Source organism: Roseinatronobacter domitianus (genome assembly GCF_023336755.1).
Lineage (GTDB): Bacteria > Pseudomonadota > Alphaproteobacteria > Rhodobacterales > Rhodobacteraceae > Roseinatronobacter > Roseinatronobacter domitianus.
In genome coordinates this window covers 1-57671 of sequence record NZ_JALZWP010000005.1, presented here as the reverse complement: position 1 = coordinate 57671, position 57671 = coordinate 1, and the positions used below count along the sequence as shown (strand labels likewise).

The window sequence follows — 57671 nt, the reverse complement described above, 5'->3', positions numbered from 1 at the left end:
CCCGAACATGGTTTGCCGGTGCAACGCTATGACGTGCCGGGCTTGATGGACGCCTTTGATACTGTGCAAAGCGAGCGTGACCGTGGCAAGCTGGAAGCGCGCATGTCGCAGACCTTCGTGCAATTTGCGACGGACCTGCACAGCGGCGTGCTGGACCCATCGCGCGTGGATGCTGCCATCGTTCGCGTGCTGCCGCGCCCTGATGTCGCGCAATTGATGACTGGCCTCGCGACGGCGCCTGCTGCCGCGTTCATCCGCAATCTTGCACCGTCTGCGCCGGAATATGCCCGGCTGTTCCGCTCCAAGCGCGATCTGGAAGTTGCGATTGCGCAGGGTGGTTGGGGGCCGTCGGTGCCGCAGGTCCGATTCGCGCCAGGCAGCTCCGGGCCTGCTGTCATCGCGTTGCGGAACCGTCTGATTGCCATGGGATACCTGGAACGGTCGGCGCTTGGTAGCTATGACGGCGTCTTGCAAACCGCGGTTCAACGGTTTCAGGTTAATCATGGTATCGAACCTGACGGCATCGCCGGGCCAGCGACCATCCGCGCGCTGAACGTTTCCCCGCAGGATCGGTTGCGCTCTGTCATCGTGGCGATGGAGCGTGAACGCTGGATGAATATTCCGCGCGGGTCGCGCCATGTCTGGGTCAACCTGACGGATTTTTATGCGCGCATTGTCGACAACGACATTGTCACATTCGAGACCAAGGCCATTGTCGGCGCGCGTTCAGATGGCAAGCCGACGCCGGAATTCTCTGAGACGATGAAATACCTCGAGATCAACCCCGACTGGACCTTGCCAAGGTCGATTCTGGCGCGTTCCTACTGGGGGGCGCTTGCCTCGGGCGGAGCGCAGCACCTTCAGATCGTTGATGCAAGCGGGCGTGTGGTGCCGCGCAGTGCAGTCAATTTCGCGCGTTACACGCCACGGAACTTCCCGTTCAACGTGCGCCAGCCTCCGGGGCCGTCGAATGCGCTGGGCGAGGTGAAGTTCATGTTCCCCAACCCCTATGCAATTTACTTGCATGATACGCCCGATCAACACCTGTTCAACACGGTTGACCGGACCCATTCCTCTGGCTGTGTGCGGCTGGATGATCCGCGCGATTTCGCCTATGAGTTGTTGTCGCGCCAAAGCGATAGCCCGCGTGAATTGTATCATTCCATCCTGAATACCGGTCAGCAGACCCGGCTTTACCTGGATGATCCCGTTCCGGTGCATTTGGTCTATCGCACCGCGTTCACAAATGTGCGCGGCGAGTTGAATTTCCGCGATGACATTTACGGCCGGGATGAGCGCATTTTCCGTGCGCTTGTGGCGGAAGGGGCTGTTAATCCCGCGACCTGAACCGGCGTTTAAACCGGTTCGTCATGCCCCCGGCCCTGTGGTCGGGGCATGTTGCGTTAAAGGCTTCTGGCGCCGATTTGAGTTGTCCGGTGTCATGAAGCTGTTACATTCGAGACTGATACGGAGCGCATCCCTTTTGCCACGGAGATGCCCGATGGGACTGGACTTCATGTTGGACGAAAACGTGATAGCACTGCGCGTCAAGCAGATCATCGCCGAACAGGCCTTGGTCGATGTGGCTGATGTGCGCGAGGATATGACGCTCGAGGATCTGGATCTCGATAGCCTTGGGCTTATCGAATGCATCTTCGGGATTGAAGAAGCGTTTGATGTCGCCGTTCCATTCAATGCGAACAACCCCGATGAAAGCGGCTTCGACATTTCGTCGGTGGGCGCGATCATCCGGCAGGTCGAGGGCCTGATTTCGCAACAGGCCGTATGAGGCGGGTTGTTATCACCGGGGCGGGAACGATCAACCCGCTTGGGGCTGATGTGCCGGCCACGTTCCGGGCCATGCAGGCGGGCCGCTCTGCCATTGGTGCACTCACCTGTCGTGATGTCGAACGTCTGACCGTCAAAATCGGGGCAGAAGTTTCGGGCTTCGATGCGACTGCGCATTTTACGCGCGCGCAACTGCCGTTGCTTGACCGCTTTACCCAATTTGCGCTTGTAAGCGCGCGGCAGGCTGTGGCGCAAGCCGGGCTGGAGCTGTCCGATGCTGAGCAACTGCGCGCGGGCGTGGCCTTGGGCACGGCGGGCGGCGGCAATCTGACGGTCGATGACAATTACCGCACGGTCTATGAGGACGGTAAGAACCGGGTGCACCCCTTTGTCGTGCCGCGCCTGATGCACAATGCTGCGGCGTCGCATGTCTCTATGGAATTCGGGCTGAAAGGGCCGGGCTTTACCACGTCGACCGCCTGCGCTTCGGCGAACCATGCGATGGGGCAGGCGTTGATGATGATTCGCGCTGGTATGGCCGATGTCATGCTGACCGGTGGCTCTGAAGCCATGCTGGGTTTTGGCGGGATCAAGGCGTGGGAAGGTCTGCGTGTGATGAGCCGCGACACATGCCGCCCATTTTCACGCGATCGGTCTGGTATGGTGCAGGGTGAGGGCGGCGCTGTTTTCGTGTTCGAGGAACGCGCGCGCGCTTTGGCCCGTGGCGCGGTGATCTTGGCAGAGGTTGCGGGCTTTGGCATGTCTTGCGATGCCAGCGACATTGTCATGCCCGACCGTGACGGGCCAGTGCGCGCCATGCGGATGGCTTTGGCAGATGCCGGGCTGTCCCCCGATGCTATCGGCTATGTCAACGCGCATGGCACCGGAACAGCGGCCAATGACCGCACCGAAGCGCAGGCCTTGGCCGAAGTGATGGTCGATCATCTGGCGAATTGTCCGGTTTCATCCACGAAATCCATGCATGGGCACCTGATTGGTGGGACAAGTGCTATGGAACTGCTCGCCTGCCTGATGGCGCTGCAAGAGGGCGTGATCGCGCCAACCGTCAATTTCACCGAAGCCGACCCCGATTGCCCGCTTGACGTGGTGCCAAACACCGCGCGCGCGGCGAAGGTTGATGCGGTGATGAGCAACGCTTTCGCCTTTGGCGGGCTGAACGCTGTTATGGTGTTGCGCCGGGCGGCCTGACCGACAGGTGAATTGACAGCCGCGCCGTGTGGCCGCACCTTGGATGCGTGATACGAGGGCGCGTATGAGTAGACCGGCCAGCCTTGGAATGATCCGCTTCGGCCTTGGGTTGCGCCCCGAGGGACGGGGGGGTGATGGCGCGGCCTTGATGGCCGACCTGGACCGTGCCGACCCGCCGGGCGCGATCACGCCATTTGCGACCCGTCTTGACCGCGCCGCAAGCCGGGCTGCGTTGCGCCGGGCACAGCGCGAGGGCAGCATGGTCGACACCCAAGACAAGCGCGAGGCGATCAATCAAGCCGAAGCGCAGGACAGCCTGTCAGACCTGCGCAACACCGTGGCGCGCGGGGTTGCGGCGCCCATTGGGTTCCGGGAACGGCTGGCCGATTTCTGGGCTAACCATTTTTCCGCTGACAGCCGCGGTGGCCATTTCCGTTTCGCGCGCGCCGGATATATCGAAGACGCCCTTCGCCCCCATCTCGTGGGCAACTTCGCCACGCTGTTGCGTGCCGCGGTCACGCATCCCGTGATGCAGGGCTACCTGAACCAGAACGTCTCTGTTGGGCCGTTCAGCCTTGTGGGGCGGCGCAGCGGGCGGGGAGTGAATGAGAACCTTGCGCGCGAATTGCTGGAGTTGCACACGTTGGGCGTGGGCTATTCCCAAGCCGATGTAACCCAGATGGCGCGGCTTTTGACCGGCATGACCTTCGATCTGGACCAAGGCTATAAATTCGACCCGCGCATTGCCGAGCCGGGCCTGATCGAGATTTTTGGCAAACGCTATGGCGGCCGCCCGGTGATGGAGCATCATGTCTTTGATGCGCTTGACGACTTGGCCTTGCGGCCAGAGACGGCGGCGCATCTGGCCGGAAAGCTGGCGCGGTATTTCATTTCTGATAGCCCCGACCCGCAACTGGTGGCGCATATGCAGGCAAGCTATCTGGCGTCGGGTGGCGATCTGCGCGTGCTCTATCGGGCCATGCTGGAACATCCGGCGGCTTGGGGGCCAGAGTTGCGCAAGACCCGCGCGCCGATGCACTGGATGGTCGCCAGCCTGCGCGCGACCGGCGTCACACCCGACCAGATAGGTGCGCTGTCCGACCGTGAGACCCGGCGCGACCTGCGCGCCCCATTGCAGGCGATGGGGGCTGCGTGGGAATTCGTGCCGTCCCCCGCCGGATATGATGATAGCGCGCGAGCTTGGATCACGGCGCAGGCCATGGCCGCGCGGATCACTTGGGCGATGGGGCTTGCGGAGCGTTTGCCGCAAACCCCCGACCCGCGTGATTTCGTGACCCGCGCCATGGGAGATATGGCCAGCCCCCAGCTTGCCCGCGCCGCAGGCGGGGCCGAAACGCGCGGGCAGGGGGTGGGGATTATTCTGTCCTCGCCCGATTTTAACCGCTGCTGACAAGAGGTTATGATGCGCCACGACCCAACCCGCCGCGCTTTTCTGACCCGTGCCGCTGCGCTTGGTTGCTCTGCCGCCGCAAGCCCGTTCATGACGCCCATTGCCATGGCCAGTGCACCGGGCGAAAATCGGCTGGTGGTTATCATCCTGCGCGGCGCGTTGGACGGTTTGGACGCACTGCGCCCAATGGGCGACCCGCATTTCGCGGCGCTGCGCCCCAGCTTGTCCGAGGGGGGGACGCCTTTGGGCGACGGGTTCTTCGCGTTGCACCCGGAACTGTCGGGCTTGGCACCGCTTTGGCAGTCAGGCGAGTTGGCTTTCGTGCCCGCAACCTCGACCCCCTACCGCGACAAGCGCAGCCATTTCGACGGGCAAGACCTGCTGGAGGCCGGGATTGCAGGGGATGCGGCCTTGGCGCGTGACGGCTGGCTGAACCGCGCGCTAACCTTGATGCCGGGCAGCACCGCGCGCACGGCCTTCGCGTTGGGGCGCGAGCGTATGCTGATCCTTGACGGTGCGGCCCCAATCACCCATTGGCAGCCCGGCACCAAGCTGGAGCTTGGCCCGCAAGCCCGGCTGCTGCTGGACTACCTGTTCATCCAAGACCCGCTTTTCACCGAAGCCGGGCTGACCGCGCTGGAGATGGGCAGCGCGCCGGGCATGGCGGATGCCCCGCGCGGCCCGGCGGGAGAGGTTCTGGCGCGCTATCTTGCCGAGCAGATGCGCGCCGAGACACGGATCGCCAGCCTGTCGCTGTCGGGCTTCGATACGCATCAATCGCAAAAGAACCGTTTGCGCCCAGCGTTGCGCAATCTGCAAACGACGCTTTTGACCTTGCGCGCTGAACTGGGCCCGCTCTGGGCGCGCACGACCGTTCTGGCCATGACCGAATTCGGACGCACCGCGCGCGAAAACGGCACCGGTGGCACCGATCACGGCACGGGTGGTGCCATGCTGCTTGCAGGTGGTGCGCTGAATGGCGGGCGCATGATCGGCGGCTGGCCGGGGCTGTCGGAAGCAGAACTTTACGCCGGGCGCGACCTGATGCCGCTGCGCGATGTGCGCGCCTATGCGGCTTGGGCCTTGCGCGATATGTTCAGTCTGCGCGCATCGGATTTGGGCCAGTTGGTGTTTCCGGGGTTGGATATGGGCGACACGCCCGGTCTGCTGCTTTAACGCTTTCAACACCCGCCAACGCAGCCTATATGCGCCCCATGGCACAAGCACCCCTGTTACAACTCTCTGGAATCGGCCTTGGCTTTGGCGGCAACCCGCTGCTGGACGGGCTGGATATGAACGTGCAACCCGGCGACCGCGTGGCGCTTGTGGGGCGCAACGGGTCTGGCAAGTCGACCTTGATGAAAATCATGGCCGGACTTGTGGAACCCGACTCCGGCACCCGCACCCTGCCGCCGGGCATGTCGGTCGGGTATATGGAACAGGACCCGGATTTCGCGGGTTTTGCCACTTTGGGCGATTACGCCATGCAAACGCTGGACCCGTCCGAGCAATGGCGCGTCGATATTGCCGCCGAAGGGCTGGAATTTGACCCGGACTTGGAGCCGTCCAAAGCCTCTGGCGGTGAGCGGCGCCGCGCGGCCCTTGCGCGGCTGCTGGCCGAAGCGCCCGACTTGATGCTGCTGGACGAGCCGACGAACCATCTGGACATCACCGCCATTCATTGGCTGGAAGAACGCCTGCGCGAGACTCGCGCGGCTTTCGTGCTCATCAGCCATGACCGCGCGTTTTTGCGCGCGCTGACACGGGCGACCCTCTGGGTGGATCGCGGGCAAGTGCGCCGCCGCGAAGCGGGCTTTGACGGGTTCGAGGAGTGGCGCGACAAGATCTGGGCCGAAGAGGACGATGCGCGCCACAAGCTGAACCGCAAGATCAAGGCCGAAGCGCGCTGGGCGGTCGAAGGTATTTCCGCGCGGCGCAAACGCAATCAAGGTCGGGTGCGCGCGTTGGCTGACCTGCGCGCCGAGCGCGCGGGCCAGATCAAGCGGCAGGGCACGGCGGCGATGGCGTTTGACGCAGCGCCACCATCTGGCAAGCTTGTGGCGGAATTGGATAGCGTGTCCAAATCCTACGGCGACCGCACCATCCTGCAAGATTTCTCTTTGCGGGTAATGCGCGGCGAATGCGTGGCCATGATCGGCCCCAATGGCGTGGGCAAGACCACGCTGTTGCGCCTGATGACCGGGCAGGAGCAGGCCGATCAAGGCGCGATCCGCCTTGGCACCAACCTGCAAACGGCGGTGTTTGACCAGACCCGCGCGCAGCTCGACCCGAATTCGTCACTGTGGGAAAACCTGACGGGCGATCCGCTGATGGCGGTGTCGGGGCAGGCCGATCAGGTCATGGTGCGCGGGCAGCCCCGGCATGTGGTTGGCTATCTGAAGGAATTCCTGTTCGACGAATCTCAGGCCCGCGCGCCGGTGCGCTCGTTGTCGGGTGGTGAAAAGGCGCGGCTTCTGCTGGCGCGGATCATGGCGCAACCGGCGAACCTGCTGGTGCTTGATGAGCCGACCAACGATCTGGACGTGGAAACACTGGACCTGCTGCAAGACCTGCTGGGCAGCTTTGACGGCACGGTGCTGCTGGTCAGCCACGACCGCGATTTCATTGACCGGATTGCCACCACCACGTTGGTCTTCGAAGGGGAGGGGCATGTGACGGCCTATGCCGGTGGCTGGTCGGATTACCTGGCGCAACGCTCCGAGACGGCGGCCCCCGCCACGGCGCCCATGCCCAAAGCGCAGGCCAAGCCGGTGAAAGAGGCGAAATCCGCCAAACCCAAGGCGCTAACCTTTACCGAATCGCACCGGCTGGAGAAATTGCCTGCCGAGATTGCGCGGCTGGAGGCCGAGATCGTCAAGCTGGAAGAGCTGTTGTCGGATGCCGAGTTGTTCACCCGCGAGCCGGTGAAATTCCGCAAAGCCACCGAGGCATTGACGCAGCGCCAGACCTCTCTGGCTGCGGCAGAGGAAGAATGGCTGACCCTTGCGGAACGCGCCGAAGCGGGCTGAGTGTCAGGCCTGCGCCGCCACCACCTCGGTGCCCCAATCGGCGCAGGATTGGCCCAAGCTCTCTGGCACGGGGCGGTCGGTGAAGAACACGTCCACATCGGCCATAGACGCAATGCGGGCCGGCGCGCTGCGCTTGAACTTGGAATGGTCCGCCACCAGAAAACTGCGGCGTGACTGGCGCAAGATGGCTTGGCTGACGCTGACTTCCTGAATGTCGAAGTCCAGCATGTCGCCGTCGATATCCAGCGCCGAGCAGCCGATCACGGCAAGGTCGAACTTGAAATTGCGGATGGTTTCGGCGGCAAGCTGCCCGACCAGCCCGCCATCGGCACGGCGCAGATGGCCGCCTGTCAGGACAATTTCGCAGCCCGGATTGGACACAAGAATATTGGCAACATTGATGTTGTTCGTAACTACCATCAGGTTCTCACGGTGCAGCAATTCATGCGCGACCGCTTCTGTCGTGGTGCCGATATTCAGGAATAATGACGAGTTGTCAGAAATCCGCGCAGCGCAAGCCCGTGCGATCGCAGATTTTGCGTCCGTATTCAGCGCGCGGCGTTCTTCGTAGCCGATATTCGTTGTCCCGGATGGCAGGATCGCGCCGCCATGCACGCGTTCCAGTTTGCCGGCATCGGCCAGTTCGGTCAGATCTCTGCGGATGGTTTGCAGGGTCACGCCAAAATGCTCGGCCAGCCCGTCGACGGTGACTTTCCCCTCGCGGCGGGCGATTTCCAAGATGGTCGGATAACGGAAGGTTTGCGACATGTACGCGGCTCTGAATTTACAAAAAGGTAATGATATGGGCAAACCGCGCCAAGGCAAACAGTTGCGGTGCGGAAAGTTTTGATTTTATCTAGTTTTCAAGGCTTTCGCCGCTAAATCCCCAAAAACGAACACAAACGAAAATAAAACTATTGCGTTTTTCATTTATCTGCGCAAGTTTGTGGTCAGTTCGAAGCTTGGGAGGAAGCGATGAGCCAGCGTTTGTCGCGCGTCAGCGACGTGTTCATTATTGGTGGTGGTATCAACGGGTGCGGGATTGCACGCGATGCTGCCGGGCGCGGCCTGTCGGTTGCGCTGGCCGAGATGAACGATATTGCATCGGCGACATCCTCTTCTTCGACAAAGCTGTTTCACGGTGGCTTGCGCTACCTTGAATATTTTGAATTCAGGCTTGTCCGCGAAGCCCTGGTCGAACGTGAGGTATTGCTGCGCGCCATGCCGCATATCGCGTGGCCCATGCGCTTTGTGTTGCCGTATCACAAGGATATGCGGTTCGAGTCGGACACGCCGACCTCGCGCTTGCTGAGTGTTGTCATGCCCTGGATGAAGGGACGGCGCCCGGCTTGGTTGATCCGCTTGGGCTTGTTTCTGTATGACACTTTGGGCGGCCGCAAGATCCTGCCGGGCACCCGCACGCTGGACCTGCGCAATAGTCCCGAAGGCGCGCCTTTGCAGCCGCAATTCGCCAAGGCTTATGAATATTCCGATTGCTGGGTCGAGGATTCGCGCCTTGTGTCGCTGAATGCCCGCGACGCCGCGATGCGCGGGGCACAGATCATGACGCGCACCAAGGTCGTCTCTGCGCAGCGCGAGGATGATCTGTGGCGTGTAGAAACAGAAGACACGGAAACCGGCAGCACCAAAGTGCATTATGCGCGGATGCTGGTGAACGCGGGTGGGCCTTGGGTGGGTGATATCATCCAGACCAAGCTGCGCAGCAACAGTAGCGATGGCGTTCGCCTTGTGCGCGGTAGCCATATCGTGACCCGTAAACTGTTCGACCATGACAAGTGCTACTTCTTTCAAGGGACCGATGGGCGGATCATTTTCGCCATCCCCTACGAGACGGATTTCACCCTGATCGGCACCACGGATGCCGAGCATGAAGACCCCTCGAAAGCGCCCGAATGCACCCCGGAAGAACGCGACTACCTGCTGAATTTCGCCAGCCAATATTTTGCCAAGCCGGTGACCAAGGAACAGGTGGTCTGGAGCTATTCCGGTGTCCGCCCGCTTTATGATGACGGCGCATCCAGTGCGACGGCTGCCACACGCGATTACACGTTGAAGGTGGACAAAGCCGGCGGTGCGCCGCTTTTGAATATTTTCGGCGGCAAGATAACCACTTACCGGCGGCTCGCAGAGGCTGCGATGGACAAGATCACGGCGGAGCTTTCCGTGACCAAGGGGAATTGGACAGCGGGTGTGACATTGCCTGGCGGAGATTTCCCGGTGGATGGCGTGTCTGAGCTGGTAGCCGAATTGCGCCGGAACTATCCCTTCCTGACCAACGCTTGGGCGCTGCGCCTGGTGCGGGGGTATGGCACGGATGTCGCGCGCATTCTGGAGGGCGCGACCGGTGCAGAAGATTTGGGCCGCGATTTTGGCGCAACGCTGACCGAGGCAGAAGTGCTTTGGTTGATGGAGCATGAATTCGCAAAGCGGGCCGAGGATGTTGTGTGGAGGCGCAGCAAACTGGGGCTTCGGCTGTCAAAGGATGAAATTGCCGCGCTTGACGCATGGATGGCAACACAACGCGAGCATATGCGCCAAGCGGCGGAATAAGGGGGGCGGCATGTCGTTGGAGTTACAGGGTGTATCGAAACAGGTTGACGGACAGGTGCACATCTACCCGACCGACCTGACGTTGGAAAAAGGCACGATGAACGTGCTTTTGGGCCCAACGCTCTCGGGGAAGACATCGCTGATGCGGCTGATGGCGGGGCTGGATGTGCCCGCGACCGGAAAGGTGATCTGGAACGGCAAGGACGTGACCGGAATGCGGGTTCAGGATCGCAAGGTTGCGATGGTCTACCAGCAATTCATCAACTACCCGTCAATGAGCGTTTACGACAATATCGCCTCTCCTATGAAGCTGATGGGACTGAAACAGTCTGAGATTGATGCCCGCGTGCGTGAAACAGCGGAACTTATGAAACTGACGCCTATGCTGGACCGCAAGCCGCTGGAATTGTCGGGCGGGCAACAACAGCGCTGCGCATTGGCGCGCGCCTTGGTTAAGAATGCCGGGTTGGTCTTGCTGGACGAACCCCTTGCCAATCTGGATTACAAGCTGCGCGAGGAATTGCGGATCGAAATTCCCAAGATATTCGAGGCGTCCGGGTCGATATTCGTCTATGCCACAACCGAACCGGAAGAGGCGCTTTTGCTGGGTGGCAACACCGCTACCTTGTGTGAGGGGCGTGTCACGCAATTCGGCCTGACGCCCGATGTTTACCGCCAGCCGGTCGATGCGACGACCGCGCGGGTTTTCAGCGATCCGCCCATGAATTTTCTGACGATCCAGAAAAAGGGGGGCGCTATCGCCTTTGGCGATGGACAAAACGCCCCTGCAACGGGTCAGTTGGCGGCATTGGCAGATGGCGACTATATCGCCGGGTTCCGGCCCAACCACTTGGAAATCGGCAAACATTCCGCCGATGCAGTCGAATTTCACGCCACGCTGAACGTGACGGAACTGACCGGCTCGGAAACCTTCGTGCATCTGGACCATCATGGCGAACGCTGGGTGGGGTTGGTGCATGGCGTGCACGAGTTGGAGTTGGGCCGCGAGTTGTCGGTGTGGCTGGACCCGCGCCATGTCTACATTTTCGACGCAGATGGCCACTTGGTCGCACCCGCCGCTTACGCGCTGGCGGCCTGAGGAGGATACGACGCTTTGGCACGCATCACACTCGACAATCTTGCGCATTCTTACCTTCCGAATCCAAAATCGGAAGATGATTTTGCGTTGAAGGAACTTAACCATGACTGGGAGGATGGCGCGGCCTATGCGCTGCTTGGGTCATCCGGCTGTGGTAAATCCACGCTTCTGAACATCATTTCCGGGCTGCTGCACCCGTCTCAGGGCCGTATCCTGTTCAACGGGGAGGACGTGACGCAGGCCACGACGGCAGATCGCAACATTGCGCAGGTGTTCCAGTTCCCGGTGGTCTACGACACCATGACGGTGCGCGATAACCTTTCCTTTCCGCTGCGCAACCGGGGCGAAGACCCGGCTTATGTTGCCGCGCGGGTGCAGGAAATTGCAACCATGATCGGGATGGAGGCAGAGCTGGACCGCAAGGCGCGCGGGCTGACAGCGGATGCCAAGCAGAAGATCAGCCTTGGCCGCGGCATGGTGCGCAAGGATGTCAATGCGCTGCTGTTCGACGAGCCGCTGACCGTGATCGACCCGCATATGAAGTGGGAATTGCGCACGCAGCTTAAGAAGTTGCATCACGATTTTGGCCATACGATGATCTATGTCACGCATGACCAGACAGAGGCGCTGACCTTCGCTGACAAGGTGGTGGTCATGTATGACGGGCGCGTGGTGCAGATCGGCACGCCAGAGGAATTGTTCGAGCGGCCCGCGCATACTTTCGTGGGGTATTTCATCGGCTCTCCCGGTATGAACGTGATCCCGGCGCAGGTGGAAGGCGCGCGCGCCATCGTGCATGGCACCGAACTGGCGCTACCCGATGGATATGGCACGATTACCGGCAAGACCGCCATTGGCATCCGTCCCGAATTCGCGCGTCTGAGCGCCGATGCGGGCCTGCCCGTGAAGGTGCGGCGCGTCGAGGATGTGGGACGGCATAAGCTGGTCCGCGCAGAGCTGTTCGGACAAGAAATCAACATTGTTGCCGGAGAAGACGACCAGATCAGCCCGGATATGACCCGCGTCTGGTTCGATCCGGCGCATGTGAATGTCTATGCCGACGATTGGCGCGTCGCGCCACAGGGGAGGGCCGCGTAATGAACAAGACCGTCAACCAGAAAGCATGGTTTCTTGTGCTCCCGGTCCTTATTCTTGTGGCGTTTTCGGCGGTTATTCCGCTGATGACGGTGGTCAACTATTCGGTGCAGGACAGTTTTGGCAACAATCAGTTCTTCTGGGCCGGCCTAGAATGGTTCGAGAAGATGTTGCATGACGACCGCATGTGGAACGCGCTGCAACGGCAGTTGATGTTCTCTGGCATCATCCTCGCGATAGAAGTGCCGCTGGGCGTGTATGTCGCGCTGAACATGCCGAAAAGCGGGTTCTGGGCCAGTTTCTGCCTTGTGGTCATGTCCTTGCCGCTGCTTATTCCGTGGAATGTGGTGGGCACCATCTGGCAGGTGTTTGGCCGGGTGGACATTGGTCTGCTGGGTTACACGCTTGATAAACTTGGGATTGACTACAACTACACTCAGGACCCGTTCGATGCATGGGTGACGATCATCGCGATGGATGTCTGGCATTGGACATCATTGGTGGCACTGTTGGCCTATGCCGGGCTGAAATCCATCCCAGATGCTTATTATCAGGCGGCCAAGATTGACCAAGCCAGCCGTTGGGCCGTGTTTCGGTATATCGAACTGCCCAAGATGATGGGCGTTCTGATGATCGCTGTGTTGCTGCGCTTCATGGACAGTTTCATGATCTATACAGAGCCGTTCGTTGTCACCGGCGGCGGGCCGGGCAGCACGACCACGATGCTTTCGATCGACCTGGTGAAAATGGCACTTGGCCAGTTTGATCTTGGTCCGGCTGCGGCCTTCTCGATCATGTATTTCCTTGTGATCCTTGCGATCAGCTGGGTGTTCTACACGGTGATGACCAATCTAGACAAGAAGGGGATGTGACGGATGGCCGATGCAATCGTGACCCGGACCGCCAGCAGCGCCAAAACCCGCACCGGGTTCGGCCTGCCGCGCATCAACAGCCGCGCCGTGGTGATGACGCTCTACCTCGTGTTCCTGATGTTGCCGATCTATTGGCTGATGAACATGAGCCTGAAAACGAATGGCGAAATCCTCAGCAGCTTCACGCTTTGGCCGCGTGATCTGACATTGCAGAACTACGTCACCATTCTGACCGACCCAAGCTGGTATATGGGCTATGTCAACACGCTGATTTATGTGGTGCTGAACACGGTTATCAGCCTCGCCGTGGCGCTGCCTGCCGCCTATGCCTTCAGCCGCTATCATTTCATGGGCGACAAGCACCTGTTCTTCTGGTTGCTGACCAACCGCATGGCACCGCCTGCCGTGTTCGCGCTGCCGTTCTTCCAGCTCTATTCCTCGGTTGGGCTGTTTGACACGCATATCGCGGTGGCGCTGGCGCATTGTCTGTTCAACGTGCCGCTGGCGGTCTGGATCCTTGAAGGGTTCATGCGCGGCGTGCCCAAGGAAATTGACGAGACCGCCTACCTTGACGGCTACAGCTTTGGTGCTTTCTTCGTCAAAATCTTCACTCCGCTGATCGCATCGGGCATCGGGGTCGCGGCGTTCTTCTGCTTCATGTTCTCATGGGTGGAACTGCTGCTGTCGCGCACCCTGACCACGGTCAATGCCAAACCCATTGCGGCCACCATGACCCGCACGGTCGGCGCGGCGGGTGTCGATTGGGGGGTGCTGGCTGCAGCAGGTATCCTGACCATCGTGCCGGGGGCCTTGGTGATCTATTTCGTGCGCAACTATATCGCCAAGGGCTTTGCCCTGGGCCGCGTGTAAACCAGCATAGGGAGGACGACACATGGAGTGGATGGCCTGGACCCAACCAACCGCGATCTTTTTCATCGTTATCGCAAGCCTGCTGGTGCTGTTCACCGTGCTGGCGCTCAAATTCCCGGAAAGCCCGCGTGTGGGCATCCTGCGCATAGAGACGACGCGCGGCGACCGCCTGTTCATCACGCTTCTGGGAAGTGCTTTCATTAATCTTGCCTGGCTGGGTCTGGTCGGACCCGACACCCAGCCTTGGGCAATGGCAGTCTGCCTGGTCTATGCCGCAGCGGTGTTCCGCTGGGTCTAGGCCAAGACAGTGCGCAGGCGTGACAGGGGAGGGGAGGCCCGGCTTGCGCAACATGACCGCCCCATTTCACCGGTTCAAAAAGGGAGGACACCACATGAACCTTAACCTCAAATCAACCACGGCGGCGCTGCTGATCCTTGCGGGTCCGGCCTTCGCCGATATGGACGCCGCGCGTGCGTTCCTGGACGCAGAGATCGGCGACCTGTCGTCGTTGACCCGCGCCCAGCAAGAAGCTGAAATGCAGTGGTTCATCGACGCGGCGGAACCGTTCCGCGGCATGGATATCACAGTTGTGTCGGAAACCATCACCACGCATGAATACGAAGCGCAGGTGCTGGCCCCGGCTTTCAGCGCAATGACCGGCATCAACATCACGCATGACCTGATCGGCGAAGGCGATGTGGTCGAAAAGCTGCAAACGCAGATGCAGTCGGGTGAAAATGTCTATGACGCCTACACCAACGACTCTGATCTGATCGGCACGCATTGGCGCTACCAGCAGGTGCGTAACCTGACCGACTGGATGGCAGGCGAAGCCGCCGATGTCACCAGCCCGACCCTGAACTTGGAAGACTTCATCGGCACCCAGTTCACCACCGGGCCGGATGGCAAACTGTATCAGTTGCCATCACAGCAATTCGCCAACCTGTATTGGTTCCGCTACGATTGGTTCAACCACCCGCAAAGCCAGGAAGATTTCCGCGCGGCCTATGGGTATGACCTTGGCGTTCCGGTCAACTGGGCAGCCTATGAGCATATCGCCGAGTTCTTCACCGGACGCGATATGTCCTATGCCGGTGGTCCGGCTGACAATGTCTTTGGCAACATGGACTACGGCAAAAAAGACCCCAGCCTTGGCTGGCGCTACACCGATGCGTGGATGTCCATGGCTGGCATGGGCGACACGGGTGAACCCAACGGCCTGCCGGTCGATGAATGGGGCATCCGCGTGAATGAGGCGTCACAGCCCGTGGGCGCCTGTGTCGATCGTGGTGGGGCCGCCAACAGCCCTGCGGCTGTCTATGCGGTGGAAAAAGCCATCGACTGGCTGAACAACTACTCGCCGCCCTCTGCTATGGGCATGACCTTCTCTGAAGCAGGTCCGGTTCCCAGTCAGGGCAACATCGCGCAGCAGATGTTCCTTTACACCACCTTCGTGGCACCGCTGGTCGACAGCGATGCGGTCATGAACGAAGATGGCACGCCGAAATGGCGCCTCGCACCCAGCCCGCATGGGGTATACTGGAAAGAGGGCCAGAAGGTTGGCTATCAGGACGTGGGTTCCTGGACGCTGATGAAGTCGACCCCGGTCGACCGGGCGAAAGCGGCTTGGCTTTATGCGCAATTCGTCACCTCGCAGACAGTGGATGTGAAGAAGAGCCATGTTGGCCTGACCTTCATCCGCGAGTCCTCCATCAATCATGAAAGCTTCACCGAACGCGCACCGCGTCTGGGTGGTCTGGTGGAATTCTACCGCTCGCCCGCGCGCGTGCAGTGGTCGCCCACCGGCACCAATGTGCCAGACTATCCGCGCTTGGCGCAGCTGTGGTGGCAGAATATCGGTGACGCAATGGCTGGTTCCAAAACCGCGCAAGAGGCGTTGGATTCGCTCTGCGCCGATATGGAAAGCGTGATGGAGCGGTTGGAGCGCGCTGGCGTTCAGGGCGATCTTGGCCCGAAGATGAACGAAGAGCGTGATGCTGACTACTGGTTCGCCCAGCCCGGCGCACCTTACCCCAAGCTGGAGAACGAGGATGAAACCCCGATGACCGTCTCTTACGACGAACTCATCGCATCCTGGCAGTAATCGCGAGCTGACAGGGGGCCGGGGTTATTGAAAACCCCGGCCCTTTTTCTATGCTGATCCAACCTGCACAAAGATAGGCCCGCCGCATGACCCTGATCCTCTCCATCGACCAAGGCACCACCTCGACCCGCGCCATCCTGTTCGACCAGACATTCGGCATGGTCGCCAGCGCGCAGGAAGAATTCACGCAGCATTACCCGGCGTCGGGCTGGGTAGAGCATGATTGTTCAGACCTGTGGTCCACCACCGCGGCGACCTGCCGCGCGGTAATGGAGAAAGCCGGCGTCAAGGCAGGCGATATCGCCGCCATCGGCATCACCAACCAGCGCGAAACCACGCTGGTCTGGGACCGCAAAACCGGTAAACCCATCCACAACGCCATCGTCTGGCAGGACCGGCGCACGTCAGACATGTGCAAACGACTGGCCGCCGAGGGGTTCGAGGAGACCGTCACGGATCGCACCGGCCTGCTGCTGGACCCGTATTTCTCTGGCACCAAACTGGCGTGGCTGCTGGATAATGTAGAGGGCGCACGCACCCGCGCCGAAGCCGGGGAACTGGCCTTCGGCACGGTCGATACATGGCTGGTCTGGAACCTGACGGGCGGCGCGTCGCATGTGACCGACGCCACCAATGCCGCGCGCACCATGCTTTACGACATCCGCAAAGGCCGCTGGTCGCAGACCATGTGCGACCGCTTGGGCATTCCCATGTCCATGCTGCCAGAGGTGCGCGATTGCGCGGCGGAGTTTGGCGAAACCCGGCCCGACCTGTTCGGCGCGCCCATTCCCATCCTTGGCATTGCAGGCGACCAGCAGGCCGCGACCGTGGGGCAGGCCTGTTTTCAACCCGGTATGCTGAAATCCACCTATGGCACCGGCTGTTTCGCGCTGCTGAACACGGGCGATGTGGCGGTGCGCTCGCAGAACCGCTTGCTGACCACCATTGCCTACCAGTTGGACGGCACGCCGACCTATGCGCTGGAAGGGTCCATCTTTATCGCGGGGGCGGTGGTGCAATGGCTGCGCGACGGGATCAAGATCATCCGCGCGGCGCCCGAAACCCAAGGGCTGGCCGAGAGCGCCGACCCGGCGCAAGATGTGGTGCTGGTCCCCGCCTTCACCGGCCTTGGCGCGCCCTATTGGAACGCGGAATGTCGCGGCGCGATCTTCGGGCTGACGCGCAATTCGGGACCGGCGGAACTGGCCCGCGCGGCGCTGGAAAGCGTGGGCTTCCAGACGCGCGATCTGCTGACGGCGATGCAGGCGGATATGGGCGGGGCGGAATCTGCCGTGCTGCGGGTGGATGGCGGCATGGCGGCGAGCGATTATGCCATGCAGTTCCTGTCCGACATTCTGGGCGCGCCGGTGGACCGGCCGAAAGTGCTCGAGACGACCGCGATGGGGGCGGCGTGGCTGGCGGGCCACAAGGCGGGCGTCATGCCGGGGATGGACGACTTCGCGGCATCCTGGGCGGCAGAGGCGCGGTTCGAGCCTGCGATGGACGAGGATGTGCGCAAGGCCCGCACCGACGCGTGGAAGCGCGCGATTGCGGCGACGATCGGGTATGCGGGGTAGCTCAGGCCGCGCGGCGACCGTCGAGCAGGGCGGGGATGGTCATTGCCCCTGTGCTGAAGTTTATGACTAGCATTTGGACGGCTGTTGCACTATATGTTGTGTAAGATCTGAACCCAGGCATAACCTGGTATTAGGATCTTTTGGCGGGCAGGTGACTGTCCGCCCTTTTCATATCATGACTATCCCTAGTGGGTCCCGTGCACTGGCGTTTTTGTTTAGAATGGGTTCGAGTCTGTCAAAATATTTTGCAGCACTCTTTCGCTTTACATACGAATTTGGATTAAGCTTCTGCATCAAAAAGTAAGCTACGACATCGCAGGCTTGAATTGGCAACGAGGATTTTGAGTCGCGCTCGGAAGGGTCTTCAACGATTCTCGTTATGGGCCTGTTGCTAAATCCACCACCATATCTATTTGGAATGGGGTTATGACGAGCCATTCTGCGCATTTGCAGTTGAAGAGTCCTGCCAGCAGTGGCGTCTGTGAAAACGGTTCCAAATGATCTCTTGTAGCCACCGGGGAAGTTTCCATGGGTGAGCGTGTTCTCAAAACGTTGGAATAAGGTTCCCCACGCTGTTTCAAATATCTTATAGTCGTTTGGTTTATTTGACTTGTTCACAACCACATTCGTTATTGAAATTGAGTTAAGTTTTGCAAGTTCGTCAATTTTGTTTCGTAAGATTGCCAGCCTCTGATGCTTTTCAATCCCAAAGGCATTTTTTCGAATGAATTCTGCGGAGTGTATTTCTGAACGCATTGGCAGTCCATAAATATCCCTAAGCGTTCGTCGAAACTCTATTAAACGATCAATGAAGTCTCTCCACTCGCTTTCATGGACGACTATACCAGACAAACAAAAATATCTTGATTGCGTTATGTTATTTCCAGGGTCGCCGCTTTCATCGACATACATTAAATACAAGTGGTTTTCCCTCACCCATCCATCTTCAACGCCGAGATAAACGCCTGCTGCGGGATCTCCACTTTCCCGAACTGGCGCATCTTCTTCTTGCCCGCTTTCTGCTTGTCCAACAACTTCCGCTTGCGCGAGACGTCGCCGCCGTAGCATTTCGCCGTCACGTCCTTGCGCAACGCCGCCAAAGTCTCGCGCGCGATGACCTTACCGCCAATCGCCGCCTGGATCGGGATTTTGAACATGTGGCGGGGGATCAGCTCTTTCAGCTTCTCGCACATCAGCCGCCCACGCCCCTCGGCACGGTCGCGGTGGACCATCATCGACAGCGCATCGACCGGTTCGTCATTCACCAGCACCTGCATTTTCACAAGGTTATCTTCGCGGTAGCCGGTGATCTCATAGTCGAAGGACGCATAGCCCTTGGTGATGGATTTCAGACGGTCATAGAAATCGAACACCACCTCGTTCAGCGGCAGGTCATAGACCACCATCGCGCGCGACCCGGCATAGGACAGGTCCAACTGGATGCCCCGGCGGTCCTGACACAGTTTCAGCACATCGCCCAGGTAATCATCCGGCACAAGGATCGTGGCCTTGATGCGCGGTTCCTGCACATGGTCGACATGGGTCAGGTCGGGCAGGTCCGCGGGGTTGTGCAATTCCTGCATGGTCCCGTCGCGCATATGGATGTGATAGACCACCGAGGGCGCGGTGGTAATCAGGTCCACCCTGTATTCGCGCTCCAGCCGGTCGCGGATCACTTCCAGATGCAGCAGCCCCAGAAACCCGCAGCGGAACCCGAAGCCGAGGGCGGCAGAGGATTCCATCTCATAGGTAAAGGACGCGTCATTGAGCGCCAGTTTCTCGATCCCGGTGCGCAAATCCTCGAATTCCGCCGAATCGACTGGGAACAGACCGCAGAACACCACCGGCACCGACGGTTTGAACCCCGGCAGGGCTTTGGCGCAGGGTTTCTTGTCATGCGTGATGGTGTCGCCGACCTTGGTGTCGCGCACCTGCTTGATGCTGCCGGTGAAGATGCCGATTTCGCCCGGTCCAAGTTCGGCCACGTCCACCATGGCGGGTTTCAGAACCGACAGCTTGTCGATGCCGTATTTCGCGCCCGTCTGCATCATGCGGATGTTGTCGCCCTTGCGGATGACGCCATCCATGACGCGGATCAGCACGACCACGCCCAGATAGGGGTCATACCAGCTATCGACCAGCATGGCTTTCAGCGGTGCATCGCGGTCGCCTTGGGGGGCGGGCAGGCGTTTGACAATGGCTTCCAGCACATCGGGAATGCCAAGGCCGGATTTGGCGGAAATCAGCACCGCGTCAGAGGCATCCAGCCCGATCACATCCTCGATCTGGGCGCGCACGGCATCGGGTTCGGCGGCGGGCAGGTCGATCTTGTTCAGGACAGGCACGATTTCATGGTCGGCATCGAGTGCTGTGTAGACATTGGCGAGCGTCTGCGCTTCCACGCCTTGGGACGCATCCACCACCAGCAGCGAGCCTTCGACCGCCTGCATGGAGCGCGAGACTTCATAGGCGAAATCCACGTGGCCGGGCGTGTCGATCAGGTTCAGCACATAGGCTTCGCCATCCTGCGCGACATAGTCGATGCGCACGGTGTTGGCCTTGATGGTAATGCCGCGCTCGCGTTCGATATCCATCGCGTCGAGCATCTGCTCTTTCATGTCGCGGTCGGATACGGTGCCGGTTGACTGGATCAGCCGATCCGCCAGCGTGGATTTTCCGTGGTCGATATGCGCCACGATCGAGAAGTTCCGGATATGGGAAAGCTGTGTCATGCCCGCTGATATGTCGCGCTTTCCCGTCCCGGTCAATATGGCTTGATGGTGTGGCGCTATTCGGGCGCGTGGCGGCGCGAGTAGCGGTTGTAGGATGGGGCATACCAGCCGTCTAATTGGCCCGCTTTCGGCGCGTAGACCGTCACCTCCAGCGGGTGGCAGGTGGCGGCGTCAGAGCTGTGCTCGGCCCCGCAATCGCCGCCGGGGCAGGCGGAGAGCACACCAAGAAGGTCGATCTCTGCGAAGAATTCGATGTAATCGCCTGCGCGCGCCGGGCTGGTTTTCATGAAATACTGGCCCGTGTCGCGGGTAAAGCCAGTGCACATGAACACGTTGAGCACATCGTGGATATGCCCTTCGGCTTCGGTCAGCGGCATGCCCATTTCGGCAGCCAGCGCGCGCGTCAGGTTGGAATGGCAGGTGTTGTGGTAGTCCTGCCCGGTCAGAAGGTGGTGCGTGTAGGGGTCGCAGCGCGTGCCGATCACGTCATGCACCCGGCCGCCGAATTCATCCTGCCCATACCATGACAGCGTGTCCTCTGTGATCGTGGCCATCGGGCGCAGATAAGGCAGGCAGGACCATAGCCGGTTTCCGATGCCCACATGGCTGCCGTGAAGCGCGCGGGTTTTTCCGGAAAAGAACCGCTCGTCCAGATTGCGGGCGGCAAACAGGTTCAGATCCCCGACCTGCGCCCCGTCCGGGCAGGTAATGCGAAAGAAACTGCCTGCGGTGACATGAAAGCACCTGGCCTGTCGCGGGGGGATGCGCGTGTGATCCGTAGCTTGCGCGGTGTCGCGGGCCGCGCGGTATTGGTCTAGGGGCGGGACATGCAGCGTGTCGTTCGGGTAGCAGATGACAGGGACAACCTGGCGGCGCGCGTCAGCGTCTGGCGGGGCCTCGGTCGGTGTTTTGGTCATTGCTGCTCTCCTGCCAGACAATGTTTCGGGTTTCGTCCTTTCGGAAGCGCCATCTCTGCGCCGCACGCCGCGCAGACGTGCAGAACCCGCCCATCCGCCAAGGCACGCCGATCTTCCCGCCAGCGGCACCCGCGCCGCTGCCAAGGCCGCAAGATCAGAATTGCGGCAAAGACGATCAAAAGTCCGAGTATTAAGACCATCCGCTAAAATTGGACGTGTTGCGCAGCGATTTCAAGGCATGGCCGCAAATGATGACGGTCAAATAACGTGTGTCGGAGGATTACTGCCGCGCGGCCCAGCTCAGCGATGCGCGGTTGCGGGTGTAGAACTCTCCCAGCATGCCGATAACGATCAGGCACAGACTGAAGATGAGCGGATAGTAAAGCCAAGTGTTGAAGGGGTTGTAGTTGATAAAAGCAAATCCGCGCGCTTGGTCAATGGCATGAAACAGCGGGTTCCATGTGAAATAAGGCAGCACACTTGCAGGCAGCGTGTTGGCCAGAAAGAACTTACCCGACGCGACCATGTTCATGCGCGAGATCAGCGTGGTCAGCAATTTCGCAACCGATGGAAACCATGGTTTGATCGCATACATCACAAGGCCGATGGCCAGCCCGGAAAACCAGACCGCTAAAAGCATGGCAAAGGCCCCGAAGGGTTTGTCGATAACCACCGGCGTCCAGATCGTGTGATACAGGAACAGAATGACCGCGATTGACAGGATTTGGATGTAAAGCTCTGCCAAGGCTGCGCCGCCAATCGCCACGATCGGGTTCATGGGGCGGTGTTTCATCATCGCAGAATTCGGCCCCTCTGCCGAGGCGACGGCAGAGAGCGTTTTGATATGCGCCATGAACAGGACAACGCCGCTCATAAGGTAAATCAGCGTATCGCCCCGGATGGCGGCACCGCGCGCCCCGGCGAACACGAAGATAAGTAGAAACACACCCAAAAGAATCATCGTTTGCACAATGTTCAGCATCAGGCCGATGATGGCATTGCCGTGGTTCTTGCGAACATTGCGCACCGATTGGGTGAATATCAACTCTAGCGTGTGCCAAAGTTGCCACCAGAAAGAGCGTGATGTGGTCGGGCTGAACATATGAGCCGGTTTCCGATTGTCGCCTGTGTGCCATGCCAATATAGAAAAATTTAGACGAAATCACGGCAAACGACAATCTGCCGCTGCTTAAGGAGCTATCATGTTGCGTGCTGTCGACCGTGTCGCCCTGTTTCGCCGCCTTGCATTGGAAGCGGGGGCGCAGATCATGCAGGTTTATGACAGCGCCGATATGGGGGTGGAAAGCAAAGCCGATGACAGCCCGGTGACGCGCGCCGACAGGCTGGCGGATGATGTTATCAGCGCAGGTCTGCGCGCTGAAATGCCCGATGTCGCGCTTGTGACCGAAGAACAGGCCGACACGCACGGGGCTACCGCGTCTACCTTTCTGATTGTCGACCCTTTGGACGGCACCAAAGAATTCATCAAGCGGCGCGGGGATTTCACCGTCAATATAGCGCTTGTCATGGACGGCGTGCCAGTGGCCGGGATTGTCTACGCCCCGGCGAAGGGCCGGATGTTCTACACGGATGCGGATGGTGCCAGCGTGGAAGAGCTTGGCCCGTTCGACCCTGTTACCCCCGGTCAGACCCGTCCGCTGCATCTCAGCGCGCCCGATGCGAGCGCATTGATAGTGGTCGCGTCTAAATCGCACCGCGATGCCGCAACCGATGCCTATATCAACCGCTACAATGTGGCCGACATGCGCAGCGCCGGGTCGTCGTTGAAATTTTGCCTTGTCGCCGCAGGAGAGGCGGATCTTTACCCACGCCTTGGCCGAACTATGGAATGGGACACGGCGGCGGGCGACGCTGTGCTGCGCGGCGCGGGCGGGCAGGTGCTGCGTTTTGACGACCATACGCCGTTGCATTACGGCAAGCCCGGCTATGAAAACCCGTTCTTCATTGCCCGTAACCCGAAGGTTGACCTGGTTTTGCCGGAATAAGGCAGTGGGCCTTGATGAATTCGTTAACTTTTACGATTCTGCGCAAAGTCTGAACGCAAACCTGCCGCATTTACCCCGTTAGGTGACGTTATGTGAAACGCCATCCAGAACGGAGTATGGAATGAGACGCAAGGTTACGAAAGCGGTCTTCCCTGTCGCAGGGATGGGCACCCGGTTCCTGCCCGCGACAAAGTCGGTCCCGAAAGAGATCATGACTTTGGTGGACCGCCCTCTGATCCAATACGCGATTGATGAAGCCCGCGCAGCGGGGATTACGGAATTTATCTTCGTGACCTCGCGCGGCAAAGGTGCATTGGAAGACTATTTCGACCGTGCCCCGGAACTGGAAGCGTCCTTGAAGGCAAAGGGCAAAACAGCCCTTCTGGAGGTGTTGGAAGACACCAACATGGATAGCGGGGCGATTGCCTATGTCCGCCAACATCAGGCGCTTGGCCTTGGCCATGCCGTGTGGTGCGCGCGCCACCTGATCGGAGATGAGCCCTTTGCAGTGCTGCTGCCCGATGACGTCATCGCCGCAGACACGCCCTGTCTGCAACAGATGGTCGAAGCCTATGAGGAGACCGGCGGCAACATGATCGCGGCGATGGAAGTCGCACCGCATATGGCGTCGAGCTATGGCATCATGGATGTCCCGCCGACGATTGGCCGCAGCCTGCAAATGCGCGGCATGGTCGAAAAACCTGCGCCAGGCACACAACCTTCAAACCTGGCCGCGATTGGCCGCTATATCCTGTCACCTGATGTGATGCGCCATCTGGGCGAAATCAAACCGGGTGCGGGGGGCGAAATTCAGTTGACCGACGCAATTGCCCGCGAGATTGCAGAAAAACAGAACGTTTATGGCTACCGTTTTGACGGTCAACGCTATGATTGCGGCTCGAAAGCCGGGTTCCTGCAAGCGACTGTGGCTTTTGGCCTTGCCCGTTCGGAACTGCATGACGAGTTGGATGATTTCCTGACGGACCTTATGGCGCAGCGTCAGGCCGCGCAGTAGGCAGTGTTGCCTCCCGACGAAATCCGGGGCGCCCGTTTGGGGCGCTCTGTTTTGCGTTGGGGTTAGCTTGGGCTTGCGCTTTCGGGCCTGTCGCGCTTCTCTGGGCCAAGCTAGGCAAAAGGCGCGCATGTATTCCGAACTGCCCTCCTCGCAAGATCACTGGTTCCGCTTCCGCATGGATTGGAAGCGCCGTCGGTTGCGTGCGCGCGCCATCGCCAAAGCGCGCGAATTGCGCACCCTCAAGCGCGGTCGCTGGGGCCAGGGGGCGATCCTGCTGTTTTGCACCATCCGCAATGAGGGCGACCGGATTGACTGGTTTCTGAAACACTACCGGGCGCTTGGGGTGGATCATTTCTGTTTTGTGGACAATGGCAGCGATGACGGAACATTAGACACGCTTCTGGCGCAGCCCGATACGTCAGTCTGGAGCACGCAGGCCAGTTATCGCGCCTCGCGCTTTGGTGTGGACTGGCTGAACTGGCTGATGCTGCGCCACGCGCGGGGCCATTGGTGTGTGGTTGCCGATGCCGATGAATTGCTGATCTATCCGCATTGGCAGACCCGTCCCCTGCGCGCGCTGACCGACTGGCTGGACGACACAGACCAACCGATCCTGCCTGCAATGATGCTGGAACTTTACCCCAAAGGCGCACTTGACCGGGTGCATGTGACGCAGGGGCAAGACCCGCTGCAAACGCTGCATTGGTTCGATCCCGGCAATTACACCATATCGCACAAACCTTTGTTGGACTGCCTGCTTATTCAGGGGGGGCCGCGCGCGCGCGCATTCTTTGCGGACCAGCCCAACCGCGCGCCCACGCTGACCAAGCTGGCCTTGGTGAAATGGACCGCGCATAACACATGGGTCAACTCGACCCATTCCATCCTGCCGCGCCATCTGAACGCGGTTTATGCGCGGGGGGCGGGCGAGGGGATTTCAGGCGCGCTCTTGCACACCAAGTTTCTGCCCCAGATCGTAGAGCGCGCGCCGGTGGAAAAGGCCCGCGCCGAGCATTTCGGCAACGCGCCGGTATTCGATGCCTATTACGATGCAGTGGCCGCCGCTCCTGATCTGTGGTGCGCGCACTCCGCCCGGTTCGAGAGTTGGGAGCAGCTTGAAAGCCTTGGTCTCATCTCTCGGGGTGGCTGGGCCTGAGAAAGAACTGGTTTCGTTGCCATGTTTTAGGCAACAATAACCGCTATTGGGCAAGATCGTTGCATTTGGCCAACCGCTCGGGCATGACTGGATCAAGGCTGCCGAAGTTGGCCGATGAGAGTGTGCGAGTGGTATTTAATGGGATTTAAAACTCAATTGAAATTACGTGCAAGGCGGCAAGTCAAGCTGATGCGCGCGCTTCGGAAAAGTCTGGAATTGCGCACGCGTGTCAACCGCACCGATCGCATCCGGCCCAACGATGTTCTGTGCTTCACGACACTGCGCAACGAACATCTGCGCCTGCCCTATTTCCTGGAGTATTACCGCAAGATGGGGGTCGGCCATTTTCTGATGGTCGATAACGGGTCCGATGATGGCACGGCGGAGTATCTTGAAAAGCAACGTGACGTGTCGCTTTGGACCACGCAGGCCAGTTACAAAGGGTCTTGCTTCGGGGTGGACTGGCTGAACCACCTGCAATGGCGTTATGGGGCGGATCATTGGTGCCTTGTGGCCGATGTCGATGAATTCCTGCTGTATCCCTATGCTGACACGCGCCCGTTGCAGGCGCTGACAGATTGGCTGGATAGCCAAGGGCGCAAGTCGTTTTCGGCCATGCTGCTGGACATGTATCCCAAAGGCCCGATCGCTGCCCAGCCCTATAGTGCGGGGCAAAACCCGTTCGAAATTGCGCGTTGGTTCGATGCGGCCAATTATTCACTTAAGCAGAACCCACTGATGGGCAATTTGTGGATACAGGGTGGCGTGCGCCAGCGTCTGTTCATGGCCGACAGCCCAGAGCAGGCACCGGCGTTGAACAAGGTGCCGCTGGTGCGCTGGTCGCGCAAATACGCCTATGTCAGCTCCAGCCACATGGCCTTGCCGCGCGGCTTGAACCGCGTTTATGACGATACCGGTGGTGAGCAGGCGTCTGGCGTGCTGCTGCACGCCAAGTTCCTTGATACGATCATGGATAAGGCGAATGAGGAATTACAGCGTGGCCAGCATTATGCGGACAGCCGCGAATACCGTGCCTATGACCTGAAATTGCGCGACGGGCAAAACCTTTGGTGCGAACATTCAACCGAATACATAAACTGGCGTCAGTTGGAAATTCTGGGGCTGATGTCGAAAGGGGATTGGGCATGAACGCAGCAGCCCCGACACTGGGTGTGGTTATGTTGTGCCACACGGCGCTGGACCGCGCCGCGCAAGTCGCGCGGTTCTGGCTGAACGCGGGCTGCGCGGTGGCGCTGCATATCGACAGCGCCGTGCCGCAAGCGCAGGTCGCCGCCATGCAAGCAGATATCGGCGCGCATCCGCTGTTGCGCATGGCCCCGCGACACCGCTGCGAGTGGGGCTCATGGAGCATTGTCGCGGCCAGCCAGAGCGCCGCAGAATTGCTGCTGCGCGATTTTGGCAGTATCGGGCATGTTCTTCTAATGTCGGGCGCCTGCCTGCCATTGCGCCCGGCGGCAGAGCTTGTCACCCATCTGCGGGCGCATGAGGGCACGGATTTCATAGAATCGGTCGCCGTCGACCATGCCGACTGGATCACCGGCGGGCTGTCGCGCGAACGCTTCACGCTCTATTTCCCGTTCTCCTGGCGCAAACGGCGCTGGCTATTCGACCGCATGGTGGATCTGCAACGCCGCTTCGGTATTTCACGCGAAATCCCGCGCCCGCTGGAGCCGCATATGGGGTCGCAATGGTGGTGCCTGTCGCGTGCCACGCTGGAAGCGATCCTGACGCATCCCAAGCGGGCACGCTACGAGCGTTATTTCAAAGGCTGCTGGATACCTGATGAAAGCTATTTCCAGACTCTGGCGCGCCTGCATGGGCGGCGCATCGAAAGCCATTCTTTGACCTTGGTGAAATTCGACCGCAACGGGCGGCCCAATCTGTTCTACGACGACCATCTGCAACTTTTGCGCCGGTCTGATCGGTTTCTGGCGCGCAAAATCTGGCCGCAGGCAGAGAATCTGTATCGGTTTTTCCTGACAGATCAGGCCAGCAAACTGGCGCCTGTGCCCGCCGAGCCTGCCAAGATCGACCGCTATTTCGAACTGGCCGAACGCCAACGCACCGAAGGGCGCGCGGGCCTGTATATGCAAAGCCGCTTCCCGCATGACGGCAGCGGGCAGGCGTTGACCGCTGGCCCCTATTCGGTGTTCAGCGGGTTCGACCAGTTGTTTCGCGGCTTTGAGTACTGGCTGGGACAGGCCACGGGCACGCGCGCGCATGGTCATCTTTATGCACCCGAGAAGGTGCATTTCCACGGTGGGGCGAAAATCTGGCATGGCGCGATTTCCGACAGCGCGGCGCTGCGCGATTACAACCCGCGCATGTTCCTGACCAACATGCTTTGGGCTACGCGCGGCGAAAGACAGTGTTTTTCTATCGCTGCGCGTGACCATATCCCCGCAGACCTGATGTGGTTCATGGCCAAGGATCGCAACGCCCAGATTTCGGTGGTCAGCGGGTGTTTTCTGCTACCGCTGTTTCGTGGCGAGTTCCGGCCTGACGACCTGCTAGCTCATGTTGCATTGCTGCAAAAGCGCGAACAGCATATGTTGTCCGTGTTGCAATCGCGCTGGGTTCAGGCGGATGTGCGGGTCTGGACCCTGGCCGAATTTCTGCAAGCGCCGGAGCGGAACCTGTCCGAGGTCTTGGCCAAGATGCTGCCCGACGCTGCTGTCGCCGGGACCAACCAGCCAGAGATGCAGTCGCTTGACGGGTTGGAAGATTTCTTGAAGGAATTGCGCAACAAGGGCTTGCCCCCGGTGCTGCTGCGCGATTTCGAAGGCCGTTCAGGCGCGATATAGGAACTTCCCATGACAAATGACGCCCCTTTCGACTATTTCGTCGTTTTGGCCGAAATGCGCACAGGGTCCAACCTGGTCGAGGCCAATCTAAACGAATTCGAGGGCATTACCTGCGAAGGTGAGGTGTTCAACTCGCATTTCATATCGCATGAAGGCAAGGCAGAGCTGTATGGCGTCACGCTGGCCGAACGCGACCGCAACCCGATGGCGCTTTTATGGGCCATTCGCGAACAGGCCGACCTGACGGGGTTCCGGTTCTTTCATGACCACGATGCACGGGTGTTGCCCACCTTCATGCAAGACCCACGCTGCGCCAAAATCATCCTGACGCGCAACCCGCTGGACAGCTATGTGTCGCTGAAAATTGCGCAGGCCACGCAGCAATGGAAGTTGGGCGATGTGAAGACCAAGCGCTCGGCGCAAGTGGGCTTTGACCCGGCGGAATTCGAAGACCATGTGACGCGTATTCAGTCGTTTCAGACCCAGATCCTGCGGATGTTGCAGACCAGCGGGCAGACTGCGTTCTATCTGGCCTATGAAGACGCCAATGATGTCGAGGTTCTGAACGGGCTGGCGACGTGGCTGGGGATGGCATCACGGATCGAGGCACCCTCGCGCAAGCTGAAGCGCCAGAACCCCGAACCGCTGGAGCAAAAGCTGACAAACCCCGGCGCAGTGCGCGAGGGGATGGCGCGACTGGACCGGTTCAACCTGTCGCGCACGCCGAATTTCGAACCAAGGCGCGGGCCGATGGTCTGGGGGCTGCGCGCCTGCGCAACCTTGCCGGTGGCTTACCTGCCCATCCCCGGCGCGCCCGATCCGGGCGTTCTGGACTGGATGGCGAAGATTGACGAGGGCCGCCCCGTGCAGGCCGATTTCACCGCGCATACTTGGCGCGAGTGGCTGCGGACGCATCCGCGCCGCGCGCTGTTCACGGTGCTGCATCACCCGCTTGCCCGCGCGCATGAGGTCTATCTGCGGCAGGTCTTGCATGGCCAGCGCGCCAATGTGCGGGCGTTTCTGGCGCGTGTGCATGGGGTGGAGCTGCCCGAGAAAGACGCGATGAATCGCTACGATACCGCGCTGCACCGGGCGGGCTTTCTTGCATTTCTGCGCTTCGCGGCAGCCAATCTGAACGGGCAGACCGCGATTGCGGTCCTGCCCGCATGGGCCAGCCAGACGAAAGTGATCGAAGGTATGATGGGGCAGGCGGCGCTGCATAACCTGCTGCGCGTGGACGGCTTGGCGCGTGATTTGCCCGCGCTGGGCCGCGATCTGGGGCTTGAGCTGCCGAGCTTTACCCCCGTGGCACAGCCGCGCCGCTTTACGCTGGCCAGCATTTACGACGCCGAGATCGAGGCGGCCGGTCGCGCTGCCTATGCGCTTGACTACGAGGCGCTGGGGTTCGAGGATTGGACCGCATAGAGCCCGTTGCACCTGTCGCGGCGTGGCAAGGGGGCTTTGCCCCCGCCCGGACCCGTTCCGGGCCCGGACTCCCCCAGGATATTTTTACAAGGATGAACCGGCAGGGGTCAGAGCCGCGATAGCCGGTCGGTCAGAAGTGCGAAGAAGCCATCCGCATCAACATCGCCGATGAACAGGGCGTTGGCTGCACGACCGCTGACCCGCCACCAATCGGCGACAGTCATGCCAAGTGTCAGCTCCGAGCCGGTCTCGATCTCGACATTGATATGGCGTCCGGTGAAGAGGTCGGGCGCGATCAGGTAGGCAATTGTGCAGGGGTCATGCAGTGGCGCGCCGGAGGAGCCATATTTCTCCTTGTCGAACCGCTCGAAGAAATCGGTCCAGCTTGCGACCGCCGGTCCAACCGTGCCGGGAAGGGCGCGGAAAGCCGCAACGCGCGGGGCAGTGACAAGTGCTTTATGGGTCACATCGAGCGGCATGACGACCAGATCGACCCCCGCCGCGAACACGATCTTGGCCGCTTCCGGGTCGACATAGATGTTGAATTCGGCGGTGGGGGTGATGTTGCCCACCTCGAAATAGGCGCCGCCCATCAGCACGATCTGTTGAATGCGCGGGATGATGTCGGGTGCGCGCTGCATGGCGGTGGCGATGTTGGTCAGAGGGCCGATGGGGACCAGAGTGACTGTACCAGCAGGTTCCCGGCGTAATGTCTCGATCAGGAAATCGACCGCGTGGCCATCGGCAAGTGGCATGTCAGGGGCGGGCAGGTCGACACCGTCTAGGCCCGTTTTACCATGGACATGTTCCGCCGTGACCAGCTTGCGCGCAAGCGGCGCGTCGCAACCGGCATAGACCGGCACATCCACCCGCCCCGCCAATTCACAGACCTTGCGCGCGTTGATATGGGTGAGCGGCAAGGGCACGTTGCCAGCAACGCAGGTTATGCCCACCACTTCTAGTTCCGGCGAGGCCAGCGCGAGCAGAATCGCGACGGCGTCATCCTGTCCTGGATCTGTGTCGATGATGATTTTGCGGGGCATGGCCGGTCCTTATCTTTGGCCTGTTCAGGATGCGCAGCCTATGCAGGCAGCGCAAGCCCTGTTCAGATACCCGTGCCGCAGATTTTTGCGTGATGGGACGGGCGGTGCGTGGCAGAGTGGAACGGTCTTATCTTTTGCATGGGAATCGTCATGGCGCGTTTTCTTCTTCTTGTTTTCCTGATGTCCGGCCCCTTGGTCGCCCAAGACCTGTCTTTTCGGATTGCTCCAACAGAATCCTGCTTGTGGGATAGCGGTCATGACGGCGACAATCGCGCCTGCATCGGCCTTGCGGCCAGTGCCTGCATGGAACAGCCCGGTGGCTACAGCACGGTGGCGATGGGCTATTGCCTTGACCAAGAACTAAGCTTTTGGGACGGGCAGTTGAATGATGCCTATGGCCAGTTGATGCAAGCTATGCGCGCCGCAGATGAGGGTCTGCCCGCGCATTTGGCCATACAGTCCAGCAGCTTGCGCGATATGCAACGCGCGTGGATCGCCTATCGGGATGCGCGCTGCGACCATGAGGCATCCTTGTGGCAGGGTGGCACAGGTGCCAGTCCCGCCTATCTGAATTGCCTGATGGACGAAACCGCCCAACAGGCGCTTTACCTTGGGGCGCTTTATTCGGGCGAGGGGTGATGTTGTCATGGTGTCGCTGCTGCAACTGCGGCAAAAGGTGTTTGCACGCGCGGCAAGCCATTCATATTAATGAATGTTAAATGTATACCACGGTATCCTGACGCGCGTTTTTCCGCATTCAAACGGGCTAGTTCAGTTGACCAACCCATCGTTGCAGAGTAGATGGTGCACAGCCAAAGCCCACAGATTCCGTCTGTCGGCACAGTTCGGTGCAGCAAGTGCTGCCTGCGAAAGGAGCCAAAGGTGCAAGACCTCCTCGCGTCCTATCTGCCCATCGTGATTTTCCTGGCCATTGCCTTGGGCCTTGGCCTTGTGCTGCTGCTGTCGGCCATTGTTATCGCGGTGCGCAACCCCGACCCTGAAAAAGTGTCGGCCTATGAATGTGGGTTCAATGCCTTCGATGATGCGCGCATGAAATTCGATGTGCGCTTCTACCTTGTGTCGATTCTGTTCATCATCTTCGATTTGGAAATAGCGTTCCTGTTCCCCTGGGCTGTGGCCTTTGGTGACATGTCGATGACAGCGTTCTGGTCCATGATGGTGTTCTTGTCGGTCTTGACGGTGGGCTTCGCCTATGAATGGAAGAAAGGGGCGCTGGAATGGGAGTGATGACCGGAGCCAACACGGCAGGGGCCGACCGCGAGGTTGCCACGCAATCGCTGAACCGCGAATTGCAGGACAAGGGGTTTTTGCTGACCTCGACCGAAGACATCATCAACTGGGCGCGCAATGGCAGCTTGCACTGGATGACCTTTGGCCTTGCCTGCTGCGCGGTCGAAATGATGCATACGTCGATGCCGCGTTATGATCTGGAACGCTTTGGGACCGCGCCGCGCGCGTCCCCGCGCCAGTCGGACCTGATGATCGTAGCGGGAACGCTGACCAACAAGATGGCGCCTGCTCTGCGCAAGGTTTATGACCAGATGCCAGAGCCGCGCTACGTGATCTCTATGGGAAGCTGCGCCAATGGCGGCGGCTATTACCACTATAGCTATTCCGTCGTGCGCGGCTGTGACCGCGTGGTGCCGGTGGATATTTATGTGCCCGGCTGCCCGCCTACGGCAGAGGCGCTGCTGTATGGTATCCTGCAACTGCAACGCAAGATTCGTCGCACCGGCACGCTGGTTCGCTGAGGGGGGCTTATGAGCACTGATTTGCACGATATCACCGCCCAGCTTGACGCGCGCATGTCCGATGCCGTGGTCGGGCACGAGATCGCATTCGGCGAGTTGACCGTAACGACGACGCTTTCACATTTGCCAGTGCTGGTGCGGTGGTTGCAGAGCGATGAGAGCATGAAATTCTCGACGCTGGTGGACATCACGGCGGTCGATTATCCGGGCCGGGCCGACAGGTTCGAGGTGGTCTATCACTTCCTGTCAATGTATCGGAACCACCGCATTCGGTTGAAAGTCATGGCGGGCGAGGATGACATCGTGCCATCGATCACCGGCATTCACGCTTCGGCCAACTGGTTCGAGCGGGAAGTCTTCGACATGTTCGGGATCTTGTTTTCCGGCCATCCGGATTTGCGCCGCCTGCTGACGGATTACGGCTTTCGCGGCCACCCGCTGCGCAAGGATTTCCCGACCACGGGCTATACCGAAGTGCGCTACGACGAGGCATTGAAGCGCGTGGTGTATGAACCCGTGTCACTGGTTCAGGAATACCGCCAGTTCGATTTCATGTCGCCTTGGGAAGGTGCGGACTACGTCCTTCCGGGTGACGAGAAGAAGGAGGCTGCGACATGATGGATGGCTCCTACACGCCGGACACGCTGACCCAAGAACAGCGCATCCGCAATTTCAACATCAATTTCGGCCCGCAACACCCTGCTGCGCATGGTGTGTTGCGGCTGGTGCTAGAGCTGGATGGTGAGATCGTGGAACGCTGCGATCCGCATATCGGCCTGCTGCACCGTGGCACCGAAAAGCTGATGGAATCGCGGACCTACCTGCAAAACCTGCCCTATTTCGACCGGCTGGATTACGTCGCGCCGATGAACCAGGAACATGCTTGGTGCCTTGCCATAGAGCGGCTGACCGAGGTCGAGGTGCCGCGCCGCGCTCAGTTGATCCGTGTGCTGTATTCGGAAATCGGGCGTATCCTGTCGCATTTGCTGAACGTGACCACACAAGCAATGGATGTCGGCGCGCTGACGCCGCCGCTCTGGGGCTTCGAGGAACGCGAAAAGCTGATGATCTTCTATGAGCGGGCCTGCGGCGCGCGCCTGCACGCGGCCTATTTCCGGCCCGGTGGCGTGCATCAGGATCTGCCGCCCGCATTGATCGACGATATCGAAGAATGGGCGCATGCTTTCCCGAAAGTGTTGGACGATATCGACACGCTGCTGACCGAAAACCGCATCTTCAAGCAGCGCAATGCTGATATCGGGATCATTTCGGAACAGGAAATCCTTGATTGGGGCTATTCCGGCGTCATGGTGCGCGGGTCGGGGCTGGCATGGGATTTGCGCCGCGCGCAACCCTATGAATGCTATGACGAATTCGACTTCAAAATCCCGGTCGGCAAGAATGGTGATTGCTATGATCGCTACCTGTGCCGGATGCAGGAAATGCGCGAATCTACTTCTATCATGCTGCAAGCCATTGAAAAGCTGCGTGCGCCCGAAGGGCAGGGTGATGTGCTTGCGCGGGGCAAGCTGACGCCACCGTCGCGGTCGGACATGAAAACTTCGATGGAAAGCCTGATCCACCATTTCAAGCTGTATACTGAAGGGTTCCATGTGCCCGCAGGCGAGGTTTACGCAGCCGTCGAAGCGCCGAAGGGCGAATTCGGGGTGTATCTGGTGGCCGATGGCACGAACAAGCCTTACCGCGCCAAGCTGCGCGCGCCGGGCTTTTTACACCTGCAAAGCATGGACCATGTGGCCAAGGGTCACCAACTGGCCGATGTGGCCGCCATTATCGGCACCATGGATGTCGTGTTCGGAGAGATTGACCGCTAATGCTACGCCGACTGCACCCAGACCAGCCCGACAGCTTCGCGTTCACCCCGGCCAATCAGGCATGGGCGGAAGCGCAGATTGCCAAGTATCCGGCGGGCCGTCAGGCCAGCGCCATCATCCCGCTTTTGTGGCGCGCGCAGGAACAGCATGGCTGGCTGACCCGCGCAGCGATTGAACATGTCGCGGCAATGCTGGACATGGCCTATATCCGCGCGCTGGAAGTGGCGACGTTTTACTTCATGTTCCAGTTGCAACCCGTTGGCGCTGTTGCTCATTTCCAGATTTGCGGCACCACGCCCTGTATGCTGTGCGGGTCTGAAGAACTGGTCAAGGTTTGCCGAGAGAAGATTGCCAAGCAGCCGCATAAGCTGTCCGCAGATGGCAAGTTTTCGTGGGAAGAAGTCGAATGCCTTGGTGCGTGTTCGAACGCCCCCATGGCGCAGATCGGCAAGGATTATTACGAAGACCTTGACGCTGAGAGCTTTGCCAAGCTGATCGACGAGATGGCAAAGGGAAAAGTGCCCACGCCCGGCTCGCAAAAAGGTCGGTTCGCGTCAGAACCCTTGGGTGGGGCAACCACGCTGAAGGATTACACCGGGCAGGCCGAAAACGGGTCAGTTGCGTTGGCGACCGGCCTTGGCGACACGCTCAAGCGCATTGACGGCAGCGAAGTGCCACTGGTGGCGCCGTGGTGCGATCACCCCCGCGCCGATGGAATGCCGATGGGCGGAAATGTGGCCGAACTGGTCAAACCCGCTGATCCAGACGAAGCCCCCAAGGCGAAGGGTGACAGCGAAACCCTGCGCCGCAAGGAACAGGTTGCGGTCCCCAAGGCCACGCCGAAAGCCGCGCCGGACGTTGTGGAACCGACGGTTATGGAAACCAAACCCGAAATGCTGACGGAAGCACGCGGCACGCCGGACGATCTGAAAAAGATCAAAGGTGTCGGTCCCAAGCTGGAAGGGGTGCTGAACGAGTTGGGGGTCTGGCATTTCTGGCAGATTGCAAGCTGGACCGCGACAGAGGTGGCTTGGGTCGATACACGGCTGAAGTTCAAGGGCCGGATCGAACGCGATGGCTGGATCGAACAGGCCAAAACCCTTGCCGAAGGTGGCGAGACTGAATTCTCAAGCCGCTCCTGACCGGGCGTAAAGGATGATGGGCATGACCAAACCCAGCGAACAGGACATGGCACTTGCCCGGCAGGCTCGGCTTGCGGGGGCGGTGATGGCCGTGGCGATTGTGCTGTGGGTTGGTCTGCAATTCATCGGCGGGCAGTTTGGCTGGCAGGCGCGCTACGCTTTTCTGGTCGATTTTGCCGCCCTTGCCGCCTTTGCCTGGGGTTTGATTGTGACTTTCCGCATCTGGCGGCTGAAAGGCCGCTGAGCGCGCAGATAAGGATACGCATATGCTGGACGACAAGGACCGCATCTTTACCAACCTTTACGGCATGCATGACCGCTCGCTGAAAGGCGCGCAAGCGCGTGGCCATTGGGATGGCACCAAGAAGATCCTTGAAAAGGGCCGCGACTGGATTGTGGATGAAATGAAGCAATCGGGCCTGCGCGGACGCGGCGGGGCCGGGTTCCCGACCGGTCTGAAATGGTCTTTCATGCCCAAGGAAAGCGACGGACGCCCAGCCTATCTGGTTGTGAATGCAGACGAGTCCGAGCCGGGCACCTGCAAGGACCGCGAGATCATGCGCCATGATCCGCATACGCTGATCGAAGGCTGCTTGATCGCGTCTTTCGCGATGAACGCGCATGCCTGCTATATCTACATTCGTGGCGAATACATCCGCGAGAAAGAGGCGCTGCAAAACGCCATTGATGAAGCCTATGACGCGGGGCTTGTTGGTCCAAATGCTTGCGGGTCCGGCTATGATTTCGACATCTACCTGCACCACGGGGCCGGGGCCTATATCTGCGGCGAGGAAACAGCACTTCTGGAAAGCCTGGAGGGCAAGAAGGGCATGCCGCGGATGAAGCCGCCTTTCCCGGCGGGCGCGGGGCTTTATGGTTGCCCGACCACGGTGAACAACGTGGAATCCATCGCCGTTGTGCCCACAATTCTGCGCCGCGGCGGCGCGTGGTTCGCAGGCTTTGGCCGCCCAAACAACGCAGGCACCAAGATTTTCGCGATTTCCGGCCATGTGAACACACCTTGCGTGGTAGAAGAGGCCATGTCGATCAGCTTTGAAGAGCTGATTGAAACCCATTGCGGCGGCATTCGCGGCGGTTGGGACAACTTGCTGGCGGTCATCCCCGGTGGGTCATCCGTTCCCTGCGTGCGGGGTGAAAACATGCAGGGTGCAATCATGGATTTTGACTACCTGCAAAAAGACCTGCGTTCGGGCCTTGGCACGGCGGCGGTGATCGTGATGGATAAATCCACCGATATCGTGCAGGCAATCTGGCGGCTGGCCAAGTTCTACAAGCACGAAAGCTGCGGCCAATGCACGCCCTGCCGCGAAGGCACCGGCTGGATGATGCGGGTCATGGACCGCCTTGTGCGCGGAGAGGCCGAGATCGAGGAAATCGACATGCTATGGGACGTGTCCAAGCAGGTCGAAGGCCATACGATCTGTGCGCTTGGCGACGCGGCGGCGTGGCCCATTCAAGGCCTGATCCGCAATTTCCGCCCCGAGATCGAGGATCGCATCCGTGCCAACAAGGCCGGGCGCGTGGCAGCGGAGTAGGATGATGGCACGCGCAACGCTCTTGGCAGGACTTGCGGTTGCCGCCTCGCTCGCCACGGGCAGCGCGGCGCAATCCATGACGCAGGCAGAGGTTAACGACCTGCTGCGCGCGACGCCGGAAGTGTATAACGGGTTGTTTACGGCGGCCATCATCAAGCATATCGCAGATAGCTGCCCCGACAGCATTGACCCGCCCGGAAAACTCGCGCGGGTGGCGTATTTCTTTGGTCTCTACAACAAGGCGCGCGCGCTTGGTCCTGACCGGGGGCAGATCGAAGCCTTTGTCGAGGATGAGGCGGAACAAGAACGGATGCGCCAGCTTGTGTTTACTTATCTGCGGGCCGCCGATGTGGACCCGATGAACGAACAGGCCGTGTGTGCCTATGCAAGCGACCAGATTGCCGAAGGCTCTGCCATCGGCAAGCGGTTGCGGGAGAAGTGAGAAATGTCTGACCTTCGCAAGATCATCATCGACGGGCAGGAAGTGGAAGTTCCCCAGACCATGACGCTGATTCAAGCGTGCGAGATGGTCGGGATCGAAATTCCGCGCTTTTGCTATCATGAACGTCTGTCGATTGCCGGCAATTGCCGCATGTGCCTGGTCGAGGTGCAGCCCGGACCACCCAAACCGGCGGCAAGCTGCGCGATGCAGGTCAAGGACATGCGACCCTTCCCCGATGGCAGCCCGCCGCAGGTGAAGACGAATACACCGATGGTCAAGAAGGCGCGCGAAGGCGTGATGGAGTTTTTGCTCATCAACCACCCGCTGGATTGCCCGATTTGCGATCAGGGCGGCGAGTGTGATTTGCAAGATCAGGCGATGGCGTATGGCGTCGATTTCTCGCGTTTCCGCGAACCCAAGCGCGCGACCGAGGATTTGCAGCTTGGACCGCTGGTCGAGACGCATATGACGCGTTGCATTTCCTGCACCCGTTGCGTGCGGTTTACGACCGAAGTGGCCGGCGTTCAGGTCATGGGTCAGACGGGGCGCGGCGAGGATGCAGAAATCACGACTTACTTGGGTGCACTGATCGAATCCGAGATGGTCGGCAATATCGTCGACCTGTGCCCGGTCGGCGCGCTGGTGTCCAAGCCCTACGCCTTTACCGCGCGCCCGTGGGAGTTGACCAAGACCGAAACCATCGACGTGATGGATGCGCTGGGGTCGAACATCCGCGTGGACACCAAGGGCCGCGAAGTGATGCGTATTCTGCCGCGCAACCATGACGGCATTAATGAAGAATGGCTGGCCGACCGTTCGCGTTATGTCTGGGATGGGCTGAAACGCCAGCGCCTTGATCGCCCCTATATTCGCGAAAACGGCAAGCTGCGCGCGGCCTCTTGGCCCGAAGCCTTGTCGACAGCGGCAGCGGCGATGAAGGGCCGCAAGTTGACCGGGCTTGTCGGTGATCTGGTGTCGGTGGAAGCGGCTTATGCTTTGAAAACGCTCGTCGAAAATCTGGGTGGCACAACCGAATGCCGTGTCGATGGCGCGAAGCTGCCTGCGGGCAACCGCTCTGCCTATGTCGGCACCGCAACCATCGAAGACGTGGACCACGCGCAGAAAATCCTGCTCATCGGCACCAATCCGCGCCATGAGGCGCCTGTTCTGAATTCGCGTATCCGCAAGGCGTGGCTGCACGGCGCCGATGTCACGCTGGTGGGCGACGCGGCTGACCTGACCTATGACTATGAGCACATGGGCACCGACCGCGCTGCGCTGGCGCATGTGCTGGATCTGGATATGTCCGATCTGGCTGACAAGGACTGCGTGGTCATCGTCGGCCAAGGCGCATTGCGCGACGCCGATGGCGAAGCGGTTCTGGCTACCGCGCAGGCGATTGCCGAGAAATCGGGCGCGAAACTCTTGGTGCTGCACACTGCCGCCGCCCGCGTGGGCGCAATGGATATCGGCTGCATCACCGAAGGCGGCTTGCCCGCCGCGACCGAGGCCGCAGAGGTGATCTACAACCTTGGTGCGGACGAGGTCGACATCGCACCGGGTGCCTTCGTGATCTATCAGGGCAGCCATGGCGACCGGGGCGCGCACCGCGCGGATATTATCCTGCCAAGCGCGGCCTATACCGAGGAAAACGGCCTGTTCGTGAACACCGAAGGCCGTCCGCAACTGGCGCTGCGCGCCGGTTTTGCACCGGGAGAGGCTAAAGAAAACTGGGCTATTCTGCGTGCGCTCTCGGCAGAACTGGGCGCAACCTTGCCCTTCGACAACCTGAGCGCATTGCGCAATCAGTTGACTGGCAGCTTCCCGCATCTGGCGGAAATCGACGAGGTGCCGGAAAACGAATGGCATTCGCTGCCGCAGGGCAAGTTGGCACAGGTGGCTTTCAAGTCTGCTGTGGCGGACCATTACCTGACCAACCCGATCGCGCGGGCCTCTAGCCTTATGGCTGAACTCTCTGCAATGGCAAAAGCGCGGGCTGAAACCGCGCTGGCCGCGGAGTAAACCGTCATGATCGCCAATGCCCTCCCAGCCAAAGCCCTGACGCTCGCCGCTTGCGGTGGGTTGATGGGCTGTGTCGCCGGGCAGGGCGCGCGCGATACGCTTGATCCGCCTGCGCGCACCCAATATCTGGGCGTGGACACGCGGTTGCTGGATGGCGATCTGGTCAGTTTTCTGGTGCAGATTGCGGGCGAGGCTGGACAAGCAGAGGCGATCGCGTATGCGCGTTGCGCAGCGGCCCAGTATACGTTGATCCGGGGTTATAATTTTGCGCGCCATGTGCGCACAAGCACTACGCAAAGGGGTGGCATCTGGGAAGCGGATGGAGTTTACACCATCTCGCCCGACCTGCCACGCGGAACAAGAACAATAGACGCGGAAGTGGTCGTGGATGACTGCAATGCGCAGAACATTCCAACGGTCTGAGGAATAGAGGGACGCATGGCTGAATTTCTGGAAACCAGTTTGGGTATCGCCACGCTAATAGCCGCGCAATCGTTGCTGGTGGTTGGCTTTGTCATGATAAGCCTGATCTTCCTTGTCTATGCCGACCGCAAGATCTGGGCAGCGGTGCAGATGCGGCGCGGCCCGAACGTGGTCGGGCCATGGGGCTTGCTGCAAACCTTTGCCGATGCGATCAAATTCGTCGTCAAGGAAGTGGTCATCCCGGCGGGCGTGGACCGGCCGGTGTATTTTCTGGCACCCTTGGCCAGTTTCGTTCTGGCGGTGCTCGCCTGGGCGGTGATCCCGTTCAACGATGGTTGGGTTCTGGCAGACATTAATGTAGCGATCCTGTTCGTCATGGCGATCGCGTCCTTGGAAGTTTACGGCGTCATCATGGGCGGCTGGGCGTCCAACTCGAAATACGCTTTTCTTGGGTCTTTGCGGTCTGCTGCACAGATGATCTCTTATGAGGTCTCGCTCGGTCTGATCGTGATCGGCGTCATCATCTCCACCGGGTCGATGAGCTTTGGCGCGATCGTGGGCGCGCAAGACACGGGCTATGGCCTGCTGGGCTGGTATTGGCTGCCGCATCTGCCGATGGTCGTGCTGTTCTTCGTGAGCGCTTTGGCCGAAACCAACCGCCCACCGTTCGATCTGCCCGAAGCGGAATCGGAACTGGTGGCCGGGTTCATGGTGGAATACGGCTCGACGCCTTATCTGCTGTTCATGGCAGGCGAGTATATCGCGATTTTCCTGATGTGCGCGCTGATGAGCTTGCTGTTCTTCGGCGGCTGGCTGTCGCCCATTCCGGGCCTGCCTGACGGGTTCCACTGGATGTTCATCAAGATGGCATTCTTCTTCTTCATGTTCGCCATGGTGAAGGCCATCGTGCCGCGCTACCGCTACGACCAACTGATGCGCATTGGCTGGAAAGTGTTCCTGCCCGTGTCGCTCGCGTGGGTCGTGCTGATTTCTTTCCTTGCAAAATTCGAAGTGGCTGGCGGCTTTTGGGCCCGCTGGGCGATTGGGGGTTAACCATGGGGTTCGATTGGGGACGCGCGGTCAAATACGCGCTTATGACCGACTTCATCAAAGGGTTCGGGTTGGGGATGCGCTACTTCGTGGCGCCAAAGCCGACCCTCAACTACCCGCATGAAAAGGGGCCGCTCAGCCCCCGGTTCCGGGGCGAGCACGCGCTACGTCGCTACCCGAATGGCGAAGAGCGGTGCATTGCCTGCAAATTGTGCGAAGCTGTCTGCCCCGCGCAGGCCATCACGATTGATGCCGAGCCGCGTGACGACGGCAGCCGCCGCACCACGCGCTACGACATCGACATGACCAAATGCATCTATTGCGGCTTCTGCCAAGAGGCTTGCCCGGTCGATGCGATTGTCGAAGGACCGAATTTCGAATTCGCCACCGAAACCCGCGAAGAACTGTTCTACGACAAGGCCAAATTGTTGGAAAACGGCGACCGTTGGGAAGCGCAGATCGCGCGCAATCTGGAAATCGACGCACCTTACCGCTAAAGCCGCGACACCGATACGAAGGACCCGACAACATGGGCATAGCCGATATCACATTCTACGCATTCGCGGTCACACTTCTGGGCGCGGGCTTTCTGGTCACGATCTCGCGCAACATGGTGCATTCGGTGCTGTGGCTGATCCTTGCGTTTCTGTCGGCGGCGGGCCTGTTCGTCCTGCTGGGGGCCGAATTCATGGCGATGTTGCTTATCATCGTCTATGTCGGCGCGGTGGCGGTTTTGTTCTTGTTCGTGGTCATGATGCTCGACATCGACTTTGCGTCCTTGCGCAGTGAGATGGCGAGGTATTTTCCGATAGCCGCTATTATTGGTGTCGTTTTGTTGCTGCAAATGGCCATGCTCTTTGGCGCGTGGTCCAGCAGCGAACAGGCGATGGGCTTGCGCCAAGCGCCTACGCCGGATGTGGCAGAGGTCCACAACACCAAGGCGCTGGGGATGATTATCTATGACCAGTATTTTCTGGTGTTTCAGGTTTCTGGCCTGATCCTGCTGGTTGCGATGGTCGGCGCAATTGTGCTGACGCTGCGCCACCGCAAGGATGTGAAGCGCCAAAACGTGATCTCGCAAATGCACCGTGACCCGGCCAAGGCGATGGAACTGAAAGATGTCAAATCGGGGCAGGGGCTTAGCTAAGCCCGGCCACCGCATAGCGAGAGCCGCAAAGGCCCGCGCCAGAATAACACGAGGGACGACAATGGTAGGACTTGAACATTACCTGACGGTGGCGGCGGCGCTCTTCGTCATTGGGATTTTCGGCATATTCCTGAACCGCAAGAATATCATCGTCATTCTGATGTCGATTGAACTGATGCTGCTGTCGGTCAACATCAACCTTGTTGCCTTTTCCAGCTTCCTGAACGATCTCGTGGGCCAAGTGTTCACCATGTTCGTGCTGACCGTGGCCGCCGCAGAGGCCGCGATCGGCCTTGCGATCCTTGTGTGCTTCTTCCGCAACCGTGGCACGATCGACGTCGAAGACGTCAACGTGATGAAAGGCTGATCCGATGGCGACGATTGTTCTACTGGCGCCCTTGTTCGGCGCGATCCTCGCCGGGCTGTTCTGGCGCGTCACCGGCGAAAAAGCGGCTCAGATCATTGCCACGGGCCTGCTGTTCCTGTCCGCGATCCTGTCCTGGGTCATCTTCCTGACGCATGATGGCGGGGTAGAGCAGATCACGCTGATGCGCTGGATTGATAGCGGCACGCTGGTAGGCGACTGGGCGATCCGGCTGGACCGTCTGACGGCGGTCATGCTGATCGTGATCACCACGGTCTCTGCTTTGGTCCACCTGTATAGCTTTGGCTACATGGCGCATGACAGCCATTTCGCCGAGGATGAAAGCTACCGCCCGCGTTTCTTCGCCTATCTGTCGCTCTTTACCTTCGCCATGCTGATGCTGGTGACGGCCGATAACCTTGTGCAATTGTTCTTCGGCTGGGAAGGCGTGGGCCTAGCGTCTTACCTGCTGATCGGCTTCTACTTCCGCAAGCAAAGCGCAGGTGCCGCCGCGATGAAAGCGTTCATCGTCAACCGCGTGGGCGATATGGGCCTGATCATCGCGCTGATGGTGACGTTCTACCTTGTCGATTCCATCGCCTATGACGATGTGTTCGCCGCAGCCCCCATGCTGGCTGAAACAACCGTTAGCTTCCTGTGGACGAAATGGAACGCCGCCAACCTGATCGCGTTCCTGCTGTTCGTGGGTGCGATGGGCAAATCGGCGCAGCTTTTGCTGCACACGTGGTTGCCCGACGCGATGGAAGGCCCGACGCCGGTGTCGGCGCTGATCCACGCTGCGACCATGGTGACGGCGGGTGTGTTCCTTGTCGCGCGTTTCTCGCCGCTGATGGAATACACGCCCGATGTGACTAGCTTTATCGTGCTTATCGGTGCGTTGACCGCCTTCTTCGCCGCAACCGTGGGTCTGGTGCAGAACGACATCAAGCGCGTGATCGCCTATTCGACCTGTTCGCAGCTGGGTTATATGTTCGTGGCCGCGGGTATCGGTGTTTACTCGGTCGCCATGTTCCACCTGCTGACGCATGCCTTCTTCAAGGCGATGCTGTTCCTTGGGGCGGGGTCGGTCATTCACGGCATGCACCATGAGCAGGACATGCGAAACTACGGGGGCCTACGCAAAAAGCTGCCCATGACCTATTACGCCATGCTGATCGGCACGCTGGCCATTACCGGTGTGGGCATACCGCTGACGACCATTGGCTTTGCCGGCTTCGTGTCTAAAGACGCGATCATCGAGAGCGCTTTTGCCGCTGGCACGACCTATGCGTTCTGGTTCCTGGTGATCGCGGCGCTGATGACCAGCTTCTATAGCTGGCGGCTGATGTTCATGACCTTTTTCGGCACCCCGCGCGGCGACAAGCATACGCACGAACACGCGCATGAAAGCCCGCTGGTCATGCTTGTGCCACTGGCGGTGCTGGCGGTGGGTGCGGTTCTGTCGGGCGTAGTGTTCTACGGGCCGTTCTTCGGCTCGACCGAGGCGGTGCGCGAATATTTCGGTGCAGCGCTGTTCATCGCGCCGGAAAACGATCTGATCCATGATGCGCATTATGTCGATAAATGGGTCAAGGCCGCGCCCTTCGTCGCCATGCTGATCGGGCTTGGGCTGGCCTGGCTCTTCTACATTCGCAATACCGAACTGCCCAAAAAGTTGGCCGAAACCTTCCCCGGTGCCTACCAGTTCTTGCTGAACAAGTGGTATTTCGACGAGATTTACGACGCGGTCTTCGTTCGGCCTGCCAAGGCCATCGGCACCTTCCTGTGGAAGAAGGGCGACGGCGGCATGATTGATGGCGGCATTAATGGTCTGGCCATGGGGATCATCCCGATGCTGACGCGTCTGGCAGGCCGTGCGCAATCCGGCTTCGTCTATCACTACGCCTTCGCCATGGTGCTGGGCATTGTCGCCATCGTGAGCTTTGTCACGCTGGGCGGAGGGGCAAACTGATGCTGAACCTGCTTTCCATCATCACCTTTACGCCTGCCATCGCGGCACTGATCCTTGCGGTCTTTCTGCGCGGCGATGATGAGGCCGCGCGAAATAACGCGAAATGGGTGGCGTTCGTGGCCACGCTGGCAACCTTTGCTGCGTCCCTGATCCTGTTGGTGGGGTTTGACCCGGCCGACACAGGCTTTCAGTTCGTCGAAGAACATGAATGGATCTTGGGCCTGACCTACAAGATGGGGGTCGATGGCATCTCGGTTCTGTTCGTCATGCTGACAACCTTCCTGATGCCGATTACGATTGCCGCCTGCTGGAACGTCACGCACCGCGTGAAGGAATACATGATCGCGTTTTTGCTGCTGGAAACGCTGATGATCGGCGTGTTTACGGCGCTGGACCTTGTGCTGTTTTACCTGTTCTTTGAAGCGGGTCTGATCCCGATGTTCCTGATCATCGGCATCTGGGGCGGCAAGGAACGCATTTACGCGGCGTTCAAGTTCTTCCTCTATACCTTCCTTGGGTCGGTGCTGATGCTGGTCGCGATGATCGCAATGTATGTTGATGCCGGCACGACCGACATTCCGACGCTGCTGAACCACCAGTTCAGCACTGAAACCTTCAGCGTTGCGGGTTGGCAGGTTATTGGTGGGATGCAGTCGCTGTTGTGGCTGGCCTTCTTCGCGTCCTTCGCGGTGAAAATGCCGATGTGGCCGGTGCATACATGGCTGCCCGACGCGCATGTTCAGGCCCCGACCGCAGGGTCCGTGGTGCTGGCAGCGGTGCTGCTGAAAATGGGTGGCTATGGGTTCTTGCGGTTCAGCCTGCCGATGTTCCCGGTGGCCAGTGACATCTTCGCGCCGTTGGTGTTGTGGTTGTCGGCGATTGCCATTGTCTATACCAGCCTTGTCGCGCTGATGCAGACCGACATGAAAAAGCTGATCGCCTATTCGTCGGTGGCGCATATGGGCTTTGTCACCATGGGTATCTTTGCCGCGAACCAGCAGGGCGTGGATGGCGCGATCTTCCAGATGATAAGCCACGGTTTCATTTCCGGCGCGCTGTTCCTGGGTGTAGGGGTTATCTACGACCGCATGCACACCCGAGAGATTGAGGCCTATGGCGGCCTGGTCAACCGCATGCCGGTCTATGCTGCCGTGTTCCTGCTGTTCACCATGGCCAATGTCGGCCTGCCGGGGACCAGCGGATTTGTCGGCGAATTCCTGACCTTCATGGGGGTGTTCCAAGTGAACACTTGGGTCGCGTTCTTCGCCGCAAGCGGGGTGATCCTGTCGGCGGCCTATGCGCTGTGGCTCTATCGCCGGGTGGTGATGGGCGAACTTATCAAGGCCAGCCTGAAAGGCATTTCCGACATGGACCGCCGCGAAAAGGCAATGATGGCGCCTTTGGTGGCGGCCACGCTGATCCTTGGGGTCTATCCGGCCTTTATCACCGATATCATCGGTCCTTCGGTCAGCGCGCTGGTCGATGGACATGCGTTGGCGTTGCAGGCCCATGAGGCCGCATCCCAACTGGCACAGAACTGAAAGGGCCCGACATGATCGGAGCAGATCTGACAACCGCGCTTCCAGAGATTGTCCTCGCGCTCTTTGCCATGGCCATGTTGATGGTGGGCGTTTATGGCGGCAAGGACAAGCTGGCCGAACCTATCTTATACGCGACCGCAGCACTTATGGTGATGCTGGCACTGTATTCGGGCACGCAATCGCTAGAGCCGCTGACCGCGTTTAACGGCACCTACCTGAAAGACGGCTTCGCGCAATTCGCCAAGATGCTGATACTTGTCTCTGCCGCCGTGGTGCTGGTGATGGGTAAATCGGTGATGATCGAGACGGGGCTTTTGAAATTCGAATACCCGATCCTGATCGCGCTGTCAGTCGTCGGGATGATGCTGATGGTCTCTGCGGGCGACCTGATCGTTCTGTATATGGGGTTGGAGCTGCAATCGCTGGCGCTTTACGTTGTCGCCACCATGAACCGCGATTCCAGCCGCTCGACCGAAGCAGGGTTGAAATATTTCATCCTTGGCGCGCTGGCCTCGGGCCTGCTTCTGTATGGCGCGTCGCTGACCTATGGCTATGCGGGCACGACCGTGTTTGCAGGCATCCTCAGCACCATCTCCGAAGATGGCATGTCGGTTGGCCTGCTGATGGGTCTGGCCTTCATGTTGGCGGGGCTGGCGTTCAAGGTCTCTGCCGTGCCGTTCCACATGTGGACGCCGGATGTCTATGAAGGCGCGCCCACGCCCGTAACCGCCTTTTTCGCCACCGCGCCCAAAGTGGCGGCGATGGCACTGATTGCACGGTTGGTGCATGACGCTTTCGGCACCGTGCCGGGCGACTGGTCGCAGATCGTGGCGCTATTGGCGGCGGCGTCCATGTTTGTGGGCGCGATTGCCGCGATCGGACAGCGCGACATCAAGCGGCTAATGGCCTATTCGTCGATCAGTCACATGGGTTTTGCATTGGTTGGTCTGGCCGCAGGCACCGCGCAGGGCGTGCAAGGGATGCTGGTCTACATGGCGATTTATGTGACCATGAATATCGGTGTCTTTGCCTTTATCCTGACCATGCGGCGCGATGGTAAAGCTGTGACGGATATTTCGGAGCTGAACCAACTGTCTAAAGCTGAACCACTGCGCGCATTGGCGCTGCTGGTGCTGATGTTCAGCCTTGCGGGCGTTCCGCCGCTGGTGGGCTTCTTCGGCAAGTTCTATGTGCTGTGGGCGGCCGTCGATGCCGGGCTGACATGGTTGGCGGTTGCCGGGGTTATCGCGTCCGTTATCGGGGCGTTCTATTATCTACGGATCGTGTTCTACATGTATTTCGGAGCAGAGTCAGAACCGCTCGACACAGTTCGCGCGCCGGTTCAGGCAACACTTCTGGTCGCCTGCGCGATGATCATGGTGCTCGGGGTCATCAACCTGTTCGGCATAGACGGAATGGCCGCTTTGGCGGCGGATGCCCTTGTCCGGTAACTGGCCGGACGGGGTAGGGCGCAGCGTCCTGCCGCAGGTCGATAGCACCAATGCAGAGGCCGCGCGCCGGATGGCGGCATTTGCTGGCCCGGAATGGATACTCACCCTGCGCCAGACCGCAGGGCGGGGACGGCGCGGCCGAGTGTGGCATGACCCGGAGGGTAATTTTGCCGCAAGCTACCTGTTCCGGCCCGAAATGCCAACCGCGCAGGCCGCGCTCTATTCCTTTGTGACCGCGCTTGCGCTGCAAGAGGCCTTGACCGCTGCGACTGGTCGTCCTGACAGTTTTGCGCTGAAATGGCCCAATGACGTTCTGTTGCACGGGGCAAAACTGGCGGGCATCTTGTTGGAAAGCGCGGGGCCGTTTTTGACAATCGGGATCGGGGTTAACCTTGCGGCCCACCCCGACGCCGACGCGGGTGCGCTGCGCCCGGTCAGTCTGCTGGGTGAAACCGGCCTACGGATCGCGCCCGAAGAGTTCCTTGACCTGCTTGCCCCCGCCTTTGCCCATTGGCAGACGCAGTTCACCACTTACGGCTTCGCCCCGATCCGCACCGCGTGGCTGGCCCGTGCTGCGCGCTTGGGCGAAAAGATCACGGCGCGCACTGTGACCGACAGCCATGAGGGCACGTTCGAAGGGATTGACGATACTGGCGCGCTTTTGCTGCGTAGCGCGCATGGCCTGCGCGCCATTCCTGCTGCTGACGTGTTTTTCTAAGGAAAGCCCATGCTTCTGACCATTGACTGCGGCAACACCAACACAGTGTTTTCCCTGTGGGAACATGATGTCATCTTGCAAACATGGCGCACCTCGACCGACCATCGGCGCACGGCGGACCAGTATTATGTCTGGCTGTCCACGTTGATGCAGGTGCGCGGTATTACGGCGGATATCCGTAATGTCGTCATCTCGTCCACCGTGCCGCGCGTGGTGTTCAATCTGCGGGTTCTGTGCGACCGCTATTTCGACTGCCGCCCGCTTGTGGTGGGCAAGCCCGAATGCCGCCTGCCGGTCCCGCCACGAGTGGAAGAGGGCGTGCGCCCTGGTCCTGACCGTCTGGCCAATGCGGCTGGCGCATTTCAGCGCCATGGCGGGCATGTGGTTGTCGTGGATTTTGGCACCGCCACCAATTTCGACGTGGTAGCCGAGGATGGCGCCTATGTTGGCGGTGTAATCGCGCCGGGTGTGAACCTAAGTTTGGAAGCTTTGCACCAGGGTGCTGCCGCCCTGCCGCATGTCGATATTTCGCGCCCTGAGCGCGTGATCGGCACGAATACGGTCGCGTGCATCCAATCCGGGGTGTTCTGGGGCTATACAGGGCTGATCGAAGGGATTACCCAGCGGATAAAGGCCGAGTATGGCCGCCCCATGAAAGTGATTGGCACAGGCGGTCTGGCGGCACTGTTCGCACAGGCCGAAGACCTGTTTGACGAAATCGAGGATGACCTGACGATGTATGGCCTGCGGGTGATCCATGACTATAACACGGCCATGACGATATAGGAGCAGCCATGAGCGCTGAAAGATTGATCTACGTCCCCCTTGGGGGCGCAGGCGAGGTGGGCATGAATGCCTACCTGTATGGATACGGCCCCAAGGGGCGCGAGCGGTTCATCCTGGTGGACCTTGGCATTACCTTCCCGGATATGGGCGGGCAGCCCGGCGTCGATGTCATCCTGCCCGACCTGACATGGCTGGAAGAGCGTCGCGACCGGCTGGACGCGATTTTCATCACCCACGCGCATGAGGATCATGTCGGGGCCGTTGGCCAGATGTGGGATCGCCTGCAAGCCCCGGTCTATGCGCGCGATTTCACCGCGCGGATTGCCAAGCTGAAAATGCAGGATCAGGGGCAGGACATTGCGCAGGTGAAAACCGTGGGCAAGATGGAACCGGTTCAGGCCGGTCCGTTCTCGGTCCAGTTCTTCCCGGTCGCGCATTCGCTGCCCGAAGCATCGGGCATGATTATCGACACGCCCGCCGGGCGGTTGGTGCATTCGGGCGACTTCAAGGCCGACACCACGCCCGGCGTGGGCGAGCCGCATGATCCGGCCATGCTGGCAGAGATCGGGCGCTCGGGCGTGAAGGCCATGATGTGCGACAGCACCAATGTGATGAACAAGCAAGCGGGGCGGTCCGAAGCGACGCTGGCGGGCCCGATTGCCGACCTGATGCGCGATGCACGCGGTATGGTCGTGGCGACGACGTTCGCGTCGAACGTGGCGCGGCTGAAAACGCTGGCCGTCGCGGCGCAAGAGGCCGGGCGCTCTGTTTGCCTGATGGGCCGCGCCATGCTGCGCATGACACAAGTGGCGACCGAGTCGGGCATCCTGAAGGATTTCCCGGCGACTGTTAGCCCAGAGCAGGCGAAAGACATCCCGCGCGAAAATCTGTTGCTGATTGTGACTGGTAGCCAAGGCGAGCGGCGCGCAGCCAGCGCGCAACTGGCGCGCGGCACCTATATGGGGCTGCACATGCGCGAGGGCGATACGTTCCTGTTTTCGTCCATGACCATCCCCGGCAACGAGCGCGAGGTTGGTCGAATCGTCAACGGGCTGTCGGAAATGGGCGTTGATGTGATCGACAATTCCGAGCGGCTTTACCATGTCTCGGGCCATGCGAACCGCCCCGATCTGGAGGCGATGCAAGACCTGATCCAGCCGGCAATTCTGGTGCCTATGCATGGCGAACACCGGATGATGCGTGAACACGCAAAGCTGGCGATTGGACGTGGGATGCGGTCATTGGTCGTCTCGAACGGCTCTGTGCTGGACCTGACCGACGATGTGCCGGTGCTGGTCGATGAAATCCCCACGGGGCGGACCTATCTGGACGGCAGCCGCCTGATCGGTGCTATGGACGGAATCGTGCGCGACCGTATCCGCATGGCGATTGGCGGGCATGTCTTTGTGACGGTCATCATGGACGAAGCCGACGAAGTGCTGGGCGACCCATGGGCCGAGATCGCGGGTCTGCGCCCGGTTGCCAAGGGCGGGCAGGCGCTGAACGAGGTGATAGAGGATGAATTATCCGATTTCCTGAACCGTGCCAGCCGTAAGGTTCTGACCGATGACGACAAGCTGAATGACGGCATGCGCCGTGTGGTGCGGCAAGTTGTGATGGAAGAACTGGGCAAGAAGCCCGAGGTCACGATTGTCGTTAGCCGGTTGAGCGCCGAGTAGCTGTAACCCAGCGGCGGGCTTTCGCCCAAGGCTTTACTGGAGGGGGGCTGCCGCCCCCATTCACCCCCTCTGGGGGTGACTTCCCCCGCGAGTATTTCTGGCAAGATGAAATCAGCGCCAGAAAGTCGTGTAACTGGCAAGCAAGCCTTGCAGCTTTGCCAATACCCGCAGGACAGGCGGTTGCGGCGCTGCCGCGGGGTCCGCCAAGCGTTCCAACGCCAATTCCGGGCTGCATGGCAGCCGCGTGACCGGGTCAAGGTAGCGCGGGTAGTCGATCAGCACGGCATGGGCGAGGATTTCAAGGCTGGGACGCGCGCGGCGCCTGTCGGGAACCTGCCCCAGATCGCGCGTGAGGCCCCAGCCGGCGTAGAAAGGCGCGCCAAGACAGGTGACGGGCACGGCGCGCAACAGCGCTTCGAAGCCGAGGGTTGATGTGATCGTCCACACCTCTTGCACTTGGGTCAAAAGCCATGCCGTGTCTGCCTGCGGCAAGACCATATCTGCGGCAGACATGTCGGCCAAGGCGCCGGGGCGCAGGCCTGCTTCGACATCGGGATGCGGTTTATAGAGGATGATTGCATCCGGGTTTTCCGCACGGACCTTGGAAAGGAGCGCTGTATTTGTGCAGATATCTGCAGCGCCCAAGCGGATTGAGGCGTCATCTTCGACCTGTCCCGGCACGAGGATGCGGTGGCCTTGGGGCAGGGTTGCACGCGCGCCGGCAAGATTATATTTGGTGAGCCCTTGCGCACGCAGCCCGGCAATAAGACGCGCGGCGCGCTCTGTTCCGCCCGGCGGCAGGGGGCGCGCCACCAGATGTTCCAGCCGCGAGGGCTGCGTTGGATCGTAATAGATGCCCAGATCGTCGCGCACCAGTGACAGCGGTGGCGTAAGGGCTGCGCCAAGGCCGCGCGATCTTAGCAGGCCGTCCTCTATGCGAATGTCGCCGTCGCCTGCGCCCCAGACCATGCTGCGGCGTCCCATCGCGGTCTTGCGAAACCGCAGCTTTTGCCAGCGCCCGAAGAAGGCTTGCAGATGCGGCCGCTTCCAGAGCCGCATGTCAAGCGTGTCATAGCCGGCGTGATCTTCGCGCCACGCCCGGACCAGTGCTTCGAGATGATCGAGCAGGTCGGGGAGGGCGCAGAGCCGGTCGCGGCAAGGGTGATACCACTTGGGGTAAAGCAGCATGGCGCCCGCGAAAAGCTGCGTGCGGGTCAGGCGGCGATTGCGGCGTGGATGCGGCGTCTGGTCATCGCTCAGCCCCCATCCGGCATAGAAGGGCAAGCCCCAGACATTGGGGCGATGCCCCGCTAGGATCGCCTCGAACCCCAGTTGAGAGCTGACGGTGTAGACGGCAATTGCGCCGTCCAGCAGGTTTTGGGGCGAACAGGGCGCGTCGCAGATGGAAACGCGGTCGGATTGTGCATCGGCATCGGTGAAATGGCCGGGCCGCAGCCCTTGTGCAGCTTCCGGATGGGTGCGGATCACGATGCGCGCTGTCGGGTGGTCCAACTGTGCCTGCACCAGCATTTCGTGAAAAATGTAGGGGGAGAGCGGCCCGTGCAGGCCGCCATGGGTGAGCGAGGCGTCACCCCGGACCTGATCTATGACCAGCACATAGCCCGGCGGCGGTGCCGGGGTGTCTGGATCGCAGGCGGAATATTTTGTCAGGTGCTGCGCGCCTATCCGCGCCATGCAGAGCCGCGCGGTTTCCAGCAAGGCATGATCGTCGAGCGGGTTCTTGGCCAGCAGGGTTTCAAGATCGCTGGGATGGGACGGGTCGTAATGGATGCCCTGCTCGTCGATGACAAGGCCGAGTGGAGGCTCCCCGCAACGACCGGGGAACAGCGACCGCAGGAAAGCGTCCTCTACCCGTAACAGCGCGGCGCCACTGCGTTCCGCCACGGCCTTTGCGCGGGCGGCGCGGGGGGCATGCCCCCATGCCGCGACCATGTCTTGGGGTTTGGGCCAGCCAATGCGGGGTGCGTATCCGGCCAAGGCCATGATCCGGCGAATGCGACGGGCTTGTGCCGATGGCCCGAGGAACCCGCCAGAAACGGCATAGATCCTCGGGCGCATTGTCTTAGTCAGAACTGCGTGTAAGCGCGCGAATAGACCCGGCCGCGGTAATCGACCCGGTGAGCGACGAAATCTGGCGGGCCCATAGAACAGAGCTGGCCTCTGTCACAAAGATCGTGTCGCCGTCACGGATTTTGAAGTCGCGCGCGTTGAACATGCCGGTGGGGGCGGTCAGGTCCAGCACATAGACAAAGCGCACATCGGACACGAACTGGCCGATCCCGAGGATTTCGGTCGCGATTTCCGGGCGCTCGTCGCGGAAAATGAACACGCCCTTGGGGTCTGCGCGTAACGGGTCCAGGCCGCCGACAGAGGCAATCGCTTCTATTGCGGAAATCTGTTGGGTGTCGAAGGTGACGCGACTGGCTGTCCCGGTTGCCCCCAGCACGCTGAAACTGCGTTGGTCTTGCTTGACCAGAACCCGGTCGCCGCCGCGAATGGCAATGTCCAGCGACGGGTTAGAGAAGATATCTTCCAGCCAGGCGCTGTCTTGGCGGTTGCCGCGTGTCAGCAAAACCTGCGCGGTTTCCAAGGGGATGCTGATGCCACCGGCGGTCGCAATTACCGAAGACAGCCGGTTCGATGCGCGGGTGATCGGATAGACCCCTTGCGCGGTCACGCCGCCCGTAACAGAAACGGTCGAGCCGTCGCCCTGAGTGCGGGCAACCAGAACCTGCGGGTCCGGGGTTTGCTCATCGAGCGAGCGGGTCAGCAATCGGCGCAAGGCTTCGGGGGTTTGCCCGGCGGCGCGGATGCGTCCGGCATAGGGCACGAAAATGAAACCGGCATCATCGACCTGCAAGGTTTCGATAATGGCGTTATTCGCGGTTTCCGGGGCCAGCAGACCTTCGGGCACGTTTTCGAACACGTTAAGCGTGATCGTATCGCCGGGGCGGATGGTGTCACCGCCCAGAAGCCCACCTGCACGCAAGGCATGGCTGAAGCCCAGCGTTTCGGGCTTGTTGGCGATCTGGCTGACGCGTTTGGTGACGGAAATGATATGCGCGTCGCCACTGCGCATGACAGAGCCTTCGTAGATTTCATTGGCTGTTGGGCCATCGCGTGGCACGCCACATGAGGCGACGGCAACGCAAGCCAAAAAGGCCACGGTATGGCCAAGGGTCTTCGTAATCGCAAACACTGCTCGGGCTCCTGTAAAAGGACATGCCTCTAATTGTTGCTATAAGTATACAGCCACGGCGGCTTTTCGCCAAGAGATGAAATGGGTTAGAGGTTATTGCACCATGCGTAACTGTTGCCGGGGTGCCGCGTCCCCGGTGATGAGCGCGGTGTATGGGTCATGCGGGGCCAGCATCATATCCACCACATGTCGCATGAGTTGCCTGCGCCCCCGCAACGAATAGTAGCCGCCGGGCACTTGAGAGGTTTCAAGCAAGAAATGCCGATATTGGCGGTAGGCGCGGGCATCGGGGCGCGTTGGGGCGCTGAAAAACTGCTCTAGCGGCTGGGCCGAGACGAATTCGGCTTTGTCGAACACTGCGCGCCCGAAGGCTTTGAGCGGCATCCCCCGCCACAACACTTGTTGCGCTGCGGTGGAATTGACCGTCACGGCAGAACGTGCGTGGTTCAGCAACAGCGCGAGCTTGCCGCCGCGCACAAAATGCACCCTGCCGCGCAAGTCATGTGCTTCGGTCAGCTTTCGGATCACGCTGCGCAGGGGCAGGCGCCCATCTTCCAGCGGGTGCGCCTTGATGACCAAATGATGGTGGCGTGGTGCGCCGCGGGCGAACCCGTCGACCACGGTTTCCAGAAATTGCGCCTGCGTTTCAAAAGGCCCGTGGGCGCGGAAACTGCTGTCATGGGCCAGTTGCAACAATACCAGATGGTAGGGAAACCCGCCATTGCGGATGCGCCATGACGCAAGACGCCGTTCCAGCGAGGTGAGCGGCATCGCCCAGAGCCGTTTCAGATAGAGCCGGAATTCCTGTGCCACGGTCAGGTCGCGGTGTGGCTTGAACTGGTGATACCGCCGGTTCAGCGCCATGACGCAGAAATGATAGATCGCTCCATAAAAGATATGGTGGCGCATATCGCCCCAATGCGCCGGCGGATCGGGCAGTTCAAGGTCGCATTTCTCCAGCGCGTGGCGCATGTCGTCAACGCTCATGGTCATGAGCGCTGAATTGCCGTTCGTGCCGTCCCGCTCATATGTCACCCAATACGGGCGCAGGTAGCCTTCTTCGAACACATGCACTGTGATGCCGCGGGCGCGCGCAAGCGCAATCGCTTCGGCATGAATGGGCCGGACATCGCCATAAAGCGCGAGGTCTGTGATGCCATGACGCTCAAACAGGTCGGCGCAGGCAGCCCCCCACTCCTCCGGTGTGCCGGTATAGGGGATGTAGCTGGCCGTGTTGCGCCAGAACATGGCGTCGCCTTGGTTGAACCCCACACGCCAGACCTGCGCGCCCGCTGCGCGCAACATGCGACCTAGCCGGTCGAAAAATGGACCATGCGGCCCCTGCAAGAACAGGAAGCGCCGCGTTGCGGTTTGTAGTGCCATGGCGTCTTGCCTGTTTATATCCCTAATCCGCAGAATAGGGCTGCTCTTTTTTATATAGCGTAAACGAAAAGTCCTGCCGCGTCATCAAAAACGATTCGCGCGTGCCGGGCTGTTGCTTGCAAAGCCACAGGCACTAAGCTTATGTGCGCCGACAGCACGGGGGAAGCAGCTATGTTCACAGGCATTATTACCGATATTGGCCGGGTGCGTTCGGTCGTGCAGGAAGGCGATCTGCGGGCCCGGATAGAAACTGGCTACAACACGTCGCGCATAGAAATCGGCGCGTCTATCGCCTCTGACGGGGTTTGCCTGACGGTCGTGGCCCTGGGGCCGGACTGGTATGACGTGCAAGTCTCCGCCGAAACCGTGGGCAAGACCAATCTTGGAACATGGGAGCCGGGCAAACGCGTGAACCTGGAGCGCGCGCTGAAAGTCGGTGACGAATTGGGCGGCCATATCGTGTCCGGCCATGTCGATGGTCTGGCAGAGGTCATCGGGCTGTCCGACGAAGGCGACAGCACCCGCATACGGTTTCGTGCGCCGGACCATCTGGCCGGGTTCATCGCACCCAAAGGGTCGGTGGCGCTGAACGGCACCTCGCTTACCGTGAACGAGGTGATCGGCGCGGAATTCGGCATTAACCTGATCCCGCATACCAAGCAGGCTACAACATGGGCCGACACCAAGCTGGGCGATCAGATCAATTTGGAAATTGACACGCTGGCCCGCTATGTCGCGCGCCTGCAAGAGTGGGGCGGGCGCTGAACCGGGCACGCAGCGTGATAGACGCCGTGCGCGCTTTTGCGTAAACTCTGCCGCATGAGTGATGATTGGGACAGTGTAGACGAACGCCGCGCCGCCGAGGAGCTGATCGTCGATGTCGATGGCTTCGAGGGCCCGCTTGACCTGCTTCTGGCCCTGTCGCGCAGCCAGAAGGTCGATTTGCGGCGCGTGTCTGTGCTGCAATTGGCCGAACAATATCTTGGCTTTGTCGAGGATGCGCGCGCCCTCCGAATTGAGCTGGCCGCCGATTATCTGGTGATGGCGGCATGGCTGGCCTATCTTAAATCGCGACTGTTGTTGCCGCCCGACCCAACAGAAGACGGGCCAAGTGGCGAAGACCTGGCAGCACATCTTGCGTGGCAGTTGGAGCGCTTGCAGGCCATGCGCGATGCCGCCGCGCGGCTGATGGCGCGCGACCAGATGGGCCGAGATTTCTTTGCGCGTGGCCAGCCCGAAACGATCGCCGTGACGCGCCGGACCGAACTTCAGGCCAACCTGCTGGACCTGATGCGCGCCTATGCAAGGCTGCGCACCCGCGACGAATTTCGCCCCTATGCCTTTGACCGAAGCGATATCTACGCCCTGGATGCGGCCCTCGCGCGGTTGTCGCAGCTCTTGCCGATCACGCTGGACTGGTCCGATCTAAGTCGGTTCCTGCCAGAAGGGTGGGGCAGCGCGCCGACCCGGCGGCGGTCGGCCATCGCCTCGACCTTTGCCGCCTCGTTGGAACTGGCCAAGCAAGGACGGCTCGACCTTCGGCAATCCGAAGCCTTTGCGCCATTGCATCTGCGCGGACGGGGAGGGGGCTGATGGACGCAGTCGATCCAAGCGGTTTTGCCGCGCCGACCTTCGCCGCTCAAGAGCGCATGGTGGAAGCGATTCTCTTTGCGTGTGACCATCCGCTGTCCAGCACCGAGATCGCGGCACGCCTGCCGCAGGGCTGTGACGTGCCCGAAGTGCTCGTGCGGTTGCGGCAGCATTATACGGGGCGCGGGGTCGAGCTGTCGCGGGTGGGCGATAAATATGCACTGCGCACCGCGCCTGATCTGGGTTGGCTGATGCAGGCCGAACGGGTCGAGCAACGCAAACTGTCACGCGCAGCCATCGAAACGCTGGCAATCATTGCCTATCATCAACCTGCCACCCGCACCGAGATAGAGGAAATCCGGGGCGTCGCGGTCTCACGTGGGATGCTCGATCAATTGCTGGAACTTGGCTGGGTGCGGCTTGGACGGCGGCGCATGACACCGGGGCGGCCTGTAACCTTCGTCGTGACAGACGCATTCCTTGACCATTTCGGGCTCGAATCGGCGCGCGACCTGCCGGGTTTGCAGGAATTGCGCGCTGCAGGCTTGCTCGACAGTCGTCCCATGCCGGGGTTGGGCGGTCAAAACGCCCCCGATACGGATGAAGATGACCCGGTCAATGGCCCAGAGAGCGCACCGCGCGGGCAGTCCGAGCTCTTTGAAGAATGAGCAAACGGCTGCCTGCAAAGGTTGCCCCGGCGTCAAATGCAGTTTTTGTCACTTTTCTGTCTTTTCTCTCTTGCGTGTAAAAAGCGTGTGGCCTAGATAGCGCTTCACCGGCGGCGGGGACGTTGTTGGTTGGCTGAGGCGGCGGGAAGCATTGCTGTTTTGGTT

The 57671-nt window shown here is 60.3% G+C and carries 53 protein-coding genes (1 of these 53 running past the window's edge); 44 read left to right on the top strand and 9 right to left on the bottom strand.

Annotation, left to right across the window (positions count from 1 at the left end; translation table 11 throughout):
• From M3N55_RS06735 to M3N55_RS06710, 6 genes are all read left to right on the top strand, one after another.
• Positions 1 to 1347 carry the 3' portion of a L,D-transpeptidase family protein gene (locus tag M3N55_RS06735; RefSeq protein WP_249057694.1) on the top strand. It extends 246 nt beyond the left edge of the window, so 1347 of the gene's 1593 nt are visible here — the last part of the coding sequence; the start codon falls outside the window, past its left edge; the stop codon is at positions 1345 to 1347.
• Positions 1348 to 1501: 154 nt separating this feature from the next.
• On the top strand, positions 1502 to 1789 hold the full coding sequence (locus M3N55_RS06730) for an acyl carrier protein (protein ID WP_249057693.1): 288 nt from the start codon (positions 1502 to 1504) through the stop codon (positions 1787 to 1789).
• Positions 1786 to 2997, top strand: a complete 1212-nt coding sequence (locus M3N55_RS06725; RefSeq protein ID WP_249057691.1) for a beta-ketoacyl-[acyl-carrier-protein] synthase family protein — start codon at positions 1786 to 1788, stop codon at positions 2995 to 2997. Before M3N55_RS06730 ends, M3N55_RS06725 begins: the two co-directional genes overlap by 4 nt.
• 64 nt (positions 2998 to 3061) lie before the next feature.
• Complete coding sequence (locus M3N55_RS06720; RefSeq protein ID WP_249057688.1) at positions 3062 to 4408, top strand: DUF1800 domain-containing protein; 1347 nt, start codon at positions 3062 to 3064, stop codon at positions 4406 to 4408.
• Positions 4409 to 4420: 12 nt separating this feature from the next.
• Positions 4421 to 5584 (top strand): DUF1501 domain-containing protein, encoded by a 1164-nt coding sequence (locus M3N55_RS06715; RefSeq protein WP_346429258.1) that lies wholly within the window; start codon positions 4421 to 4423, stop codon positions 5582 to 5584.
• Between the two features lie 38 nt (positions 5585 to 5622).
• On the top strand, positions 5623 to 7437 hold the full coding sequence (locus M3N55_RS06710; protein ID WP_249057685.1) for an ABC-F family ATP-binding cassette domain-containing protein: 1815 nt from the start codon (positions 5623 to 5625) through the stop codon (positions 7435 to 7437).
• A gap of 3 nt (positions 7438 to 7440) precedes the next feature.
• On the opposite strand, the gene M3N55_RS06705 is transcribed toward M3N55_RS06710, so the two are convergent.
• Positions 7441 to 8205, bottom strand: a complete 765-nt coding sequence (locus M3N55_RS06705) for a DeoR/GlpR family DNA-binding transcription regulator (protein WP_249057683.1) — start codon at positions 8203 to 8205, stop codon at positions 7441 to 7443.
• Positions 8206 to 8412: 207 nt separating this feature from the next.
• Here M3N55_RS06705 and glpD point away from each other — a divergent pair, with 207 nt between their 5' ends.
• The 8 genes from glpD to glpK all read left to right on the top strand — a co-directional run bounded on the left by glpD (position 8413) and on the right by glpK (position 17626).
• Positions 8413 to 10008 carry a glycerol-3-phosphate dehydrogenase gene (glpD, locus tag M3N55_RS06700; RefSeq protein WP_249057681.1) on the top strand — a complete coding sequence of 532 codons (1596 nt, stop codon included), beginning with the start codon at positions 8413 to 8415 and terminating at the stop codon, positions 10006 to 10008.
• A gap of 10 nt (positions 10009 to 10018) precedes the next feature.
• Entirely contained in the window at positions 10019 to 11107 is a 1089-nt protein-coding gene (locus tag M3N55_RS06695) for an ABC transporter ATP-binding protein (RefSeq protein WP_249057679.1), read from the top strand.
• Between the two features lie 15 nt (positions 11108 to 11122).
• Positions 11123 to 12205 carry an ABC transporter ATP-binding protein gene (locus tag M3N55_RS06690; protein ID WP_249057677.1) on the top strand — a complete coding sequence of 361 codons (1083 nt, stop codon included), beginning with the start codon at positions 11123 to 11125 and terminating at the stop codon, positions 12203 to 12205.
• Positions 12205 to 13074, top strand: a complete 870-nt coding sequence (locus M3N55_RS06685) for a carbohydrate ABC transporter permease (RefSeq protein ID WP_249057675.1) — start codon at positions 12205 to 12207, stop codon at positions 13072 to 13074. Before M3N55_RS06690 ends, M3N55_RS06685 begins: the two co-directional genes overlap by 1 nt.
• Before the next feature lie 3 nt (positions 13075 to 13077).
• Positions 13078 to 13944, top strand: coding sequence for a carbohydrate ABC transporter permease (locus tag M3N55_RS06680; protein WP_249057673.1), 867 nt, complete (start codon positions 13078 to 13080; stop codon positions 13942 to 13944).
• Between the two features lie 22 nt (positions 13945 to 13966).
• Positions 13967 to 14242: a DUF2160 domain-containing protein gene (locus tag M3N55_RS06675; protein WP_249057671.1), complete on the top strand. Its 276-nt coding sequence runs from the start codon at positions 13967 to 13969 to the stop codon at positions 14240 to 14242.
• A 94-nt stretch (positions 14243 to 14336) separates the two neighbouring features.
• A complete protein-coding gene (locus M3N55_RS06670; protein WP_249057669.1) occupies positions 14337 to 16049 on the top strand; it encodes an ABC transporter substrate-binding protein in 1713 nt (570 codons plus the stop codon).
• An 86-nt stretch (positions 16050 to 16135) separates the two neighbouring features.
• The gene (gene glpK / locus M3N55_RS06665) at positions 16136 to 17626 is read left to right on the top strand and encodes a glycerol kinase GlpK (protein WP_249057668.1); all 1491 of its coding nucleotides are present in this window, start codon (positions 16136 to 16138) and stop codon (positions 17624 to 17626) included.
• Positions 17627 to 17794: 168 nt separating this feature from the next.
• On the opposite strand, the gene M3N55_RS06660 is transcribed toward glpK, so the two are convergent.
• The 4 genes from M3N55_RS06660 to M3N55_RS06645 all read right to left on the bottom strand — a co-directional run bounded on the left by M3N55_RS06660 (position 17795) and on the right by M3N55_RS06645 (position 22377).
• On the bottom strand, positions 17795 to 18562 hold the full coding sequence (locus tag M3N55_RS06660) for a DUF3800 domain-containing protein (protein ID WP_249057666.1): 768 nt from the start codon (positions 18560 to 18562) through the stop codon (positions 17795 to 17797).
• On the bottom strand, positions 18559 to 20358 hold the full coding sequence (gene lepA, locus M3N55_RS06655) for a translation elongation factor 4 (protein ID WP_249057663.1): 1800 nt from the start codon (positions 20356 to 20358) through the stop codon (positions 18559 to 18561). Before lepA ends, M3N55_RS06660 begins: the two co-directional genes overlap by 4 nt.
• Before the next feature lie 56 nt (positions 20359 to 20414).
• On the bottom strand, positions 20415 to 21275 hold the full coding sequence (locus M3N55_RS06650; protein ID WP_249057661.1) for an urea carboxylase-associated family protein: 861 nt from the start codon (positions 21273 to 21275) through the stop codon (positions 20415 to 20417).
• Positions 21276 to 21555: 280 nt separating this feature from the next.
• Positions 21556 to 22377, bottom strand: a complete 822-nt coding sequence (locus M3N55_RS06645; protein ID WP_249057659.1) for an ABC transporter permease — start codon at positions 22375 to 22377, stop codon at positions 21556 to 21558.
• Positions 22378 to 22477: 100 nt separating this feature from the next.
• On the opposite strand from M3N55_RS06645, the gene cysQ reads away from it, so the two are divergent.
• From cysQ to M3N55_RS06615, 6 genes are all read left to right on the top strand, one after another.
• Complete coding sequence (gene cysQ / locus M3N55_RS06640; RefSeq protein WP_249057658.1) at positions 22478 to 23281, top strand: 3'(2'),5'-bisphosphate nucleotidase CysQ; 804 nt, start codon at positions 22478 to 22480, stop codon at positions 23279 to 23281.
• A gap of 121 nt (positions 23282 to 23402) precedes the next feature.
• Positions 23403 to 24296 (top strand): UTP--glucose-1-phosphate uridylyltransferase GalU, encoded by an 894-nt coding sequence (gene galU, locus M3N55_RS06635; RefSeq protein ID WP_249057656.1) that lies wholly within the window; start codon positions 23403 to 23405, stop codon positions 24294 to 24296.
• A 127-nt stretch (positions 24297 to 24423) separates the two neighbouring features.
• Positions 24424 to 25452, top strand: coding sequence for a glycosyltransferase family 2 protein (locus M3N55_RS06630; protein WP_249057654.1), 1029 nt, complete (start codon positions 24424 to 24426; stop codon positions 25450 to 25452).
• A 138-nt stretch (positions 25453 to 25590) separates the two neighbouring features.
• Positions 25591 to 26601 carry a glycosyltransferase family 2 protein gene (locus M3N55_RS06625; RefSeq protein WP_428982622.1) on the top strand — a complete coding sequence of 337 codons (1011 nt, stop codon included), beginning with the start codon at positions 25591 to 25593 and terminating at the stop codon, positions 26599 to 26601.
• Entirely contained in the window at positions 26598 to 28277 is a 1680-nt protein-coding gene (locus M3N55_RS06620; RefSeq protein ID WP_249057650.1) for a beta-1,6-N-acetylglucosaminyltransferase, read from the top strand. The genes M3N55_RS06625 and M3N55_RS06620 overlap by 4 nt, the downstream gene beginning before the upstream one ends.
• A gap of 9 nt (positions 28278 to 28286) precedes the next feature.
• On the top strand, positions 28287 to 29702 hold the full coding sequence (locus M3N55_RS06615; RefSeq protein ID WP_249057649.1) for a nodulation protein NodH: 1416 nt from the start codon (positions 28287 to 28289) through the stop codon (positions 29700 to 29702).
• A 107-nt stretch (positions 29703 to 29809) separates the two neighbouring features.
• Here M3N55_RS06615 and M3N55_RS06610 read toward each other — a convergent pair whose 3' ends face one another.
• Positions 29810 to 30745, bottom strand: coding sequence for a nucleoside hydrolase (locus M3N55_RS06610; RefSeq protein WP_249057646.1), 936 nt, complete (start codon positions 30743 to 30745; stop codon positions 29810 to 29812).
• 150 nt (positions 30746 to 30895) lie between these two features.
• Here M3N55_RS06610 and M3N55_RS06605 point away from each other — a divergent pair, with 150 nt between their 5' ends.
• The 21 genes from M3N55_RS06605 to M3N55_RS06505 all read left to right on the top strand — a co-directional run bounded on the left by M3N55_RS06605 (position 30896) and on the right by M3N55_RS06505 (position 50645).
• On the top strand, positions 30896 to 31384 hold the full coding sequence (locus M3N55_RS06605) for a lysozyme inhibitor LprI family protein (RefSeq protein ID WP_249057644.1): 489 nt from the start codon (positions 30896 to 30898) through the stop codon (positions 31382 to 31384).
• Positions 31385 to 31627: 243 nt separating this feature from the next.
• On the top strand, positions 31628 to 31993 hold the full coding sequence (locus M3N55_RS06600; protein WP_249057642.1) for an NADH-quinone oxidoreductase subunit A: 366 nt from the start codon (positions 31628 to 31630) through the stop codon (positions 31991 to 31993).
• Positions 31984 to 32517, top strand: coding sequence for a NuoB/complex I 20 kDa subunit family protein (locus M3N55_RS06595; RefSeq protein WP_176699388.1), 534 nt, complete (start codon positions 31984 to 31986; stop codon positions 32515 to 32517). The genes M3N55_RS06600 and M3N55_RS06595 overlap by 10 nt, the downstream gene beginning before the upstream one ends.
• Positions 32518 to 32526: 9 nt before the next feature.
• Positions 32527 to 33135 (top strand): NADH-quinone oxidoreductase subunit C, encoded by a 609-nt coding sequence (locus M3N55_RS06590; protein ID WP_249057640.1) that lies wholly within the window; start codon positions 32527 to 32529, stop codon positions 33133 to 33135.
• On the top strand, positions 33132 to 34352 hold the full coding sequence (locus tag M3N55_RS06585) for an NADH-quinone oxidoreductase subunit D (protein ID WP_428982620.1): 1221 nt from the start codon (positions 33132 to 33134) through the stop codon (positions 34350 to 34352). The genes M3N55_RS06590 and M3N55_RS06585 overlap by 4 nt, the downstream gene beginning before the upstream one ends.
• Positions 34352 to 35494: an NADH-quinone oxidoreductase subunit E gene (locus M3N55_RS06580; RefSeq protein ID WP_249057638.1), complete on the top strand. Its 1143-nt coding sequence runs from the start codon at positions 34352 to 34354 to the stop codon at positions 35492 to 35494. Before M3N55_RS06585 ends, M3N55_RS06580 begins: the two co-directional genes overlap by 1 nt.
• A 22-nt stretch (positions 35495 to 35516) precedes the next feature.
• Positions 35517 to 35738, top strand: a complete 222-nt coding sequence (locus M3N55_RS06575) for a DUF5337 domain-containing protein (protein WP_249057636.1) — start codon at positions 35517 to 35519, stop codon at positions 35736 to 35738.
• A gap of 22 nt (positions 35739 to 35760) precedes the next feature.
• Positions 35761 to 37050, top strand: coding sequence for an NADH-quinone oxidoreductase subunit NuoF (gene nuoF, locus M3N55_RS06570; protein WP_249057635.1), 1290 nt, complete (start codon positions 35761 to 35763; stop codon positions 37048 to 37050).
• A gap of 1 nt (position 37051) precedes the next feature.
• A complete protein-coding gene (locus tag M3N55_RS06565) occupies positions 37052 to 37492 on the top strand; it encodes a DUF5333 family protein (protein WP_249057632.1) in 441 nt (146 codons plus the stop codon).
• A gap of 3 nt (positions 37493 to 37495) precedes the next feature.
• The gene (gene nuoG / locus M3N55_RS06560) at positions 37496 to 39514 is read left to right on the top strand and encodes an NADH-quinone oxidoreductase subunit NuoG (RefSeq protein ID WP_249057630.1); all 2019 of its coding nucleotides are present in this window, start codon (positions 37496 to 37498) and stop codon (positions 39512 to 39514) included.
• A 63-nt stretch (positions 39515 to 39577) separates the two neighbouring features.
• The gene (locus tag M3N55_RS06555; RefSeq protein ID WP_249057881.1) at positions 39578 to 39937 is read left to right on the top strand and encodes a hypothetical protein; all 360 of its coding nucleotides are present in this window, start codon (positions 39578 to 39580) and stop codon (positions 39935 to 39937) included.
• A 15-nt stretch (positions 39938 to 39952) separates the two neighbouring features.
• On the top strand, positions 39953 to 40990 hold the full coding sequence (gene nuoH, locus M3N55_RS06550) for an NADH-quinone oxidoreductase subunit NuoH (protein ID WP_249057626.1): 1038 nt from the start codon (positions 39953 to 39955) through the stop codon (positions 40988 to 40990).
• Between the two features lie 2 nt (positions 40991 to 40992).
• Positions 40993 to 41484: an NADH-quinone oxidoreductase subunit NuoI gene (gene nuoI, locus M3N55_RS06545; protein WP_249057623.1), complete on the top strand. Its 492-nt coding sequence runs from the start codon at positions 40993 to 40995 to the stop codon at positions 41482 to 41484.
• A 32-nt stretch (positions 41485 to 41516) separates the two neighbouring features.
• A complete protein-coding gene (locus tag M3N55_RS06540) occupies positions 41517 to 42134 on the top strand; it encodes an NADH-quinone oxidoreductase subunit J (RefSeq protein ID WP_249057621.1) in 618 nt (205 codons plus the stop codon).
• Between the two features lie 61 nt (positions 42135 to 42195).
• Positions 42196 to 42501, top strand: coding sequence for an NADH-quinone oxidoreductase subunit NuoK (nuoK, locus tag M3N55_RS06535; RefSeq protein ID WP_071796935.1), 306 nt, complete (start codon positions 42196 to 42198; stop codon positions 42499 to 42501).
• 4 nt (positions 42502 to 42505) lie between these two features.
• The gene (nuoL, locus tag M3N55_RS06530) at positions 42506 to 44470 is read left to right on the top strand and encodes an NADH-quinone oxidoreductase subunit L (RefSeq protein WP_249057619.1); all 1965 of its coding nucleotides are present in this window, start codon (positions 42506 to 42508) and stop codon (positions 44468 to 44470) included.
• A complete protein-coding gene (locus M3N55_RS06525) occupies positions 44470 to 46011 on the top strand; it encodes an NADH-quinone oxidoreductase subunit M (protein WP_249057617.1) in 1542 nt (513 codons plus the stop codon). Before nuoL ends, M3N55_RS06525 begins: the two co-directional genes overlap by 1 nt.
• An 11-nt stretch (positions 46012 to 46022) precedes the next feature.
• Entirely contained in the window at positions 46023 to 47462 is a 1440-nt protein-coding gene (gene nuoN, locus M3N55_RS06520) for an NADH-quinone oxidoreductase subunit NuoN (RefSeq protein ID WP_249057616.1), read from the top strand.
• Positions 47446 to 48180 (top strand): biotin--[acetyl-CoA-carboxylase] ligase, encoded by a 735-nt coding sequence (locus tag M3N55_RS06515; RefSeq protein ID WP_249057613.1) that lies wholly within the window; start codon positions 47446 to 47448, stop codon positions 48178 to 48180. Before nuoN ends, M3N55_RS06515 begins: the two co-directional genes overlap by 17 nt.
• A 9-nt stretch (positions 48181 to 48189) precedes the next feature.
• Complete coding sequence (locus M3N55_RS06510; RefSeq protein ID WP_249057611.1) at positions 48190 to 48966, top strand: type III pantothenate kinase; 777 nt, start codon at positions 48190 to 48192, stop codon at positions 48964 to 48966.
• 8 nt (positions 48967 to 48974) lie between these two features.
• The gene (locus M3N55_RS06505; protein WP_249057609.1) at positions 48975 to 50645 is read left to right on the top strand and encodes a ribonuclease J; all 1671 of its coding nucleotides are present in this window, start codon (positions 48975 to 48977) and stop codon (positions 50643 to 50645) included.
• A 111-nt stretch (positions 50646 to 50756) separates the two neighbouring features.
• Here M3N55_RS06505 and M3N55_RS06500 read toward each other — a convergent pair whose 3' ends face one another.
• The 3 genes from M3N55_RS06500 to M3N55_RS06490 all read right to left on the bottom strand — a co-directional run bounded on the left by M3N55_RS06500 (position 50757) and on the right by M3N55_RS06490 (position 55248).
• Positions 50757 to 52724, bottom strand: a complete 1968-nt coding sequence (locus tag M3N55_RS06500; protein ID WP_249057607.1) for a capsule polysaccharide biogenesis protein — start codon at positions 52722 to 52724, stop codon at positions 50757 to 50759.
• A 4-nt stretch (positions 52725 to 52728) separates the two neighbouring features.
• Positions 52729 to 53865, bottom strand: a complete 1137-nt coding sequence (locus M3N55_RS06495; protein WP_249057605.1) for a polysaccharide biosynthesis/export family protein — start codon at positions 53863 to 53865, stop codon at positions 52729 to 52731.
• A 93-nt stretch (positions 53866 to 53958) separates the two neighbouring features.
• Entirely contained in the window at positions 53959 to 55248 is a 1290-nt protein-coding gene (locus M3N55_RS06490) for a capsule polysaccharide biogenesis protein (protein WP_249057603.1), read from the bottom strand.
• Positions 55249 to 55419: 171 nt separating this feature from the next.
• On the opposite strand from M3N55_RS06490, the gene M3N55_RS06485 reads away from it, so the two are divergent.
• The 3 genes from M3N55_RS06485 to scpB are packed head-to-tail and all read left to right on the top strand — an operon-like array spanning position 55420 to position 57506.
• On the top strand, positions 55420 to 56013 hold the full coding sequence (locus tag M3N55_RS06485; protein ID WP_249057602.1) for a riboflavin synthase: 594 nt from the start codon (positions 55420 to 55422) through the stop codon (positions 56011 to 56013).
• A gap of 54 nt (positions 56014 to 56067) precedes the next feature.
• Positions 56068 to 56841 (top strand): segregation and condensation protein A, encoded by a 774-nt coding sequence (locus M3N55_RS06480; protein ID WP_249057600.1) that lies wholly within the window; start codon positions 56068 to 56070, stop codon positions 56839 to 56841.
• Positions 56838 to 57506, top strand: a complete 669-nt coding sequence (gene scpB, locus M3N55_RS06475) for an SMC-Scp complex subunit ScpB (RefSeq protein WP_249057880.1) — start codon at positions 56838 to 56840, stop codon at positions 57504 to 57506. The genes M3N55_RS06480 and scpB overlap by 4 nt, the downstream gene beginning before the upstream one ends.
• Positions 57507 to 57671 lie beyond the last annotated feature (165 nt).

Coding starts and splice junctions, on each gene's coding strand:
- M3N55_RS06730 (WP_249057693.1), top strand. CDS start 1,502: ATGGGACTGGACTTCATGTTGGACGAAAACGTGATAGCACTGCGCGTC.
- M3N55_RS06725 (WP_249057691.1), top strand. CDS start 1,786: ATGAGGCGGGTTGTTATCACCGGGGCGGGAACGATCAACCCGCTTGGG.
- M3N55_RS06720 (WP_249057688.1), top strand. CDS start 3,062: ATGAGTAGACCGGCCAGCCTTGGAATGATCCGCTTCGGCCTTGGGTTG.
- M3N55_RS06715 (WP_346429258.1), top strand. CDS start 4,421: ATGCGCCACGACCCAACCCGCCGCGCTTTTCTGACCCGTGCCGCTGCG.
- M3N55_RS06710 (WP_249057685.1), top strand. CDS start 5,623: ATGGCACAAGCACCCCTGTTACAACTCTCTGGAATCGGCCTTGGCTTT.
- M3N55_RS06705 (WP_249057683.1), bottom strand. CDS start 8,205: ATGTCGCAAACCTTCCGTTATCCGACCATCTTGGAAATCGCCCGCCGC.
- glpD (WP_249057681.1), top strand. CDS start 8,413: ATGAGCCAGCGTTTGTCGCGCGTCAGCGACGTGTTCATTATTGGTGGT.
- M3N55_RS06695 (WP_249057679.1), top strand. CDS start 10,019: ATGTCGTTGGAGTTACAGGGTGTATCGAAACAGGTTGACGGACAGGTG.
- M3N55_RS06685 (WP_249057675.1), top strand. CDS start 12,205: ATGAACAAGACCGTCAACCAGAAAGCATGGTTTCTTGTGCTCCCGGTC.
- M3N55_RS06680 (WP_249057673.1), top strand. CDS start 13,078: ATGGCCGATGCAATCGTGACCCGGACCGCCAGCAGCGCCAAAACCCGC.
- M3N55_RS06675 (WP_249057671.1), top strand. CDS start 13,967: ATGGAGTGGATGGCCTGGACCCAACCAACCGCGATCTTTTTCATCGTT.
- M3N55_RS06670 (WP_249057669.1), top strand. CDS start 14,337: ATGAACCTTAACCTCAAATCAACCACGGCGGCGCTGCTGATCCTTGCG.
- glpK (WP_249057668.1), top strand. CDS start 16,136: ATGACCCTGATCCTCTCCATCGACCAAGGCACCACCTCGACCCGCGCC.
- lepA (WP_249057663.1), bottom strand. CDS start 20,358: ATGACACAGCTTTCCCATATCCGGAACTTCTCGATCGTGGCGCATATC.
- M3N55_RS06650 (WP_249057661.1), bottom strand. CDS start 21,275: ATGACCAAAACACCGACCGAGGCCCCGCCAGACGCTGACGCGCGCCGC.
- M3N55_RS06645 (WP_249057659.1), bottom strand. CDS start 22,377: ATGTTCAGCCCGACCACATCACGCTCTTTCTGGTGGCAACTTTGGCAC.
- cysQ (WP_249057658.1), top strand. CDS start 22,478: ATGTTGCGTGCTGTCGACCGTGTCGCCCTGTTTCGCCGCCTTGCATTG.
- galU (WP_249057656.1), top strand. CDS start 23,403: ATGAGACGCAAGGTTACGAAAGCGGTCTTCCCTGTCGCAGGGATGGGC.
- M3N55_RS06630 (WP_249057654.1), top strand. CDS start 24,424: ATGTATTCCGAACTGCCCTCCTCGCAAGATCACTGGTTCCGCTTCCGC.
- M3N55_RS06625 (WP_428982622.1), top strand. CDS start 25,591: ATGGGATTTAAAACTCAATTGAAATTACGTGCAAGGCGGCAAGTCAAG.
- M3N55_RS06620 (WP_249057650.1), top strand. CDS start 26,598: ATGAACGCAGCAGCCCCGACACTGGGTGTGGTTATGTTGTGCCACACG.
- M3N55_RS06615 (WP_249057649.1), top strand. CDS start 28,287: ATGACAAATGACGCCCCTTTCGACTATTTCGTCGTTTTGGCCGAAATG.
- M3N55_RS06610 (WP_249057646.1), bottom strand. CDS start 30,745: ATGCCCCGCAAAATCATCATCGACACAGATCCAGGACAGGATGACGCC.
- M3N55_RS06605 (WP_249057644.1), top strand. CDS start 30,896: ATGGCGCGTTTTCTTCTTCTTGTTTTCCTGATGTCCGGCCCCTTGGTC.
- M3N55_RS06595 (WP_176699388.1), top strand. CDS start 31,984: ATGGGAGTGATGACCGGAGCCAACACGGCAGGGGCCGACCGCGAGGTT.
- M3N55_RS06590 (WP_249057640.1), top strand. CDS start 32,527: ATGAGCACTGATTTGCACGATATCACCGCCCAGCTTGACGCGCGCATG.
- M3N55_RS06585 (WP_428982620.1), top strand. CDS start 33,132: ATGATGGATGGCTCCTACACGCCGGACACGCTGACCCAAGAACAGCGC.
- M3N55_RS06580 (WP_249057638.1), top strand. CDS start 34,352: ATGCTACGCCGACTGCACCCAGACCAGCCCGACAGCTTCGCGTTCACC.
- M3N55_RS06575 (WP_249057636.1), top strand. CDS start 35,517: ATGACCAAACCCAGCGAACAGGACATGGCACTTGCCCGGCAGGCTCGG.
- nuoF (WP_249057635.1), top strand. CDS start 35,761: ATGCTGGACGACAAGGACCGCATCTTTACCAACCTTTACGGCATGCAT.
- M3N55_RS06565 (WP_249057632.1), top strand. CDS start 37,052: ATGATGGCACGCGCAACGCTCTTGGCAGGACTTGCGGTTGCCGCCTCG.
- nuoG (WP_249057630.1), top strand. CDS start 37,496: ATGTCTGACCTTCGCAAGATCATCATCGACGGGCAGGAAGTGGAAGTT.
- M3N55_RS06555 (WP_249057881.1), top strand. CDS start 39,578: ATGGGCTGTGTCGCCGGGCAGGGCGCGCGCGATACGCTTGATCCGCCT.
- nuoH (WP_249057626.1), top strand. CDS start 39,953: ATGGCTGAATTTCTGGAAACCAGTTTGGGTATCGCCACGCTAATAGCC.
- nuoI (WP_249057623.1), top strand. CDS start 40,993: ATGGGGTTCGATTGGGGACGCGCGGTCAAATACGCGCTTATGACCGAC.
- M3N55_RS06540 (WP_249057621.1), top strand. CDS start 41,517: ATGGGCATAGCCGATATCACATTCTACGCATTCGCGGTCACACTTCTG.
- nuoK (WP_071796935.1), top strand. CDS start 42,196: ATGGTAGGACTTGAACATTACCTGACGGTGGCGGCGGCGCTCTTCGTC.
- nuoL (WP_249057619.1), top strand. CDS start 42,506: ATGGCGACGATTGTTCTACTGGCGCCCTTGTTCGGCGCGATCCTCGCC.
- M3N55_RS06525 (WP_249057617.1), top strand. CDS start 44,470: ATGCTGAACCTGCTTTCCATCATCACCTTTACGCCTGCCATCGCGGCA.
- nuoN (WP_249057616.1), top strand. CDS start 46,023: ATGATCGGAGCAGATCTGACAACCGCGCTTCCAGAGATTGTCCTCGCG.
- M3N55_RS06515 (WP_249057613.1), top strand. CDS start 47,446: ATGCCCTTGTCCGGTAACTGGCCGGACGGGGTAGGGCGCAGCGTCCTG.
- M3N55_RS06510 (WP_249057611.1), top strand. CDS start 48,190: ATGCTTCTGACCATTGACTGCGGCAACACCAACACAGTGTTTTCCCTG.
- M3N55_RS06505 (WP_249057609.1), top strand. CDS start 48,975: ATGAGCGCTGAAAGATTGATCTACGTCCCCCTTGGGGGCGCAGGCGAG.
- M3N55_RS06500 (WP_249057607.1), bottom strand. CDS start 52,724: ATGCGCCCGAGGATCTATGCCGTTTCTGGCGGGTTCCTCGGGCCATCG.
- M3N55_RS06490 (WP_249057603.1), bottom strand. CDS start 55,248: ATGGCACTACAAACCGCAACGCGGCGCTTCCTGTTCTTGCAGGGGCCG.
- M3N55_RS06485 (WP_249057602.1), top strand. CDS start 55,420: ATGTTCACAGGCATTATTACCGATATTGGCCGGGTGCGTTCGGTCGTG.
- M3N55_RS06480 (WP_249057600.1), top strand. CDS start 56,068: ATGAGTGATGATTGGGACAGTGTAGACGAACGCCGCGCCGCCGAGGAG.